Origin of the sequence: Corynebacterium evansiae (genome assembly GCF_027570065.1) — a bacterium.
Taxonomy (GTDB): Bacteria; Actinomycetota; Actinomycetes; order Mycobacteriales; family Mycobacteriaceae; genus Corynebacterium; species Corynebacterium evansiae.
Window position 1 is genome coordinate 1 of record NZ_JAKMUT010000004.1, and the last position, 57,671, is coordinate 57,671.

Consider the following 57,671-nt stretch of genomic DNA (forward strand, 5'->3'; position numbering starts at 1 on the left):
AAGAATGAGGCTCGGAGCCTTTCCTTGATTGGAAAGCGCTCCGAGCCTTTTTGCGTTCGCTCGTTTAGTCTCCCAGGGTGAAACGCCGGCGCATATAATTGGGTTGTCTAAATAGATGCCTAACGGCGGACAACTTTGGTTATTACCCCCACAAACAGTGGATACCTACCGGAAAACTTGGGAGCAACGCTGATGAAGCACTCTGAGAACAAACAACTAGACAGCGCCGCTCGCGCCGTAGACGTACGGAAAATATACGGTCATGGAGAGACCGAAGTAAAAGCACTGGACGGTATCTCCATCGATTTCCACGACGGACAGTTCACCGCCATCATGGGGCCTAGTGGATCCGGTAAATCCACACTCATGCACTGTATGGCCGGCCTAGATTCCATCACCAGCGGTAAGGCCTACATCGGAGACACCGACATCTCCACGCTTAACGACAAGCAGACCACGACCCTGCGGCGTGACCGCCTGGGCTTTATCTTCCAATCCTTCAACCTGGTTCCCACCCTCACCGCAAAAGAAAACATCACCCTGCCACTGGACATCGCCGGACGCAAGGTTAACCAAGACTGGTTTGACGAGGTCATCGTACGCCTCGGACTCAAAGACCGCCTAGACCACCGACCGTCCGAACTCTCGGGTGGCCAACAACAGCGCGTCGCCTGTGCACGCGCCCTGGTCTCTCAGCCCGAGATCATCTTCGGCGACGAGCCGACCGGCAACTTGGATTCCAACAGCTCCGCAGAAGTCCTTAGCATCCTGCGCAACGCCGTGGACAAGGACAATCAGACTGTCGTCATCGTCACCCACGACCCGAAAGCTGCCTCGTATGCAGACAGGGTGGTTTTCCTCGCCGACGGACGAATCGCAGACGAGCTTGAAAAGCCTGACGTAGATGCCATCCTCGGCGTCATGGGCAAGCTAGAGGAGCACTAGTCATGCCCAACGCTACTCGTAGCCAGAAACATGGTGGCTCAACCGATGCCGGGAAGTCCAACAGCAACCACGCACGTGCCGTCGCGAAGGTCTCCTACCGCAGCGTGCTGGCCAACAAGGTTCGCTTCCTCCTCACCATCATCGCAGTGGTGCTAGGAACCGCGTTTATCTCCGGTTCCTCCATGTTCACCGACATGATGCAGAAGTCCTTCAACGGTGTATTCGAAAACGTTTATTCCGCTGTAGATGTCGAAGTAACGCAGAAGGATCCGACCAAGCCGATCACGCAGGAAACACGAAGCAAGTTAGAGGACAACGAGGATGTCAAAAGCGTTGCCATGGCATCCGAAACCATTGCCGTCGTCGCCAAGGGCGGTAAGCAGCTGAGCCCCGGTGGTGCTCCCTCGGTGCTGTTTCCCAACGACACCGGCGAAAACGCACCCGGCCCCACCATCACCGTGGCCGATGGTCGCGAGCCGAAAGGCGAGAAGGAGGCAATGATCAACACCGATGCTGCCGAGAAGCACGGCGTGCATATCGGTGACACTCTGAAAGCCATCGACGTCCGCGACAGCCATGACTACAAGATCGTCGGAATCTACGACACTGACTTTTCCGTGGGCGGCTACCTCGGCCTGGCGCTTGACACTGATGTCTATATCGACCGCTATACCAACGGAACCTTCCCCGACGGTTTTTGGCTGTCCGCTATCGACGGCGTGACCGCGGAGCAGCTTAAGGACTCTGTCCAGGAAAAATTCCCGGAACTCAAGGTCGTCACCGGCGACTCGATCGTCGAACAAGCCACCAAAGAGATTCAGGACGGCCTCAGCTTCGTCAACTACTTCCTGCTGGCCTTCGCCCTCGTCAGCCTACTGGTGGGCGCGTTCATCATCGCTAATACATTCTCCATGGTGGTTGCCCAGCGCATGCGGGAGTTCGCCCTGCTGCGCTCGCTGGGTGCTTCCCGCAGCCAGCTGACGACCTCGGTTGTCTTCGAGGCCGTTCTGGTTGGCCTCGTCGGTTCGGCACTGGGCATCGTGGCCGGAATGGGCCTGGCCAAGGGTATCTTTGCAATCATGGACATGGCCGGGTTCGGCCTGCCGAGCACCGGCCTTAGCCTCACCCCGCAGGCGGTGATCCTGCCCCTCGTCATCGGTGTGCTGATTACCGTGGTTTCCGCATGGTCGCCGGCGCGCCGTGCCGGTCGCGTGCACCCGGTCGAGGCTATGCGCTCGGGCGATGTCTCAAGCTCGTCGCCCTTGAAGCTGCGCACCATCGCCGGCGCTATCGTATTCCTTCTCGGCGCGGCCGCTGCGGTTGCCGCTCTTGTTCTTAAGGACGCCGACACGAGCGTTCGGGCAAGCATTCTGGGATTCGGTGCCCTATTGGTGATTGTCGGTACTTTCCTGGTCTCTCCGGCACTATCGATTCCAATTGTCCCCGCACTTGGGCGCGTCTTGGGCGCTCCGTTTGGGGCGGTTGGAAAGTTGGCGTCCACAAACTCGCGCAGGAACCCGCGACGCACCGCGACAACAGCGTTTGCCCTGACCTTGGGTGTGACGCTGGTGGCGGCGTTCGGAATGGTCGGCGCGACGATGAAGAGCGCCATGGAGGACATGATCGGCGACACGGTGAAGTCCGACCTGGTGGTCAGTGGTCCGCAGAACCAGGGCTTCCCACTGCCGCAGGGCGTGGAGAAGGCCGTGGACGAAGCCGACGGTGTGAGTTCGCACTCCACCCTGGGGGTGGCGCCCGTCAGCGTGGGCAAGCCCATGGCCGAAAGCAACGTGACCTACGCGGGAATGTATGCGTTCTACTTCAAGGGGCCGCTCGGTAAGTCCATGGGGCTGAAGTCCCTGGGCGAGGAGCTGAAGTCCGACGAGCCGGGCTTCTACGCCTCCGAGGGTAAGGCCAAGGCCATGAAGTGGAAGGTCGGCGACGAGGTGCCGATGTACCGTGTTGGTCAGGGCGAAATGGGCAAGATCAAGCTGCTGGGGATCTACACCGAGCCGCTGCAGTCGCAGACGCTACTCAACGAGGCCGCGCTGAAGCCTTATGTGGGGCAAGGCAAGCCCCTCGACGAGGCTAAAGATCTGAGCATCTTGCAGATTAACGTCCACGGCGATGGGAACATCAGCGAGAAGGATCTGAAGGACAACGTGAGCAAGGCCGTGGAGCCGTTCATCGTCGCCGACGTGCTGACCCCCACCGAGTACGCAGGTACCGTATCCAGCGGCATCGACCAGATGCTGATGATCCTCAACGCCATGCTGGCGCTGTCGATCCTGGTAGCGATCCTGGGCATCATCAATACCTTGGCGCTGAACGTGATCGAACGCCGTCAGGAGATCGGCATGCTGCGCGCGGTGGGTATGTTCCGCAAGCAAGTGCGCCGCATGATCACCCTCGAGGCCGTGCAGATCGCCATTTATGGCGCGCTGGTGGGCGTGCTCATCGGCGTGTGCCTGGGCTGGGTCTTTGTGAAGGTGCTGGCCTCCGAAGGTTTGGATGGTGCGGTTCTGCCGTGGCAGATGCTGATCGGCATGGTTGTGGGCTCCGGCATCGTGGGCGTGCTTGCCGCACTGTGGCCGGCGCATAAGGCAGCGAAAACCTCCCCGCTGGAGGCGATTGCCGACTAAAGCGGGAACCTTGTCCGGGGTCGAAACTACAATGGCTAACCATGAGCGAGCAGACCCCGAACTCCGACATTGTTAACCTGCCCGGTACTGGTGGCGACGTGCAGGCTGGCGTGGAACCGCTGAGTGCCCAGCAGCAGCTGGACCAGCTAAACAACTTCTTTGAGGATAATTATCCGGAGATTTTCAATTCCCTCGTAAACGACGAGGGGGTTCCCTACAAGGATCAGTCTTGCCCCGTTCCCGCGGAGCTGGTGGACGAGACGGAGCGCATGTGGGCACGAGTGCCCGACCTTTTGGCGCACAGTAGCTTGCTGGTGCTGGGCGCTGGGCTGGATCACCGCATGCCGCACGTTGCTTACACATCCCAGGTGCGGGCGGAACCCTGGACGTCGCAGCACCCCGCACTGCCGGATGGGGTTGTCGGAACGGTATTGACGCCCCCTGATCCCACCGGAGCCGTAGCCGTCAGCTTGCACGGTGGACCAGGCTGGTTCGGTGACGGTGCAAGCCACGACCAGTTCTGGCTTCCCCTCTTTGCCGCTCTCGCGGAGCGTTCCGGGGCGACCATCGTGGATCTGACTTATCCGCTGCCGGGGTACGGGTCCTGGGATCTTACACAGCAGGACGTGGCGGAAGCCGTCGCACAGATCCAGGCGGAGCTGGAGCCGAAGGCTTTCGGCTTGGTGGTATTCGGCAGTGGGCTAGTGGCCGCGGGCCAGGTGGTGGGGTCGACTCTGAGTTCGGCTCTGGGGGCGGATTGTGAGCTGGACTTCTTGGCGGCGCTCAGCCCGCGAATCCCGGAGGGGTTCGCGGTGGATATTGCAGGGGTGCCCACGGCAGTCTCCCTTGCGAGGTTCGACAGTAGGGGAACCGCAGGGGGCGTCATAAAGAAGTACTTCGAGGAAAGTGGCGCCGAGGTGCAGTTTTACGAGTACGACAGCGAGCACATTATCGCGGCTCCCGCGGTGTGGCGGCAGCGAGTGGACGAACTGGCGGAATGGCTGCGGAAGGCAGTTGCAGATTGTTGAACAACATTCTAAAGTGATACAAATCACTGATAGAAAGGTGCCGACATGTCGAACACAGACGAGCACGAGGGCAACGCGCCCGCGGACAGCAAGCCAGTAGGCGGAAAACCCGAAGCAGCCCGCGCGGCTACATTCACAGCGTCGCTGGGCGCAATGTTCCTCATGGCCACCAGTGCCATTGGCCCGGGATTCATCACCCAAACCACCGTGTTCACGGTGGAGATGGGCGCGGCGTTCGCGTTTGCGATCCTCGTTTCGATCCTGGTGGACATCGCCATTCAGCTGAACGTTTGGCGCGTGCTCGGCGTATCCGGCAAGCGTGCCAACGAGTTGGGCAATGAGGTTCTGCCGGGGCTCGGCTGGGTCATGGCAGCGTTCGTGTTCATCGGCGGGCTGATCTTCAACATTGGCAATATCGGCGGAACGGGCCTGGGTATCAATGCGATGCTCGGCTGGGATCCACTGCTAGGCGGCGGGTTGTCCGCAGCGATCGCCATTTTTATCTTTCTGTCGAAGCGTGCGGGCATGGCTCTGGATCGCATCGTCGTCGGCCTGGGCGCCATCATGATCCTGCTGATGATCTACGTCGCAGTCGTCTCCGCACCGCCGCTGGGCGAAGCTCTGAGGAACACAGTGGCGCCGACTGAGGTGGACTTCCTGGTGATCACCACCCTCATTGGTGGTACCGTCGGCGGCTACATCACCTTCGCGGGTGCGCACCGCATGATTGATTCCGGGCAGACTGGCGTGCACAACGTTGAAACGATCACCAAGGTCTCGATCTCCGGCATCATCGTCACCGGAATTATGCGTGCGCTGCTGTTCCTGGCGATCCTGGGCGTGGTCGCTTCGGGCGTGACGCTGGCCGGAGACAACATGGCTGCAGACGCATTCCGTCACGCCGCTGGAGACATCGGCGTGCGCTTCTTCGGTGTGGTGCTGTGGGCCGCAGGCCTGACCTCTGTTGTGGGTGCTTCCTACACCTCCCTGACCTTCGTTACCCCGCAGTCGATGAAGAAATCTACCTTTAATTGGCTGGTCGTGGCGTTCATCGCCGTGTGTGCTGTGATCTACCTGATCCTGAACCAGGCTCCGCAGAAGCTGCTGATCTTCGCCGGTGCTTTCAACGGCCTGATCCTGCCGATCGGCTTCGCCGTCGTTCTGTGGGTGGCCTGGCGCCGCCGCGACCTGCTGCAGAACTACAAGTACCCAACCTGGCTGTTGGTGGTGGGCGTGATTACCTGGGTGTTGACGGTCTATCTGGGCTGGAACTCCATGAGCAAGCTGCCGGAAATCTGGGCATAAGAAGAATCGGAGCATAAGAGGTAGAAAAGGGAGCCACGGAAATGGCAGATGAGGTCGTAGGGCAGGAGTATCAGGGGAATCCAGGTGCGCTCTCGCCACAGCAGGCGCGTCAGATCTTCCGCGCCGGCACTGTGGCTCACACCTCGGGCTACTCGCGGGGCTATGCACAGGCGAACCTGATCACCCTGCCACAAGAGCAAGCATTCGATTTCTTGCTGTTTGCCCAGCGCAACCCGAAGCCGTGCCCGCTGCTCGGCGTGCTGGAAGCCGGACAGGTTTCCTCCGAGCTGCTGGCGGACGGGGACATCCGCAGCGACATTCCGCTGTACCGCGTGTACCGCAACGGCCAGTTGGACAGCGAGGTTCCGGACGTGCGCGACGTATGGCGCGAGGATCTGGTCAGCTTCATCATCGGCTGCTCCTTCACCTTCGAGACCGCGCTGCTTGAAAACGGCGTTCCGGTGGAACACATTGCACAGGGCAAGAACGTGCCGATGTTTCGCACGAGCATTCCTACCTACCCTGCGGGGGTGTTCTCCGGCCCGATGGTTGTCTCCATGCGCCCCATCCCAGCCGCCCAAGTGGCCGACGCAGTACGGATCACCTCCCGCTACCCGGCAGTACACGGCGCCCCGGTGCACGTCGGCGACCCCGCGGCTATTGGTATCCAGGACGTGAACCATCCGGACTTTGGCGAGGCCGTGGATATCCCCGCCGGCACAATCCCTGTTTTCTGGGCGTGTGGCGTGACCCCTCAATCGGTGGTGATGGAATCCAAGCCCGAATTCGCGATCTGCCACGCGCCTGGGCACATGTTGATCACCGATGCGCGCGACCTGCAGTACCAGGTGCCCTGAGTACACACCCCAGAGAGAAATCTCGTGCGCGTTTCTTAGCCGAAGTAACGCTCGATGTTATCGCCCGTGCGCTGTAGGAACCCGGCCAGCTGACTTGCTGCCTCCTGCCAACGCTCTTCTGCGATTAGATCTGTCACTGTGCGGTTCTGCGCGATGAACTCCACGTGGAACTCGTGGTTTAGCCGGTTGGCGCGGGCAAACCCAAGGCGCATCTGCGCCAAAATGCGATCCATCGAGTGATTTAACCCCGCCGATCCAGCGCTGGCGACAATAGCGCGGTGAAAATCCTGGTTCGCATCCGCGATCGCATGGATGTCCTCCTCGCTGGCGTTCGAACCGGCGGAATCTCGCAGCTCTTCCGCGGTGGAGACTATCCCTTCCAACTCGTCCAGCCCCTCCCGCTGGCCCCACAGAAGTGCCCCCGGCTCCAGCACCATGCGGGCGGCGTACATGTCGGCCAAGTCCTCGCGAGTGGGCTCCGTAATGAAAACACCCCGGTTGGGGATCCGCTCCAGCAGACCCTCCGAAACCAGGGTGGCGAAAGCCTCCCGGAGAGTGTTCCGGGAGATCCCCAGCGACTGGGCCACATTCACCTCATTGAGCTTCTCGCCCGGTAGATAGGTACCGGAGGCGATGCCGTCAAGAAGAGCTGAATGCGCGATAGCCGACTGGGAGTGCATAGCAGTACAGCTTATTACGCAATGTGCCCCAGTGCGTCACCCTTCGACACATTGTCGCCCGGATTCAGCTGCGCCAGCGTGATAGTACCGGCGGACTTGGCCTCCACCGTGGATTCCATCTTCATGGCCTCGATAGTGGCGATCGGCTGGCCGACCTCCACGGAATCGCCATCGGCGACCTGCCACTTCACCAGCACACCGGTGTACGGGCACACCACGGCGTTAGCGTCGGTGCTGCCACCGGCGGAGCTACCCGCCGAGGCGCCCGCGCCGGAGTTACCATCGGCCGCGCTGGAACCGGTGGTGGAGGAGGCCGAGGTGGCGTCCGCACCTGAAGAAGCAGCGGTAGCAACGCCGAAGGAAGAAGGAAGGCTCACGCGGTGCAGGCGGCCGTCGATCTCCACGGTAAGAGTGGTGCGCTCGGTGTAGGCATCCTCGACATCCTCGGGGGAGGAACCGGCATAGCCCGCGCCGATGCCCGGCTCGTACTCCTTATCCACCCAGTCGGTGTAGACGTGCAGATCGTCGCCGCAGAAGGCGGGGTGGGTAACGATGTCCTTGTGGAACGGCAGCACGGTGCGAACACCCTGGATACGCATCTCGGCCAGGGCAGCCTGGGCGCGGCGCAGGGCGACCTCGCGATTTGGACCCTTGACGATCAGCTTGGCCATCAAGGAATCGTAGAAGCCGGGGATGGTGGAGCCGGAACGCACGCCCGCGTCCACGCGGATGCCCGGACCCGTCGGAACCTCGAACTGGGTGACAGTGCCGGGGGAGGGGACGAATCCATTGGCGGCGTCCTCCGCGTTGATGCGGAACTCGAAGGCGTGGCCGTCGCTGACCGGGTCCTCGTCGAAGCTCAGCGGCAGGCCGGCGGCGATGCGGAACTGCTCGCCGACGATGTCCACACCCGTCACAGCCTCGGTGACCGGGTGCTCGACCTGCACGCGGGTGTTGACCTCCAGGAAGCTGACGGTGCCGTCCTCGGCGACGATGAACTCCACCGTGCCCGCGCCCGTGTAGTTCGCGGCCTGGCAGATGGAGCGGGAGCCCTCGATGATGTCGGTGCGCTGCTTATCCGTCAGGAACGGCGCCGGGGCCTCCTCGACGAGCTTCTGGAAGCGGCGCTGCACGGAGCAGTCGCGCGTGCCCACAACGCGCACGTTGCCGTGCGTATCGGCCAGCACCTGTGCCTCCACGTGGCGGGGCTTGGTCAGGAACTTCTCCACGTAGCACTCGCCACGGCCGAAGGCTGCCTTGGCCTCACGACCTGCGGACTCGAAGGCGGCCTCGATGTCGTTGTAATCGTGCACGACCTTCAGACCACGGCCACCGCCGCCGAATGCGGCCTTGATGGCGATGGGCATGCCGTGCTCGTCGGCGAAATCGCGGGCCTGCTCCCAGTTCGGGATCGGATCCGGGGTGCCGGGCGCCAGCGGGGCGCCAACCTCGGTGGCCAGGGCGCGAGCAGCGACTTTGTTGCCCAGGGTCTCGATGGCCTCCGGTGCAGGGCCGACCCAGGTCAGGCCAGCCTCCGCGACAGCGCGCGCGAAATCCGCATTCTCGGACAGGAAGCCGTAGCCGGGGTGCACGCAGTCCGCGCCGGCGCGTAGGGCGATGTCCAGCAGAGCCGGGATGTTCATGTACGTCTCGGCGGCGGTGTTGCCGGGCAGCGTGTAGGCCTCGTCGGCGATCTTGGCGTGCAGGTTGTCCACGTCCGCCTCAGAGACAACGGCGATCGAGCGGATGCCGAGGTCCCGGGCGGCGCGGGCAATGCGAATGGCGATCTCGCCGCGGTTGGCGATGAGGACGGTCTGTAGCGGGAAGGTCTCTTGGCTCATGGGTTCGTTCCTTGTCGTTGTGTTGTTTAGGGTCTGTGGTCGCGCCTGCAGGCTATTCGAAGTCGATCAGCTCGAAGCAGACTTTATCCCCCGGCCCCAGCTGGCCGGCCTTGTCTAGGTCCTTGTCGATGACGGTGGCGATCACGGGGTAGCCGCCGGTTACCGGGTGGTCTGCCAGGAACACCACGGGCAACCCATTCGGCGGAACCTGGATGCTGCCGCTGACCATGCCCTCGCTGGCCAGCTCGCCGTCGTGGCTGCGCTGCAAGGGTTCGGGCGATTCGTCACCTTCCGCCAGCGCCAGCCGCAGCCCCACGCGGTTCGACTGCCCAGTCACGGTCCATTCGATCTCGGTGAATCGCTGCAGCTCTGCCTCGCCGAACCAATCGTCGCGCGGTCCGGCCACGCAGCGCAGCACGTTTTCGCCGTCAAAGGGGTTAGTGGTTGCGGTGCCGACGGATGCCCGGGCGGTGCGGCGCCCGGCCTTCAGCACATCGCCGGTGGCCACGGGCTGGGGCCCCAGGCCGGAAAGAATGTCGGTGGAGTTGGATCCCAGGACCTCGTCCGTCATCAGACCGCCGCGCACGGCTACGTAGCTGCGCAGGCCATTGCCCGCTCCGCCGACGGGTTCGATCTTGAGAGTCTGCCCGGCCTTGACTTCCACCGGCGCACCCAGCTCGAAGTTGCGCCGGCCGATCGATACGTTCGCGCGCGCACCGGTCACGCACACTGCGGTATCCACCAGTGCTTCCAGTTCAATGCCGCCGATGTTCTCCAGCACGGTTGCACTCGAGGCGTTGCCGACCACGTCGTTCGCCGCCCAGGCGCTCGCCCGATCGACCGCGCCGGAGCCGTTCACGCCGATGTCGCCGTGGCCCGCGCGTCCCGTGTCCTGAAACAGGGTCTGCAGCCCCGCGTCCAGGACCTTTAGGCTCGGTCGTGCCGGAACGATTGGCTTCTTGCTTTGTGACGCCCCCACGCCCGCGCCGGCCGTGGCCTCCTTAGCGGAGCCAGCCTCAGCGCTGATCGATTCGCGCACCTGGCGATAGCGCACGGTATCGCCTGGCTGCAGCAGCGCTGGCTGCTCTGCATTCGTATCCCACATTGGCTGCGTGGTGTGGCCCAGTAGTTGCCAGCCGCCGGGGGAGGTGCGGGGATAGACGGCGGAGAACTGTCCGGCCAAGCCCACCGCGCCCGCCGGTACGGCAGTGCGCGGGGAACTGCGACGAGGTACGTCCCATGTGTAGGACTGGTCGCCTGCAGCCGGAACGCAGTAGGTAAAGCCCGGGGCGAAGCCGCCGAAGGCCGCCAGCCACTGCTGTTGGGTGTGGCGGGTGATGAGTTCCTCGGTGGAGATGCCCATCAGCTCCGCGACGTCCGCCAGGTCCTCGCCGTCGTAGACGACGTCAATGGTGACCTCCCGCGGGTTGGCCTCCGCAGAGCTTTGCGGTTGGAAGTCCCGCAGGGTGTTCAAGCCGGCGATGGCGGAGGAGTGGGCGTCAAAACAAACAAGCACAGTGCGCGCCGCGGCGATGGCCTCGACCTGACCGGGCAAGGGGCTGGCTACGAGCGAGGCGTGCCAGGACATCACTGTGTCCAGGTCGGGCAGGTCTACGATGACGGCGCGGGTGCCGACGGGGGAAACGGTGTGGCTCACAGGAAGCTCCCGATGGTGATGTTGTTGGACTGCAGTTCGGCGGCGATGCGCTCTGCCATGGCGACCGCGCCGGGGGAATCGCCGTGGACGCACACGGAATCGGCGGCGGTGCGGATGGTGGAGCCGTCGATGGCCTCGATCGTGCCCTCCTCGGCCATGCGCACCACGCGGCGGGCGACGACCTCCGGGTCGTGCAGAACGGCGCCGTTCTCGCGGCGGGAAACCAGGGTGCCGTCCGGGTTGTAGGCGCGGTCGGCGAAGACCTCGTTGATCACGCGCAGGCCGGCCTTTTCCGCGTAGTTGGCGGCAACTGCGCCGGGTAGCAGCATCACGGGCAGGTCCGCGCCGAATGCCTTGATTCCCTCGATGACGGCCTTGGCCTGGGCCTCGTGGTGGACGATCGTGTTGTACATGGCGCCATGGGGCTTGACGTAGCGCACCTGCGTGCCGCGCGCCTTAGCCAGCGCGTCGAGGGCGCCGATCTGGTAGAGAACTTCGTCGGCCAGCTCGGCGGGGGAGTAGTCGATGAAACGGCGGCCGAAACCGGCCTGGTCGTTGTAGCCGACGTGCGCGCCGACGGCGACGTTGTTCTCCGCAGCGGCGGCCAGGGTGTTGGAGATCGCGTGAGCATCGCCGGCGTGGAAGCCGCAGGCAACGTTGGCGCTGGAGACGATGGCTACCATTGCGGCGTCGTCGCTGACGGGGTTGCCGCCGGTCGTTTCTCCGAGGTCGGCGTTCAGATCGATGGAAAGCGGACTGCGGGTGGTGGACATGCGATCGACTCCTTGCGTGGCCGGGGAGTGCGGGGCGCCGCACCTCCGGCCGGATTGTTCAACAATGTGCGTGCCAGTTTAGTGACCTACACAACCATTGTGAAATCAATCACCCGCTTGTCGCAACGGTGACCTGCGTTATTTTTTGTTCTGCTTACCCGCAGACTTGGCGCCGTCTTCCAGGACGTACACGCTGCGGTTGGCCTGCTTGGCCTTGTCCACTTGGTCCAGCAGACTCTCCAGGCGGTTCCACAGGTTCGTGCTGATCGCCCGCTCCGCACGCTTCCACACCTTCGCATCCCCAGTGCCCCACGCCACCGGCATGGGAGAGATCTCCTCGTACACCTTCGGCCCGCGCGTCGGCCGGTAGCCGGTTACGGCCATGGACGGCACCCGCGCACCGACCTCACGGGGAACACCCGGCACAGAGGTCACCGTGCGGTACGCCAGGGCGGGAACGGTCTTCGCTGGCTCGGTAGAGGCGTCCACAAGCATCAGCAGCACCATGTCGCGCGCGTTGACCTCCGCGATCATCGCCGGGGCCAGCTGGTACATGTCGAAGTACTGCTGCGGCGAGCCCATCTTGCGCGGCAGCACCGGGATCAGAATCAGGCACAGCAGCGCGAACACGCCCAGCGCGAAGCTAATCGCCAGGGCCCACCACTGTGAACCCGCGGTGATCAGCAGCACGGCCACGATCACTGCCAGGACGGCGGCCAGCACGCCCGCCGAAACCTGCATACGCTTCGCATCGCGCAGGAACTCGTTGTGCTTGCGGGCGTACTCCTCGTCGACGTCGAAGTTGAAGTCAACCTGCATCGGTTGCTGGGCGGCGGACATGGGGCTCCTTAAAACAGAGGGGTCTTAAAAATTCTAAAGGTCGAAAGAGTCGACGATGCGGTAGCCGTAGCCCTGCTCAGCCAGGAAGCGCTGGCGGTGCGCGGCATAATCTGCGTCTAGTGTGTCACGCGCGACGATGGAGTAGAAAAACGCCCCGCCTCCGTCCGGCTTCGGGCGCAGAATGCGGCCCAGGCGTTGCGCCTCCTCCTGCCGCGAGCCGAACGTGCCGGAGATCTGGATGGCCACGGACGCGCCGGGCAGGTCGATGCTAAAGTTCGCCACCTTGGAAACCACCAGCGTCTTCAGTTCGCCATCGCGGAACTGCTGGTACAGCTTCTCGCGCTTGGCGTTCCCGGTCTTGCCGTCGATGACGGGTACGTCCAGCTCCGCTGCGATCTCTTCCAGCTGGTCGATATACGCGCCGATGATGAGCGTGGGCTCGTCCGGGTGCATCTCCATGATCTTGCGCACCACCTTCGTTTTCGTCGGGGTGGTGGCGGCCAGTCGGTATTTGTCGGATTGCTCGGCGGTGGCGTAAACCATCCGCTCGGCCTCGGTCAGCTGCACGCGCACCTCGGTGCAGTCCGCCGGGGCGATCCAGCCCTGCGATTCGATGTCCTTCCATGGGGCGTCATAGCGCTTCGGGCCGATCAGACTGAATACGTCGCCTTCGCGGCCGTCCTCGCGCACCAGGGTGGCGGTGAGCCCCAGGCGGCGGCGGGACTGCAGGTCGGAGGTCATGCGGAACACCGGGGCGGGCAGCAGGTGCACCTCGTCGTAGATGATCAAGCCCCAGTCGCGGGAGTCGAACAGCTCCAGCGCCCGGTATTCGCCCTTCGACTTGCGCGTGACCACTTGGTAGGTGGCGATGGTCACGGGGCGGATCTCCTTCTTCTCTCCGGAGTATTCGCCGATTTCATCCTCCGTCAGGGAGGTGCGGCGCACTAGCTCGTCCTTCCACTGCCTGCCCGCGACGGTGTTCGTCACCAGGATCAGGGTGGTGGCCTTTGCCTTGGCCATCGAGGCCGCGCCAACCATCGTCTTGCCCGCACCACATGGCAGCACTACCACGCCCGAGCCGCCTTCCCAGAAGCTATCGGCCGCCATCTCCTGGTAGTCGCGCAGCTGCCATTCTTCGTGTTCCTGCGACAGCTCGATGGGGTGTGCCTCGCCGTCGACGTATCCCGCCAGGTCCTCTGCGGGCCAGCCGACCTTCAGCAGTTCCTGCTTGAGCCTGCCGCGCTCGGAAGGGTGCACAACGATCGAGTCTTCGTCGATCTCTGCGCCCAACATGGGCTTGATCTTTTTGTGACGCCGGATCTCCGTCAGTACAGCCCTGTCCGTCGTCTCCAGTACGAGCCCGTGGGCCGGGTGTTTGATGAGCTTCAGCCGCCCGTAGCGATCCATCGTGTCGGCAATATCAATCAGCAGCGGCTGCGGGACGGGGAACCGCGAGTAAGTTTCCAGCACGTCCATGACCTGTTCCGCGTCGTGCCCGGCGGCACGGGCGTTCCACAGCGCCAGCGGGGTGATGCGGTAGGTGTGCACGTGCTCCGGCGCGCGCTCCAGCTCCGCGAACGGTGCCAGCGCGGTGCGCGCCTCCTGCGCCTGTTCGTGGTCGATTTCCAGCAGCACTGTCTTGTCCGACTGCACAATGAGCGGTCCGTTTCCAATGCCCACGCTGTGTGTCACTTCCTTTTTGTTTATCGACGCCACCGCGACGGTGTTGCTCAAGCCAAAGACATCATTTTACGCTGCAGTGGTGCGAACTCGTGCTCCACTATGCTGAGACCCATGATTGCTCAGACGGGAAATCTGCGCCAATGGCAGTATTTCGTGGCTTTAGCGGAGACCGGTAGTTTTACAGCGGCGGCAGCGCGACTGGGAGTGAGTCAGCCGCCTGTCTCCAATGCCATTAAGCGCTTAGAAGCTGGTGTAGGTACACCGCTATTTATCCGAGGGGCGGGGGAAGTGAAACTAACCGAGGCAGGGTTGACCTTGCTTCCATATGCCCGGGTGATTAATCGCGATCTTCAGACTATGCATTCGATGATTGACGGTATCCGAAGTGGTGCGCAAAGCGGGTTTCGTTTGGCCATCAGTAGTGCGCTTCCAAGCGAGATAGGATCGCGTATTGCAGCAAAGGCACAGCAGCATGATGGAGTAGTTTTGTCGTCACTGCCTTCTGTTGAGATTCTTGCCCGTGTTGAAGAAGGCGCTATTCATGCGGGGCTTGTTCAAGCTCCGGTTCCCTTGGGTATTCACCGCAGTGCGAGGCAGTTTTCTCTGTCACGTGATCTAGTGGTGCCGCCGGGGTATTCAAGGTTGGATAAGACCTTGTCTCAATTGAATCTGCTGGTGGAGAACCTGAATGACAATTCAAGTGCAGCCAGTGGTTTGGCGAGAGAGCTATTTCGGTCGGGTGTGTCTTGCGAAATTAATGATTCAGAGGATGCTCTAGGTAGGGGCTTATTGATTGGAAGAGGGGAGGGGATGTCTTTGGTATTTCGCGGTTTTCACCAGTTTGACAATGCTATTGAGCTTCCTTCCCGTTTCGATTTTTCCGTGGATGTAGTGGTTCGCCGAGGTGGGATGGACAATGGCGCCGAGGCCATGGCGGTCGCCGAAAGAATTTGTCGAAGGATTAACCAATGACTGCACGGATGGAGATGGCCCTGGAAAACGTGTTGACGCGGTCGGGGTGTGAGGGATGGTGGTGTGCATCGCGACTGCACGATGGGGTGACTATCGGACGCAAACAAGACGAGAGAATTACGGTGGCATCCTTATATAAAATCCGGCTCCTCCACCTCACTTTGGAAGCGATTCAACGAGGTGATCTGGATCCTCGTCTTCGTGTTGACGTTGCACCGTCCAAAGGAACTTACGAAGGGTATGGGTTCGCTGCCTTTGATGACGCAGTGAACGTGAGTCTCCGAGACTTAATGAAACAAGTCGCATCGGTGTCAGATAACGTGGCCGCCCACGAGATTTTGCGTCTACTGCCTGCGTGGGCTCGAGAAGCATTTCTTAAACGGTTTCCACCTCATTATGACTTGCAAGATCGGAATAGCTTAGTGACGGCGGAGAAACAATTGCGTCAATATGTTCAATCCCAAGGGGGGAGTAGTACAGATATAGCGTTTTCTGCAGTCTCTTCGTTGGCGGAAATAACTAATGACTTGGAACAGGTTTGGAAAGACGATAGTGCAGCGGTACGTCGATCTATGTGTGAACTCTTGGGGTTGCAGGTGTGGCGTCACCGTGTTCCTTCAGGCTTTCCTCCAAGCGGCGTTGATATCTATGGAAAAACGGGCACTGTAGGACTTCTCCATGGTGAAGCTTCGATTATCCAGGTTGAGGGCGAGGAGCCCATTGTGGTGTCCATCATGCTGAAACAGGTGGTGCCAGAACAAGCAATGAGTACTCACGATGGTGCTATTGGCGAAGTGGCTAGACTGCTCGTGGACGCTCTTCGTTAGAATTTCTGCCACTTGAATACACACTTCTACCATCGCCTATATGTGAATGAAATGAGACAATTGCATTATGTGATATTGGTGGCATCCAATGCGTCTCACTTAACGTCACTCCCATGATGACTAAGCACAATCGTTTCCGTCAGTCGGTGATTGCACTCTGTTCGCTCTCCGCAGTGATGTTGAGCAGCTGTTCAGCTCTACCGTGGGAATCAGACTCAGACGTATTTCTCAAAGCTTTCAACGCGGGAGATGACAGCAAGGCTGCACGGTATCTGGATCATCCAGACCCGGAGCGCGCCCTTCATGAATTTCGGCAGTCACTACATGGTGTGAAGGTCAACATCGAAAAATCTGATATTTCCAATGGAAAGCAGAATACTCATGTGACTTGGTCCAAAGATGGTGTGGAGTTGGAGAGCAATGGTCGGCTCGTCCTTAGTGGACAGGATGGTAAGCCTCAATGGTTGCCTTCGATCTTCGAAGCTCAGTTGAGCGATGATTCCGCACTCTTTTTTGCTGAAGATAAACAGTACGATCTTCCAATTAAAGATCGCTTGGGCAATGAATATATGACCTGGACGAAAGTTATTCAGGTACGAGGTCGCAAAGACATAGCCTCTAGAGCGCAGGAATTGGCCCAGATTTTTGCACCAGTGTCTCCCACAACGACTAAGGAGTGGATCGAGCAGACCTTGGGAGAGTCTCAGGATGAAGACACCGTGCTCCTCACTTTGAGGCAGGAAGAATTCCGGAAGATACAAGAGCAACTTAGGACCTTTGAGGGAATTTCCACTGTGGAGCAGGGGCGTCTCTTAAGCGTGTCCAAAACTCTTAACTCTCCGCTGGATGCTGAATTGAACAAATATTGGGAGTCAGTGCTCGATGCTAATTCAGGATGGTCGATACGCGCTGAGAGTTCACAAGGTATGACGACGGTAGCCTCTGAGCCGCCTCGCCGAGTTCAGCCAATCGCAACCACTCTGGATAACACACTGCAAAGCGCAGCAAAACAAGCAGTGGACAGTGAGCAACGTGCCGCAGTTCTAGTCGTGCTCAATCCTAGAACAGGAGGTGTCCTTGCCGTTGCACAAAATGACAAGGCAAATAACCAAGGGCCAATCGCACTCACCGGGCTATTCCCACCGGGATCGACGTTCAAAACTGTGACCACAGCGGCGGCACTAGAGGCAGGGGTAGTCAGCATGGATGAGGAACTACCTTGTCCTAGCAATATCACCGTCGCTGGACGCAAGATTCCCAACGATCATGACTTCGATCTAGGTAGCGTTCGACTGGAAGAAGCTTTCGCCCAATCATGTAACACAACCCAAGCGGTCATTTCGGATCGTTTGGGAGAAGATGATCTGCAACGGACTGCTTTAGAACTCGGAATTGGCTCCGACTTCGACGTACCAGGGATGACCACACTTACTGGTTCGGTGCCGCGGACACCGGCTGGACCTCCTCGTGTGGAGGCTTCTATTGGACAGGGCGAGGTTCTAGCTAGTCCATTTGGGATTGCGCTCATGCAATCGACTGTCGCTAACGGCGGCTTGCTTGTTCCTCCACAGCTCATTCAAGGCGAACAGACAGTAGTGAATAAACAGGCAGACCAGCATGTCAGCGATACAACTATTCAAAGCCTCCGGACGATGATGAAATCAACAATTGACCACGGTTCAGCTAGGTCGTTGAGTGATCTTAGTGCACTTGGCGGAAAGACTGGTACAGCAGAAATTGATGGCAAGCTTTCCAATGGCTGGTTCGCTGGAACGACAGGGGAATTGGCGATTGCGTCCCTTGTAATCGAAGGAGATTCTTCTCAGCCAGCTGTGGAAATGGCCGGGCGTTTCCTTCGCTCGCCGGATGTTCAGAAATTCTCTGGAATTCAATAAACTTGCGTCATAACCTCTAGCACGGCACGTCCACCGCAGCGATGCGGTGGGGTTGGATCGTGAGGCTCTCCCCGGTGGATTCGAGCACCGCGGAGATGGTGGAGGGGGTCATCATCACGATGGAGATCCAGTCATGGCTGGTGGCACCCGCATAGTCCACGTAGTGCAGGCGCACCTGTGTGCCCGCGGTATAGGCGCGGCGCAGCTCGGACATGATCTCCCGCGGCGAGCGGAAGGTCCGGGTGTCCGAGGCCTTCGTGCCGTCCGCCGGGTCCACGGCGATGGCCTGGTCGTGGGCGCGGCGAAAACCCTCCACGGCGCCGTCGATCTCCGAGGCGATCTCGGTGGAGTCCCCAGTGATGTCCATGATGTTGCGCTGGGGAGTATCCACGCGAGACGGGACACGAGCCGAGTGGGGTTCGGTGGCGGAGCCCTGCTGGAATGCCCTGGTGGCGTCGTCAATCAAATACCGCAGGGACTGGGGAACGGACGAGAGACCGCCGGGGGACATGCGATCCAGGAAGGCCTCGATGTCCTTCCATGGGGCGTCATAGCGCTTCGGCCCGATTAGGCTGAAGACGTCGCCTTCGCGGCCGTCCTCGCGCACCAGGGTGGCAGTCAGCCCCAGACGGCGGCGAGACTGCAGGTCGGAGGTCATGCGGAACACCGGGGCGGGCAGCAGGTGCACCTCGTCGTAGATGATCAAGCCCCAGTCGCGGGAGTCGAACAGTTCTAGCGCCCTGTATTCACCCTTCGACTTGCGCGTAACCACCTGGTAAGTAGCGATGGTTACGGGGCGGATCTCCTTCTTCTCCCCGGAGTACTCGCCGATCTCATCCTCCGTCAGGGAGGTGCGGCGCACCAGCTCGTCTTTCCACTGCCTGCCCGCGACGGTGTTCGTCACCAGGATCAGCGTGGTGGCCTTCGCCTTGGCCATCGAAGCCGCACCGACCATCGTCTTGCCCGCACCACATGGCAGCACTACCACGCCCGAGCCGCCTTCCCAGAAGCTCTCGGCCGCCATCTCCTGGTAGTCGCGGAGCTGCCATTCTTCGTGTTCCTGCGACAGCTCGATGGGGTGTGCCTCGCCGTCGACGTATCCCGCCAGGTCCTCTGCGGGCCAGCCGACCTTCAGCAGTTCCTGCTTGAGCCTGCCGCGCTCGGAAGGGTGCACAACGATCGAGTCTTCGTCGATCTCTGCGCCCAACATGGGCTTGATCTTTTTGTGACGCCGGATCTCCGTCAGCACAGCCCTGTCCGTCGTCTCCAGTACGAGCCCGTGGGCCGGGTGTTTGATGAGCTTCAGCCGCCCGTAGCGATCCATCGTGTCGGCAATATCAATCAGCAGCGGCTGCGGGACGGGGAACCGCGAGTAAGTTTCCAGCACGTCCATGACCTGTTCCGCGTCGTGCCCTGCCGCGCGGGCGTTCCACAGCGCCAGCGGGGTGATGCGGTAGGTGTGCACGTGCTCCGGCGCGCGCTCCAGCTCCGCGAACGGTGCCAGCGCGGTGCGCGCCTCTTGTGCCTGTTCGTGGTCGATTTCCAGCAGCACTGTCTTGTCCGATTGGACGATCAGGGGGCCGGTGCCGATGCTCACTAGCTGGATGCTCCTCACAAGGGGGTTGGGGTTGCTCTAGTTTGTTCTGGGTTGGTCTTGTTTTTAGGACAAACCTCTACTGTAGTCGCACAGTAGCCGCCCGCAGCAGCCTGCTGTGGCGCGCTAGTATTCGACGCTGCTGAGGCGGTGTGGCTGCACGGTGAAGCTTTCGCCACTGATCTCGGAGACCACAGCGATGGTGGACGGGCGAATCATGACGATTGAGACCTGGTCGCTGGTTTGCTTGCCTTCGTTGTTTACATAGCTAATCCGCACGATGGTGCCGGCGGAATACGCCCGCGAGATCGCGGCCATCATCTCCTCGGCGGTGTGCACCACGCGGGTATTGCCGTGCTGGCCTGCCCCTGTGCCCGTAGTGCTTGCGTCGGCCCGATCTGCGTTGTTGTGGCTACGACGAAAGCCCTCGATGGCGCTGGCAATCACTTGGGAGTCCGCACCTGCGCCCTCATCTGCTCCTGAGTGCGGGCTCGAGTGCAAGGTTGCGCGTAGTCCCTCGCGCGGGGGCGTGGCCACCCGCGAAAGCACTGGGGCATCCGCGTGTGCCTGCCCGCCCTCCAAGCGCAGCTGCACGCCCATCGCCTCTAGCCGATCTGTCACAAAAGATAGCTGTGCTGCGGATACCGCCACCGTGGGCGCGATCTTCCGCAGCCGCAGGCCGTCAATGTCCGGCAGTGCCAGGATCCGGTCCAGCGCCTCGGGGTCCGCCACGCTCAGGTACATCTGCGCCACCCCGGCCGTCGCCTGCGAGAGGCTGCGTTCCGCGTCGTGGAGCATGTAGCGCAGCGCCTGCGGGACGTATTCCGCACCGCCCAACGCGCGGGCCTCCAGAAATGCCTCGACCTCGGCGGCGCCCAGCCCCGCCCGAAGCGCCCGCTCCACCGATTCCTTGGACATTCGCCAGACACTGGCCATACCGCCGGATTCCTGATCACTGAATTTCGCCAGCATCGCCTGATCGGCTGGACGCAGCAGCCCCGGCGCCATGATCGTGTGGTCTGCCTGCACAATCAGCTGCTCCACCGGCGCGGGCAGGATCTCCGCCAGCGCGTCGGCCAGATCCGCCACGGGGTTTCCAGCGGGGTGTGTGCTGCCGCTCAGCACGTCGCGCAGTGCGCCCATCGCCCGGGTGGGCACGGTGTCTCTTCTTAATGACGCCAACACGCCGACCTCTTTAGCCTCCTCCCACACCGCACCCCAGGCGGTGTGCGTGGTGCGCCAGGCCTCGCCGGGCCGCACGCGCCAGAGTTCTCGCTGAATTTCGGCTGGCTGGGGCGTAGGGGCGTCACTAGCAAAAGAGCCAATATCACCGAACAGTGACGGGAAGGTTCGACGTAGACCGCGGGCGGCGTGGGATGCTGTGCCGGCCTCGAAGGGGCGGACGTCGGGCTCGTCGACGAGCCACGGTGCGTAGGCGCTGCCGGCCCAGCCGAGCAGCAGGATCGCCCAGGCGGTGGCGGGGGAGGCTTCCAGGAAGTCGAGAGCGAGCTCCGTAGGCGCCCAGTAGTCGCGCGCGGGCTGGCCGGCCGGGGTGGGAGTGGCGCGGCCGCGGCCGATGAGGTTCGAGTGGGCGAGCCACGTCAGCAGATGCAGGGTGGTCTCGGCGGGCTCGTCGCGACGGCGGGCGACCTTGTTGACCTCGCGGGTGCCGATGCCGCCGGAGGAAAGTGGGACGATCGGGTTGCGGCCGAGATCCTCGATGAGGTGGCCGAGGTCCTGGATGAGCTGGACGGCCTGGGCCGCGCCAGCGTCATCGGCACGGGAGTTGGTGGTGCGGTCGGTGGGGACAGTGGAGTCGGTGGCGGTGGAGGGGGTGAAGGCGGTGAAGTGCCCACCTGGATCGGCGATCAGCGTGCCACGTAGCAGCTGTTGCACGCGACCCGTCAAGCGAGCCGTCGTATCGTCCAACTGGTCCAAAATTCCCCGGCGCACCAGGGTGGGCAGGGGCTTAGAGGGGTCCGCGCCCTCGTGTAGGGAGGTTGAATGTCCCACGCCGCCTCCGTTGGCCAAGGTGGAAAGCAGGCGGCGCTGGCGGGGTGGGAGTTCGTCCACGATCTGCGGAAGTTCACTGGTGGGGATGGAACAGCGGGTGGAATCGACCAGCCGCCAGAGCTGCTCCGTGGAGGGCTCGAACATGCGGGGCAGATGGGGCGGAATCTTCAGCGGGGTTTGCGTGCCAGGCAGCTCCGGGTGGGGGAGAGCGAAGTCCGGCCCGAACACCAAGCCCCAGTGGCAGAGGGATTTCACGGCAGCGCGGACCTCGTCCTCGCTCGGGCGTTGCGTAGCTGGCGTGCCGGCGATGTCGAACAGCTCGCCAAGCATGTCGATCAGCTCCGCCACCGTGCGTGGGTGATGAACCGCATCGAGTTCACAAGCTGCATGGCAGACGGCAAGCTCGAGGGTGTTCAGGTGGAGCAGAGCCGGGTCGGGGGAATCAGCGAATAACTCCGAGTGGCGGCTACGTCCGGGGGTGGCAACGGCAGCGGAGAGGTTATCGAGCGCGGCATTGCTGCCGGTGAGGTTCTCCACGAACGTTGCGGGGTTCGATGCCAGCAGGCGAGTGAGCAGGTCCGCGAGCGCTTCATCCGTCTGTGCGAACAGCCAGTCCCCGTAGGAGGGAAACTCGCTGCGGAGAGAGGCAGGGGAGCCGCCATCAGCGGTGGAGTTCGCGGAGTTGTGATGCATAATCGCCCTATTTTAGCTGGAAACTTAGCGTTTTTGGGATGCGGTACATGGCGTGGCCTAGGCGGAGAGTGGCCGAGTGGCGGTTTGGGACGTGGGGAAATGCGGCGGAACGGGTGGGGATGTGGGTGGAAATCAGCACTTCGTGTGTCCTTTTCCCTTGCGATGTGCAAAGATACAACTATGGCTAACGTTGAGAAGAAGGGCTATGTCGACGCAGGCTGGCCGACCGATATTCCAGAGGGCCGTCACGCTGTTACCGAGCTGGTGGCTGATACCGCGGGTGCTCTGAGCCCCTACGGTGACATCGAGTTCCCCGTCGATGCTTCCGAGCTTCCGTACGTGCACTCGTTCACCGTTATTAACAAGTAACTGAACTAGCAAACTAGTAAGGTGGTGCGCCTCCCCATATGGGGAAGCGCGCCACCTTTTCTTTAATTAACCCTGGTTTGCCTTGTTTGCCCCTCATGGCTTCTCATCGGAGCGCCTAGCCAGCGGCCACGAAAAAACCGGGCTGGCACGCTGTTGCGCGCCGACCCGGTTCTTAGCCAGACCTGCTCTTAGTGAGGCAGAACAGCCTGCAGCTGAGCGGAGTACTGCTTGTAGGTGTGGTTCAGGGAGTGCTTGTTGGCGTTGTAGTAGTCGGTGACTTCCTTCGGTACGGAGAAGCCGCGCGCCTCGATGCGCTTCACCAGTTCATCGTAGAACTTGTCCACAGCCAGAGCATTGGAGTTGCGGGACAGGTCGCGGGCGGCCTGCTGTACAACCGGAGCCGGTGCGGCCGGCTTAGCCTTCGGCTTAGCTGCAACGTTGCGCGGGGTTGGCTTGGAGTTCAGGCCCAGCTTGGCGGAGCAAGCCGGCCATGCGCCCCAACCCTGGCCAGCCAGAACGCGCTCTGCGACGGCGATCTGCTGCTCACGAGTGGCCTGGTATGCGTAAGGTGCGTACTGCTTGCCGCCGTAGCCAGCCCAGGTGGACGGGCTGAACTGCAGGCCGCCGTGGTAGCCGTTGCCGGTGTTGATGGACCAGTTGCCGCCGGACTCGCACTGAGCCAGGCGATCCCAGTCGGAATCCGGTGCCGCGGAAGCGGTCGGTGCCAGCAGTGCAGAGGTAGCTGCAACTGCTACGCCTGCGACAGACAGGCGGGCTGCGGTGGTGAAAGAGCTGGTCTTTGCGTGACGTGCCATGTTTGCTGAGTTTCCCTTCGGGCGCCTTGTCTTAGCTATGGCGCCTTTTGTTTCGTTATCTCTCGAAGATCTCTTGGTCTTTTCGGATCTCTTCGATCCTCTAAGTTCAGTGATCTTCTTGCTTTTGTGACGTCGAGCCGTTTGCTCGTTCGCCTTAAGGTCATGGGCTACCGTACTGGTTTGTCACGTTTGTGTCACGTTTCTTGCAAGATTCGAAACTTATACAACGTTAAGGCGGGTTTTCGAAACGCTTATTGACCTGGAATTTATAGGAATGAATCCATTTCGTTACAGTTTTGTAATGTGAGGAAGATCACATTTGGGCTGTAACGCCTGTGGCTTATGTGATTAGCGAGTGGGATTTGCTCTACCCTTGCATTCTCGCTAACCTAGGTCATTCTATTGACATCAAGGAATAGGGTGATCCCATGCCAACCGGAAAAGTGAAGTGGTACGACGCAGACCGCGGCTACGGCTTCGTCAGCAACCCTGGGGATGAGGACGTCTACGTCGGTTCCCAGGTGCTGCCCGACGGCGTCACCGAACTGGTCAAGGGTCAGCGCATCGAGTACGAGTTCATCGCTGGCCGCCGTGGACCGCAGGTTCACACCATGACGGTGCTGGACAATGGCCCCCGCCGTGCGCAGCACAAGTACAACCCCGAGCAGCTCCACCAGATGGTGCAGGATACGATCACACTGCTAGATAGCAGTGTGCTGCCGGTGCTGCAGTCCGGTCGCCGCCCAGAGCGCAAGGAGGCCCGCCAGGTGGCGGAGATCCTGCGCACCATCGCGCGCGAGCTCGACAACTAGCGGTCGCACCCCGCACTTCATTCAGACAAACCCCCTCGCACCCCCCTAAAGACAGGGAGCTCCCCCTAAGCAAAGGGAGCTACTGGGCGATCTCGATCGACCAGATGGTTGCGTAGGGGGTTTGCTCGTCGTTGTCGTCCAAGCCGACCAGCATAGAGTGCAGCTCCAAGACCTTTAGCTGAGGGGTGCTGCCATCATCGGCCTTCATGGAAGCCTCAAGGTCCAGCGTGACTTCTTCACGCTCGTAGCCCTTGTAGTAGTTGTCCTGGTTAGCGCCCGGCTCGTCGAAGATCTGCAGCAGAGACCAGTCGTGGTCGTACACATCCTCCGGCGGCTTGATCGTTACTTTCTTGGCGTCCCCTACCTGCAGCTTGTAGGGCTCAGAGGGCTCACAGTCCGGATCATCCAGCTCGCAGACAGAGTAAGGTGCGATCTCGTGCTCCTCACCATCGACCACAGCGGTGATGCGTTGATCCTGCGGCAGCGTTTCGACCTTCCCGTCCTGCCAGCGGTTGTAAAGCAGCACGCCGCCGATGACCACCACCACGAGGGCGACGATTGCCCCCATCGTCATCAGTTGCTTGCGCTGGGCGCGCTTGCGCTGCTGCTTCTTGGAAAGCTTCGGCGCGGGCTTGGCAGAAAGCTTTGGACTGGTTTTCTCTTGCTCGCTCACGCCTCCCGATCCTAATTCACTGGCCGGACAAGCCCTAACCCTCCGGCTCCTTGAAGCGCACCTCGTACATCTCGTCCCACAGCTTGCCGGTCAGGTAGAAACGCCGATCACTCGGGGAACTGCCCGGCACCACAGCAATGCCATTCAGCACGTCCGCGCCGTCTCGCTGTGCCGCGGGGAATAACCCGGCGGTGTCCACGACATGCGTGACCTTCCCGTCCTCCGGGTCAATCTCCAGGATCGTATCGGTCTGCCACACGTTGGCCCATACCTTTCCGTCGGCGGTGCACTCCAGCTCGTTGAGCTGGTCGGTGCCCTCCACCTCCACGGAACCGGTCTTGGCAAATGTCTCGGGATCGCGGAAGGTCAGTGTTCCCGTGCCGTCGCTCATCACCAGCCGATCCTGCTGCGAACACAGGCCCCAGCCCTCTGTCTCGTAGTCGGCCCGGTCCACTTCCTCGAGCGTGCGGGCATCGCGCTTGATCGCGGTGTGTTCCTTCCACGTCAGCTGCCACGCCGTATCGCCGTGAATCGCCACGCCCTCGCCGAACAGGTCCTCACTGAGGCTCTGTTCGTCCGACTTTTCGCCTTCCAAGTCCGTGTAGTAGATCTGCGATTCGCCGTACAACCCCGTGCCGACCAGCAGCCGCCCATCGTCGGCCGTCTCTAGCCCCTGGGTAAACGCACCCTCGTCCCACGGGTGTACCTCATCCACCGTGACCTCGAGCATCGGCGCATCGCCGTACTCTTTCGCTGTTGTTCCTGGTTTTATTGGTGACGCCCCGTCGTCCGCACCACACGCCGATAACGCACACGCCACAGCCGCAGCTCCTACAGCTGCGAGCACCTGGGAAGTAACCCGCCCCTTTCGAGGCTGGGGGAGGGATGCGTGAGGGTGGCGTCGATAAGAGAACATGCAACCATCATGCATCACAGCGAGTGGGCGGCAGGCATAATGGTTCAGGTGAGTAAGAAGAAAAAGGCAGATCCGATTCTTTTTTCGGCCCAGGCGAAGGAAACGGCCCGCGCCGCGGTGGAAGAGGTAGGCGGCGACGAGGTGGGGAAGGCCCTCGGCATCGCAACGGACGGCGAGGGTTTGGGGATTTACCGCTACGCCAGCCGAGTGCCCGGATACCGCGGCTGGGAGTGGGTCGTGGTGCTGGTGACGGTGCCGGGCAGTGGGGTCCTCACTATTAACGAGGTCAGCCTGCAGGCCGGAAAGCATGCCTCGTTGGCCCCGGAGTGGGTGCCCTATGAGGACCGCGTGCAGCCGGGCGACCTGGGGCCGGGCGATACCCTCCCGCCGCGCCGTGATGACGAGCGGCTGACCGTGTGGGCCAAGCTACAGGACGGTGATGGCTTCCTGCGCAACCCGCAGGCGGGCAACACCCTTTCGCACGAGGGGCTGCGCCAAGCTCGCAAGCGCTGGCGGGAAGGGGACTACGGGCCGCGCTCCGAATTTGCGAAGAAGGCAGACCTCCAGTGCGAAACCTGCGCGTTCTACCTGCCTATTGATGACGTGGAGAATGGCGTGGGCGTGTGCGCGAACGAGTACTCCGCCGACGGGCGCGTGGTACAGCGGGATTATGGCTGCGGGGCGCACTCGGCGACGGTGGAGGAATCCATTGGTGAGGAGCTCGGGGAGGGCACCAATAATTACGGCGTGTACGTCGACGAGGGGTTCTCTCGCTTCGAGTAAATAGGGCGCCAGTGCTGGCCCCCTTGGGATGCCCCGAACGGGTACCTAATAGTTGCATAAATGCCCTGCGGGGTGGTTACTTATACCTTGACGTTTCAAATTGTGGTGGCTGCCTACGGTTCTGCTGAGAGGTAGCTTCCGCGCTCGGACCGAACCGGTAGGGGAGAATTCCGCATGGCAGATGCACAGGCCGCCAAGGCCGCAGAGACAAAAACTGGGGAACCGCAGGATCGTGGCTTCCTAGACCGCTTTTTCCACATCTCGGAGCGCCACTCGACGGTGGGCACCGAGGTCCGCGGTGGTGTGGTCACGTTCTTCGCGATGGCTTACATCATCATCCTGAACCCGCTGATCCTGGGCACCAGCGCGGACATCAACGGCGACGAGCTGGGCACCGCCCGCGTGGCCGCGGTTACCGCCCTGGCGGCGGGCGTAATGACCATCGCCTTCGGCATCATCGCCCGCTATCCCTTCGGCATCGCCGCTGGTCTGGGCATTAATACCCTGGTGGCGGTCACCTTCGTCGGCACAGAAGGGCTTACCTGGCCGGAGGCCATGGGCCTGGTGGTTATTGACGGTGTTCTCATTGTGCTGTTGGCCATCACGGGCTTCCGCGAGGCCGTGTTTAACTCGATCCCCAGCTCGCTGAAGGCGGCAATCGGCGTGGGCATCGGCCTGTTCATTGCGATGATCGGCTTGGTGGACTCCGGCTTCGTTCGCCGCATTCCGGATGCCGCGGGCACGACCGTCCCGGTTGGCCTGGGCATTAACGGCTCAATTGCCTCTTGGCCCACGTTCGTCTTCATCATCGGTCTGCTGATCTGCGGCACCCTGGTTGTCCGCAAGGTCCGCGGTGGCCTGTTCATCGGTATCGTCGCCAACACCATCATCGCCATGATCGTGGAGGCAATCACCCACACCGGCCCATCCTTCGTTGACGGCGAGCCGAACCCGGCAGGCTGGAACCTGGCGGTGCCGCAGAGCCCGGATTCCCTGGGCGGTATGCCGGATCTTTCCCTGGTTGGCGCCGTGGATCTGTTCGGCGCTTTCACCCGCGTGGGCGTACTTGCTGCCTGCATGCTGATCTTCACCCTGGTGTTGGCGAACTTCTTCGACGCTATGGGAACCATGACCGCGCTGGGCAAGCAGGCTCAGCTGATGGATGAGGAAGATCGCCTGCCGAACCTGCGCACGGCCCTGATCGTCGAGGGCGGCGGCGCGATCGTCGGTGGCTCGGTCTCCGGTTCCTCGAACACCGTGTTCGTGGATTCCGCGGCGGGTATCGCCGACGGCGCCCGCACGGGCCTGGCCAACGTGGTCACCGGCCTGCTGTTCATCCTGGCGATGTTCTTCACCCCGCTGTACGAGGTCGTGCCGATCGAGGCCGCCGCACCGGTCCTGGTGATCGTGGGTGCGATGATGATGGCGCAGATTAAGGACATTGACTTCACGCGCTTCGACATTGCCCTGCCGGCCTTCCTGACCATCGTGGTCATGCCGTTTACTTACTCCATCGCCAACGGCATCGGCGTGGGCTTCATCACCTACGTCGCCATGGCGCTGGTTGGCGGCCGTGCAAAGAAGGTCCACCCGCTGCTGTACCTGGTGGCTGTGATGTTCGTGGTCTACTTCGCCGCCGATCCGGTGATGGATCTGCTGCGAGGCTAACCATGGCCGACTTTTCGCCCATTCGGATCGATGACCCGCGCGACCCGCTCCTGGATGACTTTCGGAACCTCAACGCTTCCGACAAGAAGTCCGGCGAGCAGCTGATCATCGCCGAGGGCACCTTGGTCGTCCCGCGCCTGCTGGCCAGCCCCTATCCGACCCGCGCGGTCGTGGGGTTCCCGGGGAAGCTGCGGGCGATCGAGGAGGAGCTGTCTTGTTCTCTTTCTGGTGATGACGCCACCTTTTCCGTGTTTGAGGTTTCCCGCGAGGTCTTGAAGGAAGTCGCGGGCTTCGATATGCACAGGGGACTGGTCGCGTCGGCGGATCGACTGCCGACGAGCGCTGCCACAGGGGACGCAGGAACCAGCGCCGTGGAGGCGGTGCTGGACCGCTTGGAGGAAAACCCCGAAGCCAGCGGAGTGATCGCCGTGCTGGAGGGCGTGGGGGATCACGAGAATATCGGCTCCATTTTCCGCAACGCAGCGGGGCTCAACGTGGATGCCGTGCTGTTCGGCGCGGCCACCGCCGATCCGCTGTACCGGCGCAGTGTGCGTGTCTCCATGGGCCACGTCTTGCGCCTGCCGTGGGCGAGGTTCCCCGGTACGACGACCACCTGGCAGCGGGATCTGGAGCTGCTGCAGAGGCGCGGATACGAGGTGGTGGCGCTCACGCCAGCGGGGGACGTCACGCTGCGTGAGGCCACGGAGGCCGCCCGGGGACGGGGGAAGAAGGTGGCGGTGATGGTTGGCGCGGAGGGACCCGGCCTGACGGAGCACGCCATGCGCGCCGCGGATGTGCGCGCCAGCATCCCGATGACCCGCGGAACCGATTCGCTGAACGTGGCCACGGCGGCTGCCATCGCCTTCTACGAGGCGGTGCGCTAAGCGGGGAGCTACTCCCCGCCGGTGCGGCGGCGCACCTCGTCGCCGATCTTTTTGGAGGCTCCGCGTAGCCCCTTCAACCCAGCGGAAAGCCCCTTGCGAGCCCCCTGGCCCAGGGAGCTCAGCAGGTTCTTGGCCACCTCGGCTCCGCTGGGTTCGCTTTCGCGGGACGGGGCGGCGTAATCGTCGTAGCCTTGCTCGTCGTCGTAGACGGAGACCATGTCGTCCGGCTTGGGGCGTCCATGCGTTAGACCGTCGTACTCGGAGGACTTCGCCTCTGGTCGACCGTCGACGGCGAAGGCGGCAATGGGCAGCGCCGGGCCGGAGGCGGAGACGGAAAAGCCCAGCCAGGCCTCGATGGCCGCGGCAGCCAGCTCCGCGGGGATGAAAGGCAGTTGGATGCCGCTGGCCTCGGTGTTGCCGGCCCAGTAGTCGGCCTCGAACTCACCGGGCAGGCCGATGTCCTCGAACACGGTCTCGCGGGTGGCGCAGAAAGAGCGCTTGAGCTGGCCGCCCGACCAGTGGGCGAAGCCCCCAAAGGTTTCGTCGACCTCCTTGGAGGCGGGATCCCCACCATCCCCGGGCTTCGTCGAGGCCGCGGTTTCCGGGTCCGCCACCACGCAGGAGGCGTACACGTCGGCCGCACTGACTAGCGTGCGGTAGCGCTCCGGCAGTTCGGAGAGCTTTCGCAGGTCGGGGATTACCGTCTGCACTACCGATAGCCCCGGGTAGCCACCGATGTAGAACTCATCGGTGCCAGGGGTTGCACTGCGGGTCATGTCGAAATCACCGATGTGCGTCAGCGGCCAGGCCGGGTTCAGCTGTGCCAGGTACTTGCGGGCGAAGCCACGGTCGACCTTATGCTCCTGGTTCACCACGGTGCTGGGGTTGGCAGCATTCACAAACCAAAGGGTCACCAGGGTCACAGCTGTGGCTCCTTCTATCGCCTAGTTCTTCTTCTTGGGGTTGGTGCGCACACCCAACAGGACGTCCTCCCAGTGCGGGGTGACGGCCTTGCGCTTCCGCTTCGGCTTCGCAGCCTTTGCGTCGGGGTGCATTAGGAATTCATTATCGCCGCGGTCGCCCCGCTCCGCAGGGGAATCGTCGCCGGCGGGGGGAGTGCCCTGCGTGGCGGGATCCCCAGGAGCCCCAGCCCCAGCGGATCGGTCGCTCTGCCGGTTCTGATCGGCCTGGTCGTCCTCCCAGTACTGATCCTCGGGGTCCTGCGTTGGGTGCAGCAGGGGAGTCACCGGCGAAACGCTGCGCACCGGTTGCCCGTAGCGTGGGTTCACCAGGTCGCCAGCGATGCTGTTGTGCGGGTGCGCCAGCGCCTTCTCCGAGCCGCGCAGCTCGATGATGAACTCTGCGACGTGCGTATTGGTGCGCCCGGCGGCGTCCTTTTCCCAGGATACGGTGACGATCCACTGCTTGGTGGAGTTCTGGTAGGCATCCCACTCGGCGTCCGAAAGAGACTCCCCGTGCGCCGCCAGAGCCGTCGCCAGAACCTCCCACAGGGGTTGGTTCGATACACCGTCTCCGTTCACCGGCAGCGCCGCGTGCGCGAGCTCCGCGATGCGTGCGCGCTCCTGCAGGATCGGCCAGGCGTAGGGCTCGATGCGGGACTCGTCCGTGTCCGCCTCGTCTGCCAGTTCGGCGACGGTAGCGCCGTGGCGGATGCGATCCTGGATCACGCGCGGGGACATGGAGATCCGGGTGCGGTGCGGACGCGCGTTAGGGCGGTCCTGTCCGCGCCCCTGGAACAGCGACGCCACCTCGGCCTCCACCGCTTCCTCTTCAGCGCGGGTTGCCGCTTGCTCCTCCTCGCGGTGTGCCTCTGCGGGATCCGTGGCGGCGTCGGTAGAGCCGCCAGGGCTGGACGTGCTGGTGGTGCTGGCCGCGCTGGTGGTGCCAGAGTCGGAACCTTCGGATGCCCCGGAGCGAGCATCGCCCTCGGCTTCTACGGAAGCGCTGTCCGCGCTGGCCGTGGGGGCGTCATTAAGAAAGGAGCGCAACTCGTCGGTGACGGGCAGAAAGTACTCGGCGATGGGGCCGCCGACGGCGGGGTCAACGGCGCGCAGCACGAGCGACGAGGCATCGCTATCGGCGACGACAAATTTCAGCTCTTGCAACGTGGCCTCCTGACGGATGATGCGGCAAATGACGGCGGTGTTATTAACATCACCCTCCAACCTTAGCTAAAAGCTCGGTTGGAGGGTGAGCGGATTCAGTCGCTAGATGGTGGCGAAACAGTAACTGGATAGTGCCTTACTTGGCAGCGTGGCCGCCGTCGAGGATGAAGTCGATAGCGCCGGTCAGCTTCTTGACATCCTCCGGGTCGATGGCCGGGAACATGCCGATACGCAGCTGGTTACGGCCCAGCTTGCGGTAAGGCTCGGTATCCAGAATGCCGTTGGCGCGCAGGATCTTGGCGATCTTGGCGGCGTCGATGTTCTCGTCGAAGTCGATGGTGCCGACAACGAGGGAGCGGGCATTCGCATCCTGCACGAACGGGGTGGCCTCTGCGCGTGCATCCGCCCAGCTGTACAGGGTCTGGGATGACTCGGTGGTGCGAGCCACCATGCCGTCCAAGCCACCGTTGGCGTTCATCCACTTCACCTGGTCGTCCAGCATCAGCAGGGTAGCGACGGCCGGGGTGTTGTAGGTCTGGTTCTTGCGGGAGTTATCCACGGCGGTCTTCAGATCCAGGAAGGCCGGGATGTAGCGGTCGGAAGCGGCGATCTCCTCCACACGCTCCAGGGCGGCAGGGGAGAAGGCTGCCAGCCACAGGCCACCGTCAGAGGCGAAGCACTTCTGCGGGCTGAAGTAGTAAACGTCGGCCTCGTTGAGGTCGACGGGCAGGCCGCCGGCGCCGGAGGTTGCGTCGATGGCGACCAGAGTGTCGTCCGAAGCTGCCTTCGGGCGGGTGACCGGAACCATTGCGCCGGTGGAGGTCTCGTTGTGCGCCCAGCCGATCAGGTCGGCATCGGTTCCATCCAGCTCGCTCGGGGACGGAGCGGTGCCCGGCTCGCCCGCGACGATCTGCGGCTCGTCCAGCCATGGGGCCTTCTTGGAGACGCTGGCGAACTTGGAGGAGAACTCGCCGTAGGTCAGGTGCGCGGACTTGTTGCGGATCAGGCCGAAGGAAGCGGCATCCCAGAAAGCGGTGGCGCCACCCAGGGAGAGAACGATCTCGTAGCCCTCCGGCAGGTTGAACAGCTGGGACAGACCCTCGCGTACGGAGCCGACGACGTCCTTCACGCCAGCCTGGCGGTGGGAGGTGCCCAGGATGGCTGCGTTGTCTTGGATTGCCTGCAGCTGGGCTGGGCGAACCTTGGACGGGCCACAGCCGAAGCGGCCATCGGCGGGAATGAACTCCGCGGGGATGGTGGGCAGGGTGTTTTGGTCGTTGGCAGGTGCGTTCATCTTTCCCTCTGATCGCTCGTATTTTTTGCGCTTGACTTTATAGGGTAGACCCTCGCGCGGACCGCTTGGCCTAAAGGTGTCAAAAATATAAGAATCGCGGGTGGTGAGACTGTGTTTTACCCCCGCTTAAGCTAGGCAGTCTGTCATGCGCGTCACATAGGCACTACAGTGTGCCGTATCCCCCCGTGGGCCTAACTATGCAAGTAACGCCATACGGGGAAGCCCTAAAGCGGCTACAATTTACAAATGAAACCGTGAATCTGTGTTCCGCTCCATCGGTGCCGGCGCAAGCTTCTACCAAAAGTAATCGCTACAACATTCGCTGCGGGCAGGCACGTGAACATTTCAGAAAGGGATGTCAATGGCTACTGATAATCAGGACAAGGCCGTTCTCCACTACCCAGGTGGAGAGTACGAGATGGACATTGTCCACGCCACCGAAGGTAACGACGGTGTTGCACTGGGTAAGATGCTGGCAGAAACCGGCTTGACCACCCTGGATCCCGGCTACGTGAACACCGGTTCCACCAAGTCCGCTATCACCTACATCGACGGTGCAAACGGCATCCTGCGTTACCGCGGCTACGACATCGCCGACCTGGCTAACAACGCAACCTTCAACGAGGTTTCCTACCTGCTGATCAACGGTGAACTGCCGAACAAGGAGCAGGCAGAGGAGTTCAACACCAACATCCGCAACCACACCCTGCTGGATGAGGACTTCAAGGCACAGTTCCGCGTGTTCCCGCGCGACGCTCACCCGATGAGCGTTCTGGCTTCCTCCCTGAACATTCTGTCCACCTACTACCAGGACTCCCTGGATCCGCTGAATCCGGATCACCAGAAGCTGAACACCTACCGCCTGATGGCGAAGGTGCCGATGCTGGCTGCTTACGCTTACCGCGCTTCCAAGGGCAAGCCGTACATGTACCCGGATAACTCCATGAACGCGCGCCAGAACTTCCTGCGCCAGATGTTCGGCTACCCGACCGAGCCTTTCGAGGACGACCCGGTGGTCACCAAGGCTCTGGACAAGCTGCTGATCCTGCACGCTGACCACGAGCAGAACTGCTCCACCTCCACCGTCCGCATGGTTGGTTCTTCCCAGGCCAACATGTTCGTTTCCATCGCCGCAGGCATCAACGCACTGTCCGGCCCGCTGCACGGTGGTGCTAACCAGGCCGTTCTGGAGATGCTGGAGGAGATCCACGCTAACGGTGGCGACGCTACCGACTTCATGAACCGCGTGAAGAACAAGGAGCCGGGCGTTAAGCTGATGGGCTTCGGCCACCGCGTGTACAAGAACTACGATCCGCGCGCGGCCATCGTCAAGGAGTCCGCTCACGAGATCCTGGATCACCTGGGTGGCGACCACCTGCTGGATCTGGCTATGAAGCTGGAAGAGATCGCGCTGGCTGATGATTACTTCATCTCCCGCAAGCTCTACCCGAACGTTGACTTCTACACTGGCCTGATCTACCGCGCCATGGGCTTCCCGACGGACTTCTTCACCGTCCTGTTCGCCATGGGCCGCCTGCCGGGCTGGATCGCTCACTACCTGGAGCAGGTCAACGATCCGACCGCGAAGATCAACCGTCCGCGCCAGATCTACACCGGCGAGGGTGCGCGCAAGCTCTAAACCCTTTTTGGTGACGCCCCCTTGGGCTGGCTACGCAATGCGTATGCCCCCAAGGGGGTGTTTCGCGTTTTGCTAGGGTGGGGGTTCGAGAAGCTATCAGTTTTCAAAGGAGACTTCCCATGAGCAAACCGCAGATCGACCTCTCGAATGGCCCCGCCCCGCAGGACCTGGTGATTGAAGATTTGGTGGTCGGCGAGGGTGCAGAGGCCGTGCCGGGCGGCATGGTTGAGGTGCACTACGTGGGCGTGGACTTCGAGACCGGCGAGGAGTTCGACTCTTCCTGGGATCGCGGTGAGTCCATCGAGTTCCCCCTCTCCGGCCTGATCGAGGGCTGGCAGGAGGGCATCCCGGGCATGCGCGCCGGTGGTCGCCGCAAGCTGACTATTCCCCCGGAGAAGGCGTACGGCCCGGCCGGCATGGGACATCAACTATCTGGCCGTACGCTGGTCTTTATTATTGACCTGATCGCCGTGAACTAAGGCGCCCGATCGCCTTAAACTAGGGCGCCTGATCGCCGTGAACTTGGGCGATTAGGCACCCTTCAGCGCCTTGGCCCAGCTCATCTTCTTGCCGTTGTTCAGGATGGAATTGCGGTAGACGCGGGCTACCAGCAGAATCACCAGAACCGTCGTGATGGCGGCAACCAGGAAGCTCAGCAGAACCTGCGGCAGGCTCATTGTGCCCGCCGCCATGTTCATCGGGGCGACCGTCAGGCTAAACGGCGGCACCCAGCCCAGCACCTGCATAAACGTCGATTCCATGTTGCTGAGGCCGAACAGTGGGGCGTAGGTCATACCCATAATGAACAGCAGGATCGGAGCCTGGGTGGACTGCAGATCCTCCGTACGGGAAACTAGAGAGCCCGCTGCCGCGTACAGGCTGCCGAAGAACAGCATGCCGATGCAGAAGGCCAGCAGCATCAGAGCCACCACTGTGTAGTCGAAGTCCACGTCCCCCAACAGCCCGGAGACGGAAACTGCAACCGCGCCGATGACCAGGATGATTGCGGTGCCGATGAAACCGAAGATAGTGTTGCCGATGATCTTGCCAGCCAGGAAATCCATCGGGCGGGCGGAAGCCAGGATGATCTCCACCACGCGCGAGGACTTCTCCTCCGTGATGCGCCCGCCGACGTTCGCGGCGAAGAGGATGATGAAGTAGGCCATCAGCATCACGCCGACCATGGCGGTGACAATCTGCGGCCCGTTGGCCTCCATCGCGTCATCTGCCTTCAAGTCCACGGTCTCCAGCTGCACGGAGGGCGTGGCGTCGGCGAACTCCTCGGGGGAAACTCCCACCTTGTTTAGCGCTTCGGATTGCGCGTGCGCATTGATCGCAGCGCTAACAGTGCTGAGGATCGCGGGGTCGGGCTTTCCTTCCGCGAGCAATTCGTAGCCCGAATCAGTTTTCACCAGGGCTGCATCGAGGTCCTCGTCAGTCACCTTAGAGGAAGCCTCATCGCGGGAGGCCACGGTTTCCGCCTCCACGCCACCGGAACCTTCAGTCCCCTCTGAGGCACCTTCGGTGGAGGCTGGGGCGGCGTCAATAAACTCCTTCTCAATCCCCACAAGGCCGAGCTTCGGGGTTTCGTTGTCGTCGTCCTTGTTGGCGAACCATGCGCCGGCAAACACGCCGATGAGCATGACGGCGATGACGACAATCAAGGAGAACATGATCGCCTTGCTGCGGGAGGCCACCTGGATCTCGCGCTTGGCGACGGTGGCGATGGTGTTCGGGGAAGAATAACTCATGATTCGACGACCTCCTGGAAGAGCTCTGCAAGGTGCGGGATACGGCGGGAGAACGAGTGGACCGGGCCGACAGCCAGCGCAGCCTGCAGGATCTGCTGATCCAGGTCCGTGGTTTCGGCCTCGAGCAGCACGCCCTCGCCGAAGTCCTCGACCAGGCGCGTGCCCTGGGGGTACCAGTCGCGCGCTGGAGTGCGCACCTCGTAGACGATGGGGCCGCGGGTACGCAGCTCGTCGACGGTGCCCTCGGCCTTCATGCGCCCCTTGGCGATGATGCCCACGCGGTCGCACAGGCGCTGCACCAGATCCAGCTGGTGGGAGCTGAACAGCACCGGCACGCCTGCGTTGCAGCGCTCGACAAGCAGGTCGCTCATGACGTTCACGGCCACGGGATCCAGGCCGGAGAAAGGCTCGTCCAGGATCAGTAGTTCCGGGTCGTGGATCAGCGAGGCCGCCAGCTGGACGCGCTGCTGGTTACCCAGCGACAGCTCCTCCAGCTTGTCGTCCGAGCGCTCGGCCAGGCCGAGCTGCTCTAGTAGGCCGTCCGCATTCTTCCCGGCGGCTTTGTCGCTCAGGCCGTGGAGGCGGGCGAAAAAGCGCAGCTGGTCACCGATCTTTTCCTTCGCGTACAGGCCGCGCTCTTCCGGCATGTAGCCAATGCGACGACGCAGGTCATCGTCGATCGGCTTATCACCTAGGCGTACCTCGCCGCTGTCCGCCGCGAGTACTCCCAGCGCGATGCGCATCGTGGTGGACTTGCCCGCACCGTTGGAGCCGACGAAACCGTACATCTCACCAGGTTGTACCTGAAGCGTCATGTCGTGGAGGACTTGGTGGTCCCCGTAACTCTTATTGAGGTTATTGATATAGAGAGCTTCCATATATCCCTTGTGGATTTTGCGTGGATTTTCTTGGTTTGAACCCTTAATCGAAAAAGAAGGATCCCGCACATTGTCTCACATGCGAAAGCATTAGGTTGGCGATAAAGCCTGTACCAGTGCCGTCGCGGGAATGGCGCAAGTGGCGTACAAAAGAGTCCATGAGCGAAAAGAACGATGCAGTAGCGACCCTTGAAATGAACGACGGCAAGACCATTCCGCAGCTGGGGCTGGGCGTGTGGCAGTTGAGCGATGAGGACACATACACTTCGGTACGCGCCGCGATCGAGACCGGCTACCGCCACATTGATACCGCCGCGATCTACGGCAACGAGGAGGCCGTGGGGCGCGCCGTAGCCGACGCGGTGAAGGCCGGAGACGTGCAGCGCGAGGAGCTGTTCGTCACCACCAAGCTCTGGAACGCCGACCAGGCGCGCGGTAGGGAAGCATTCGCGGAATCCCAGAAGAAGCTGGGGATGGATTATGTGGATCTGTACCTGCTGCACTGGCCATGCCCGCAGGCCGATACGTTCGTGCAGGCCTACGACTCTATGGCGGAGATCCAGCAGTCCGGCGGCGCGACCAGCATCGGCGTGTGCAACTTCTACCCCGAGGCGCTGGATGCCCTGAAGCAGGCGGGCCACACCCCGGCCGTGAACCAAATCGAGATCCACCCGGGCTTTAGCCAGGCCGAACAGCGCGCGGACAACCGCGACCGCGGGATCGTCACCGAGGCGTGGTCGCCGCTGGGGCAGGGGCAGAACCTGACCGACCCGACCATCGCCAAGATCGCCGCCGAGCACGGCGTGAGCGTGGCACAGGCCATCATCCGCTGGCACATCCAGCGTGGCGACGTGGTTATCCCGCGTTCCTCCAAGGTGGAGCGCGTGCGCCAGAACTTCGACGTCTTCGGCTTTGAGCTTTCCGCCGACGAGGTCTCCGCCATCGAGGCTCTGGACGTGGAGGATGGCCGCATCGGCGGCGACCCGCTGACTTTCCACGCTGGCCTGGAGGGCTAGGGAGACTCCGCGCGGGTTACCGCGAAACACCCGCGTATGGCACCGCCCCTGCGGTACATTGCTAGCCATGAGCGCAGGGCACGTCATCACTCATCTAGAGACCGTTGGGGCAGACATTGCAAGCAATGCCGGCGGTTCCGCAACCCCGGGTTCTCCCGCGCTCGAGGACGTTACCCTGCAAGTCGGCGTGATCAGCCTAAACCGACCGGAGAAGCGCAACGCCCTCAACGCCGCCATCGCCACCGCCGTCGCCGAGGCCGTCCGCGCCCACACTGCCGCCGGGGTGCGTGCCATCTTGATCCGCGGCGAGGGTCCCGTTTTCTGCGCCGGGGCGGACCTTTCGGGTGGCGTGTACGCCGATGATTTCTGGTCGGCCATGGAGGACATGCTCTCGGCCATCCAGATCACCCCGGTGCCGGTGATCGCCGATATTCACGGCCCGGCGGTCGGCGCGGGCTGCCAGATTGCTTTGGCCTGTGACCTGCGCGTATTTGCCGACGAGGGGGCCTGCTGGGTGCCTGTCGCCGAGCACGGTTTCGCCCTGGACCTGTGGACCCACGCTCGAGCCCGCGAGCTGATGGGCGGCGCGTTGGCCCGCAACGTGTTCTTGGCGGGCGTCCGGGTAGGTGCCGAACAAGCCCGGGCAACGGGTTTTTCTGTGGTTCTTGATGACGCCACCCCGAATGCCACTGTCCTCGCGCATCGGGTGGCGCGCCAGGCTCCGCTTTCTATGGAGCATTCGAAGCGCGTGTTCAACAGCCCGGACATGCGCGCGGATGCGGAGCTGCAGCAGATGATGGTGGACATCTGGGCCAGCGACGACGTGCAGGAGGCGCGCCGGGCCCGTGCCGAGAAACGCGCGCCTCAGTTCAGGGGCCGCTAAATCCCAGCTGTTCTAGCCGCGGCCTTCCACCGACCAGGTGTGCACAGGCTGGCCGCTGGCCTGGTTAGCGAGGTAGCGCTGCATCATGGTGGCCAGCGCCTCGGCGCGCTCTGGGGAATCCGGCTCGCTATTCGGAGCCAGCCGGTTCAAAGTATCCAGCTGCCACGTTGCACCATTTTGTCCGCTGCGGGCGCGGCCTTCGATGATCCCCAGGTATGTGTCGATTAGTTCGGAATCCACGTCCAGCAAGCCCAATCCCTCGCGGGCTTGGTCGAGTAGGTGCTCGGTAATCAGCCGTCGGACGGGCACTGTCCCTACACGCGGCCAGCGCATGCTGGCGCGTAGCCCTTCGCGGGCGCCGGCGAGGAAGTTACTGTGGGCGTCCTCAAAGGAAAGCCGCGACCACACGGGGCGATTTTGCGTGCCCAAGAACTTGACGAGCCCGTAGTAGAAAGCGGCGTCCGCGACGATGTCGGCGGTGGTGGGGCCGGCGGGTAGCAGGCGGTTTTCGACGCGGATGTGGGAGAGCTCCAGGTTCGGGTCGTAGATCGGGCGGTTCCAGCGCCAGATCGTGCCGTTGTGCAGGTTCATGTAATGCAGCCCGGGGCTCTCGCCGGACATGATGGGGGTGCCGGCCTCCAGGCGATCCTCCGGTAGGAGAGGGGAGAAGTAGCGGGCGTTTTCCTCGAAGAGGTCGAACACGCTGGTGATCCACCGCTCGCCGAACCATACACGCGGGCGCACACCCTGGTTGACGAGCTCCGCCGTGCGCGTGTCGATGGCCTGCTCGAAGACGGGGATGCGTGATTCGTGCCAGAGTTTGTGGCCGACGAATAGCGGCGAGTTGGCGCTGAGTGCTGCCTGCACACCCGCGATGGCTTGGGAGGCGTTCCAGGCGTTGGCGAAGAGGTTCGGCGCGATCTGCAGGTGCAGCTGCATGGAGGTGCAAGCGGATTCCGGCGCGATGTCCTCGAAGTCGTGCCTATAGGAATCGACGGTGCCGAGCACCCGACCGGGCAGGGCGCCTTCGAGTTCGATGCGGACCAGCTCGCCGCGGGATTCGAGGATGGCGTTGTTGAGAGCCTTGTAGCGGTTTTCGTCGGTGATCCAGGCAGGATCGCTGAGGAAGTCGGTGGTCAGGGTAGGCAGCGTGCCGATCATCACGGCGTGGGAGCCGAGTTCTTTGGCGGCCTTCTGCACCGCGCGCAGACGCTCGTCGAGGCCTTCCTGCAGCTGTTCCAGCCCGCGACCGGTGATGGCCAGCGGGGGATGGTTCATCTCCACGTTGAAGGAACCGATCTCGGACTGGTATTCGCCCGGGTGGGTTTCCTCCAGCTTTTCCAGCACGCCGACGTTGCAGCGCTTGGGCTGCATGTCGTCGCCAACGAGGTTCATTTCGAGTTCCAGGCCGATGGTGCCCTGGCTGATGAAATCTGCGTTCTGCAGGTGCTTGTCGAAGACCTCCAGCTCGGCGTTGAGGCGCTCGCGGAAGCGGGTGCGTTGTTTCGGTGTGTAGGTATCTTTAGACACTGCTTCGCCCATACTTGTTAATCGTAGCCTTGCCGCGGGTGCGGTGTGGGGGTTCTTTGGTATGGACGCCCACACGTTCCGGTGCGCTGAGGCACTGGGGTGCGGTGACCAAAAGGGCTGGTTAACGGGGAGCGTTCGTGGGCTTGTATTATGTACCTCGCACGGATTCCGTGCGATTGCCCTAGTAGCTCAGTGGATAGAGCACGGCTCTCCTAAAGCCGGTGTCGGAGGTTCGATTCCTCTCTGGGGCGCTTTTCGGGGTTTCGAAGAATTAGATTTGATTGTTCAAACAACCCCCGAAAGCATGAAACAATGCCTCTTCCTACAAAAGTAGGCGAGGCATTTCCTGTTATGCGCGGACTGTCGTCCGAGACCTGTGCCCGAAAACGCAACTAGAGTTCTCTAGCCGCTAATAGCGTCCAGCTGCTGCTCATTTCAAATCAGACACCATTTATTGGCTAATGGTCTCGGAGGCGAGTCGCGCGTAGATAAGGGTGTCGGTCCATTCGCCCTTGCTGAACCAGTCCTGGACGTGATGCGCTTCGAGCCGGAGTCCAACGCGGTTAGCAAGTGCCGCGGAGGCGCTATTGCGGGCATCCATCTGCGCGGTGATGCGGTGGAGATGGTAATGGTCAAACCCGAGGGCAAGTACCGCGCGAACGGCTTCGCTTGCGAATCCTTGCCCACCGTGTGCCGGGTTCAAAACCCACCCGATCTCGCCCTGACGGTGCTCCTTGTCTGTAAGCCACAGTGCGACGTCTCCTATGGGGGTGCCGTCATGCTCGATGACTAGCGCAAGTGCAGCAGCCTCACCATCAAGGTCAGTTTTTGATAGCCGCTCCACGAGCTTGTCACGGGTAACTTCCACAGTCCATGGCTCGTCCAACAGGTAACGAGCAACGCCAGGTTGCGAGTACAGCTCGTGAAGCCATGCGACATCGTCTGTCTCATGCAGACGGAGTCGAAGTCGTTCTGTCACCAACGGCCATTGGGCGACGGTCACGAGATCGCGCTGGTAGTGGAACAACTCCTCGCGCTGCCCTGCGGGCGTGGTCCCTACGCCTCGGCCGGTCTCGTGGAACCCCGCCGTCGTCAAGCAGTGCTGGGAGGCCTTGTTTTCCGGAAGTGTGCGTGCCGTCAAGGTTTTAAGTCCACTGGTGCGCGCGAAGCGTGATGCCAGCTCCAAGCCCCGACGGGCATGTCCTTCCCCTCGCGCACCGGGATGAATCCAGAACCCGACCTCGGCAGCATCGGAGCTAACGTCAAAGATAACCATGGAGCCGACGAACCGGTTGGTTTCGGCGTCAGCAAGTGCGAGGACTGCCAACGTGCCGGACGAGAGGCCCGTCGCGACCTCGTCACAGATCATCCGTCGCACGGACTCGGGGGTGTAATCAGGTTCAGGCAGGTGAGCGAAGCGCCGCACACCTTCGTCTTTTGTGCCTGCTGCATACGCGTCTGCGTCCAGTTCGGCGAGAGGGCGTAGGCGAGTGTTCTCAAAGGTGATCGGAAGGTTGGCGGCATCCAGCATGCGCTCAAAACTAACATAGTTTGGATAGGTGGTTCAAGTATGTTTGGTTAGGCTGGTGGGGTGAGCTACTGGGAACATCGGAAACCGGTGCAACGCCATCGCGCCGTGGATATTGCGGAAGTTGCAAGAGCATCGGGCAGACTGTTGGACGAAGGTGGTTTGAAGGCGCTCACTATGAGGGCTGTGGCGCAACAGGTGGGCGTCGCCCCAGCCAGCCTGTACTCCCGCGTGGAGTCGGTTGACGACTTGTTCGACCTTGCTCTCGATGTAGTGCTTGCAGACGATCCCGTGATGTCCGAGTCGATCAACAACGCCGACCTGCCCACCCTGATGCAGGCTTTCTTTACACACCTCACGACCCACCGGTGGGCCGGTCAAGTCATCGGCATGCGCGCCCCCAGAGGCCCTGCTTACCTGGCGCTTTCTGAGCGCATGTGTGTCCTGCTTGAACGAGAGGGCGTCCCGGATCCGTTGGGAACTGCCTACCGGCTATCAAACCTAGTGATCGGCGCCGCCCTGACGGCCCCCATGGCGCCCGACGAAAAGCGTGTTGCCATCGACCCCGAACAAGCCCCAACTTATGCGCGCCTCCACGCGGCGCACTACATTAGCCCACAAGAAATCCTCTCCGAGGGCATCAAGAAACTTTTGTCTTGACGGAACCATCCCATTTCGGGCAGAGGCAGTGTGAGGAATGCTCAGAAATGGCGAGAGGAAGCTCAGCTGGGCCAGTTGTGGAGTGGCTGGGCTAGGGATTACTAGACTGCCCCGTTTTTGTTTTTCACCCCTAAGGGGTGCGGAATTTATTTAAGCTCGGTGGGTATGAATCTGAAAGGGTTTCAGTTAGACACCTTCCTAGCTCTAGTGATGGCCCTCGGGTCGGCGGCGTTCCTCGGGTTGGGGCGCATGCTCTTCGATGCTCTTGGGTGGTACATGCTCGTGACCATCCCCCTCTCGTTTGTATTCGCCGGCGGGCTCTACGTTCTTTGGAAGATTCCAGTGCGTATTGACGTGGAGGATTCTTCGGGGGTGTCGCACAAGGTTTTCGGCTGGCGAGAGTCGTGGGCTTTCATTATCGTCAGCGAGTTCTTGGTTCTAACAGGCTTCTTACTGGTGGATTTCGACGATACTGATCATGGGGCGGAAAACGTCTGAGGGCTAACTGCGACGACTTTGTGGCATGCCATTGATTGATTCTCGTAGCTCATGCCCTCCGACCGCTCGTGCTGTGGAACCAAGTCTTCGCACGGAACACTTGACCACCTGCAGCGTGGACCCCACCGATCCTGCGCAGCTGCGCCGCGTGGGCGCGGGGCTCGATAGGCCGCGTCCGCTGGTGTTCCATCTATCGGAGGTGACTACCGCGGCTGCGTAGTCGACTGATTTTTCTGCCCAAACACCCATGTGGGGGTAGGAAGCCAGGCGAATGATTTGCTTAATTATTTATATGAAGCCCAGGGGGTTTGCCGGACTCATAGGTTTGCGCGACCGTATTGAAAACGTTGTTTCATTAAAATATTCGCGCAGGTTTGTATCGTTGAAGATGTATCGGTTTCCGAAAATCGGAGCGTACAGCGCTTGCGGCTAGCACCCAGCGCATTTTTTGATCGAGAAAATTTCAGATCCAACTAATCGATATTCTTCGAGGAGAGATTTCGCCGATGACCCAGTCCACCGGCTCCACCGACACCAGCATCGACTTCCTGTGGCTTTCCGAGCCCGACATGATTGAAGCGGGGGTGACGGACTCTGCTCGCTGCGTCGACGTCATGGAGGAAACCCTGATCCTTCTGGATAAGGGCGACTACCGCATGGCCGGCGCTTCCGGCAACTCCCACGGCGCCCAGGTCAACTTCCCCGACAACCCCGAGCACGAGGGCATGCCCGCCAACGGCCCCGACCGTCGCTTCATGGCTATGCCCGCCTACCTTGGCGGCCGGTTCAAGGGCGCCGGCGTGAAGTGGTACGGCTCCAACGCGGAGAACCGCGCCAACGGCCTGCCGCGCTCCATCCACGTGTTCGTCCTCAACGATGCCGTCACTGGCGCCCCGAAGGCCATCATGTCGGCCAATCTGCTGTCCGCGTACCGCACTGGTGCGGTTCCGGCTGTGGGCGTCAAGCACCTCGCCGTAGAGAACGCAGAGACCGTAGGCATCATCGGACCGGGCGTCATGTCCCGCACCATCCTGGCCTCTTCCATCACCCAGCGCCCCAGCATCAAGACCGTAAAGATCAAGGGCCGCAGCGCCGGTTCCACCGAAAAGGCAGCACAGTGGATCCGCGACCGCTTCGAGGACCTGGACGTGCAGGTCGTCGACAGCGAGCAGGAGGCCATCGAGGGCAGCGACATCCTGATCGCCGGCACCTCCACCTCCCCGGACGGCCCGCAGGCCTTCCCGTACTTCAAGCGCGAGTGGCTCAAGCCCGGCGCGCTGGTGCTGTGCCCCGCAGCGGCCCGCTTCGACGACGACTTCATCAAGTCCGACGAATCCAACCTGGTGCTGGACTACGACGGCCTGTACAAGGAATGGTTCCAGGAAAACGGCCCGGACGTCACCTACGAGCGCCTGCTGGGCATCCCCGGCAACCGTTGGTGGGACATGGTCGAGGAGGGCACCCTGCCGAAGGAGAAGCTGCACAACATCGGTGCCATCGCCGCGGGTAAGGCTCCAGGCCGCGAGAACGACGAGCAGATCTTCTTCTACTCCATCGGCGGCATGCCCGTTGAGGACGTTTCCTGGGCCACCGAGGTGTACGAAAACGCCCTGGAGAAGGGCATCGGCACCAAACTGAATCTCTGGGACACCCCGGAGCTAACCTAGGAGCCTGAACGAACCATGGAGTTCAAAAACATCGACCAGGTCATCGACTTCATTAAGTCGGAAAACATTCGCTACCTGGACATTCGCTTTACCAACATGTTCGGCCTGGAACATGGGCTGACTGTCCCGGCGCGCGAGCTAACTCCCAAGGCGGCGGAGGACGGCTTCGCCTTCGACGGCTCCTCCATCCCCGGCTTCTCCACCGTGGATAAGTCGGACATGGCGCTGATCCCGGATCCGACGACCGCCTACGTGGATCCGTTTCGCGAGCACCCCACGCTGAACATGCAGTTCTTCGTGCAAGATCCGCTGACTCGCCAGCCGTACCGCCGCGACCCGCGCACCATCGCGCGCAAGGCGGAGAACTACCTGAAGGAAACCGGCGTGGCGGACACCTGCTCGATCGGTGCGGAGGCGGAGTTCTACGTCTTCGATTCCGTCCAATACGCCTCCGACACCAACATGTCCTTCCACCGCGTGGATTCGGACGAGGGGTGGTGGCGCTCCGGCGAGGAGACGATGATGGACGGCTCGCCGAACCGCGGTAACCAGATCCGCATCAACGACGGCTACTTCCCAGTCGCCCCGTACGACAAGACCATCCCGGTGCGCGACGATATTGCGTACAACCTGGAGAAGGTCGGCTTCGAGATCGAGCGCTTCCACCACGAGGTCGCCACCGGCGGCATCCAGGAGGTCAACTATCGCTTCGATACCCTGCTGGCCGCCGCGGACGACCTGCAGACTTTCAAGTACGTGGTGAAGAACACCGCCGAGCAGCACCGCAAAACCGCCACCTTCATGCCGAAGCCGCTGGCCGGCGATGGCGGTTGTGGCATGCATGCCCACCAGTCGCTGTGGAAGGACGGCAAGCCGCTGTTCTACGACGAGACGGGCTATGCGGGGCTCTCCGACATGGCGCGCTATTACATCGGTGGTCTGTTGCACCACGCCCCGGCGGTGCTCGCCTTTACGAACCCCACCGTTAACTCTTATCGACGCCTATATTCCGGCTTCGAGGCACCCGTCAACTTGGCCTATTCGCAGTCCAACCGCTCGGCCGCCATCCGCATTCCGCTGACCGGCGATAGCCCTGCGGCCAAGCGTATTGAGTTCCGTGCGCCGGACCCGTCCTCGAACCCCTACCTGGGCTTCGCAGCCCAGCTGATGGCGGGGCTGGACGGCATTCTGAACCGCATTGAGCCGGGCGAGCCGACAGATAAGGACCTCTACGAGCTGCCGCCTGAGGAGGCGAAGAAGGTTCCGAAGGTGCCACACTCGCTGGAGGCCGCCCTGACGGCCATGGAGGAAGACCACGACTTCCTGACCGCCGGGGGAGTCTTCGACGAGGACTTCCTGCAGGCCTATGTGCGCCTGAAGTACGAGCTGGAGATCCAGCCGCTGCGCCAGGGACCAAGCCCGAAGGAGTTCGAGCTGTACTACAGCGTGTAGTTAGCTGCGCGCTACGGCGCGGACCTGGCCACGCGCTAGAGCGCGGAGCTAGTTGACTAGCGCCGCGTCCAGGTGCAGAAGCGGTAACGCAGGGGCTGCTCGGGATTGACCTCTTGGTCGACCGGGTGGCCCTTTAGCGATTCCTGCCACTCCTCGGCGTGCTCTTCGAACTCTTCGGTGGGAACCAGAGGTGCGTACACCTGGAAGCGCTCGGGGGCCTCCATGTCGATCTCCGTGATGACGATGCGATCAGCCACGGGCATGCACTGGGCGTACACCTGGCCGCCACCTAGTACCCATACGGTGGGGGTGCGCTCGTCTGCAGTGCCCTCAGCGCTAGCGCTGTCTTTCAACTCGTTGAGAATCTGCTCTGCGGCGTTGGCCAGCGCGCTGGGGATAGAAGGCTCGATGATGCCACCGGGGGCGTCATAATCATCCTGCCTAGTGATCACATAGTTCGTGCGCCCCGGCAGCGGGCGGAAGCCATCGTCGAGTGCTTCCCAGGAGGTGCGCCCCATGACGACGGGATAGCCGGTGGTGGCGTTCTTAAAGTGCTGTAAGTCCTCCGGCAGGTACCAGGGCATGTCCGCGCCATCGCCGATCACACCGGCGGTGGTTTGCGCCCAGATCATGCCGATCTCCACCTGATCTCGGGAGATCCCCTTGGCCTCTAGGGCGTAGCTGACCGCAGCGGCGGTGAGCTCCGGGTAGTCGCCCGGCTCGTAGCCGGTGGGGCGATGGGGTTGGTTGTTGGAAGTCATTTATACGGCCACCTTTGCCTTGATCACCGGGTGCGGGTCGTAGCCGGTGAACTCGATATCGGAAAAGTCGTAAGAAAACATGTCCGCAGCCTTGTTCAACTGCAGCTGCGGGTAAGGGCGGGGATCGCGGGAAAGCTGCAGCTTAACCTGCTCCACGTGGTTGTCGTAGATATGGCAATCACCGCCGGTCCAGATGAACTCACCGACCTCCAGGCCCGCCTGCTGGGCGAACATGTGGGTCAGCAGCGAGTAGCTGGCGATGTTGAAGGGCACGCCCAGGAACATGTCCGCGCTGCGCTGGTACAGCTGGCAACTCAGCTTGCCGTTGGCCACGTACAGCTGGAACAGCAGGTGACACGGTGGCAGGGCCATGTTGTCCAGTTCCGAGACATTCCAGGCACTCACGATATTGCGGCGCGAGTCCGGGTTAGTCTGCAGAGTTTCCAACGCTCCCGCGATCTGGTCGATGTGCTGGCCGTTTGGAGTCGGCCAGCTGCGCCACTGCACGCCGTATACCGGGCCTAGATCACCGTTCTCGTCAGCCCACTCGTTCCAGATGCGAATACCGTTCTCCTGTAGCCAGCGCACGTTGGAATCTCCGCGGAGGAACCACAGCAGTTCACCCACCACGGACTTCACATGTACCGACTTGGTAGTGATCAGCGGGAAACCTGCGGAGAGGTCGTAGCGGATCTGGCGGCCAAACAGGCTGGTGGTGCCTGTGCCGGTGCGGTCGCCCTTAGGAGTGCCCGTTTCGAGGATCTCCCGCAGAAGATCCTCGTATGGGGTGGGGATGGAACTCGGCTGCTGCTGGGGTGCCACTGCTCGCCGCCTTCCTTTCAAGCTGGTGGGTCCTTAGGTTCAAAAGTCTCACTTAGTCTACGTCGGCAACCAAGCGGCGGCACCCGCGGGGCTGGCAAGCCTGGTTGGGGACATGCCGAATCTAGGAACCGGCAGTGGTCCTAGAAGCGGATCCGCCAGCGGATCCGCGCGCCGGGTTAGAGCAGTGCTCGGCGGTTGGCGTGTGGTCGGCCGCCTTGCGGGTCAGGCCCCACAGGATCAGCCCAATGGTTGGGTCGTGCTTGGGCATCGCCGCGTGCCCCGGCGGAATGGTGAGCTTGCAGGCAGCGCCTACCTCCACGTTCGCCACGTCCGCGCCGTCGATCGATTCCAACATGGAGGTCGTGTTCGGCGTGGCGGTGGTATCGGCGGAGGAGTAGAGGTTGGTGTACTGCACGCGCTTGTCTGTATCCGGCAGCTGGTTCAGGCGGTCGATCAGTTCCGAACCCACCAACTGTTGCACGCCCGCCTTGCCCGCGGCGGACTCGGCTAGCTTCGGGTTCCGCTCGACTATCGGGCGCAGCATCCTATCCATGCCGGCCAGCGTGGTGCCGTGGTACGTCGCGGCCAGGCCGACGGCACGGCCGACCTTATCGCCGCCGCCGTTCTCCGCGATGTACTTCTTCAAGTGCAGCCCACCCTGGGAATGCCCCACCAGATCGACCTTCTCCGCGCCCGTCACGGACAGGATGTAGTCGACGGTAGAAGCGATTTCCTTGGCGGAATCGTCGATGTCCGTCATCGCGTAGTGTCCCAGCAAATTCGGCTTACCGTCGTTCGGCTTGCCGTAGTTGAAGGCCCACGTGCAAAAGCCCTCCTTGGATAGAGCGTTGGCGGCCTTCTGCCAGCGCGTCGAGTTATCGGACGTGCCGTGGATGAAGACGACGGGGTTCGGGTGCTCCGGGGAGGGGACACAGGTGGGATTGTTCACAGGCGCCTTGGCCACATGCTTGCCTTCTAGACCGGCGGGGACTGCGGCGTCCGGAATAGCGCTAGAAGCATCGGCATCAGCAGCTAGGGCAGAAGGGGTGAGGGAAGAGAGGGCAGAGAGGGAAACGCTCAACGCTGCAGCGCCGGCGAGGATGGATCGGCGGACCCGACCCCGTGCGAGAGAATTAGCTTTCATGGAAGAAACGATAGCCTAACTTCCAGCGCTGTCCACCGTTACAACCAGAATGCACGGGCGTGTGATCCCCCTGCTCGCGCGTCAAACCCCACTCGATCAGTCCAATGATGTGCTCGTTTTCCGGCAGCGACGCATGCCCCGGCGGGAGCAGCAGCCCGCAGACCTCGCCGACCTCCGCGTCGGCCACATCCGCCCCGCCGATGGACTCCAGCTGAGACGTGGAATTTGGCGTGGCCGTCAGATCCTTCGAAGTGAAGATGTTCGTGTACATCACGTTCGGGTGGGTATCCGGCAGCTCGTTGAGCCGACTGATGAAATCCGAACTACTCAGCTGCTGAATCGCAGCCTTGCCCGCCACCAGATCCGCGAACTCCGGGTTGCGGTCCACCAGGTTCTGCAGGATCGAAGACATCCCGGTCATCGTCGTGCCGTGATACGTCGCGGCCACCCCCACCGCGCGGCGCACCGTATCCTGCCCGCCGTGCTCTGCAATGTACTTCTTAATGTGCAGCCCGCCCTGGGAGTGGCCCACCAGATCCACCTTGCTGGAGCCGGTGACCTCCAGGATGTAATCAATCGTCGCTGCGATCTCCAGGGCGGATTCGTTGATGTCGTTCACGGCAAACACACCCGGGATCGCCGGGCGGCCCTCCTCCGGCTGGCCGTAGTTGAAAGCCCACACCGAATAACCCTGGGCGGCGAAATACGTTGCGGCTTTCTGCCAGCGGAGAGTGTTATCCGTCGTGCCGTGGATAAACACCAGGGGGCAGGGGTGCTCCTCCGTAAGCTCCTTCCGCGGATTATTGGCGGGTGCGCCGATAACGTAGCGCCCCTGCAGCGTGGCGGGAATGTCCGCGTCCGGCTCCAGCTGCGCGCGGGAGGCCGGGCGGGGCGTCAAGAAGGAAAAAGGGAGCATGCAGTGCTAGAAGCAGGGCTAGAGAGGGCTACAGAGAATAAGCGCCGTGCTTGTCGTGGAACTTCGCGGCGGAGGCCAGGATCTCGTCGGCCATGTCGGGGCGGGAGATCACCAGGTCCGGCAGGTACGGCGACTCGCAGTTGTAGCACAGTTCCGTGCCATCCAGGCGGGAAGTGTGCAGGCCAGCGGCCTGGGCAATGCCGACGGGGGCTGCGTTGTCCCACTCGTACTGGCCACCGGCGTGGACGTAGGCATCGTTATCGCCCAGGATTACGGAGACGGCTTTAGCCCCGCAGGAACCCATGGTTACCAGCTCCAGGCCCAGATCCTCGGCGATGAACTCAGCGATCGCCGGGGTGGTGTTCTGGCTGATCACCAGGCGGTTCGTGCGGGAGCCCTCGACGGCGCGGACCTCCGAACTGCTGAACACGCGCCCCAGGTCCGGCATCCCCACGGCGGACTCGACGATCTTGCCGTTCTCCACCAGCGCAATGTGCACGGCCCAGTCCTGGCGGCCGCCGGCGTACTCCCGGGTTCCGTCGAGCGGGTCGATGATCCACACGCGCGAGTTATCCAGGCGTGTAAGGTCGTCCTCTGCCTCTTCCGAGAGCATTGCATCGTTCGGGCGGTGTTGTACGAGGGAGCGGGCGATCCAGTCCTGCGCCAGCGCGTCGCCGGCCTTGCCCAGCTCGGTGCCGCGGAGCAGACCTACGTTCCTTACGCCTTTGAGGATCTCTCCGGTGCCCTGCGCGAGTCTCTGGGCCAGCGTCGCATCATTGAGTTCAGCCGTCATAGTTCATACTTTAGCGGTCTGTTTAAATGGTCACATGGCTGTTGACCCGCTGGATTCCTTTTATGCCCCCGTTGCAGCGTGGTTCCGAGACGTTTTCGCCGAGCCGACGATTGTGCAAACGCAGGCGTGGCGGGCTATCTCCGCAGGTCAGAATGCTTTAGTGGTGGCGCCGACGGGTTCGGGTAAAACCCTGGCGGCGTTTTTATGGTCGCTGTCGCGACTTTCTGGGGGATCTTTTTTTAATGACGCCCCCACGCCGGAAAAGTCCAGTCCCACCAAGGTGCTGTACATCTCCCCGCTGAAAGCACTGGGCGTGGACGTCAGCCGAAACCTGGCGGCTCCGCTGGCTGGCATTGCCCGGGTGGCTGACGCGATGGGGGAGACTGCCGCCCCGGTGCGGGTGGGCGTGCGCAGTGGAGACACCCCACAGTCGGAGCGTTCCAAGCTGCTGCGCAACCCGCCGGAGATTCTGGTGACCACGCCCGAGTCGCTGTACCTGATGCTGACCAGCAAGGCGGCAGCCACGCTGGCGAACGTGGACACCGTGATTGTGGACGAGGTGCACGCGGTGGCCGGCACGAAGCGCGGCACGCACCTGGCGCTGTCGCTGGAGAGGTTGGAGATGCTGACGGGTCAGGCGGTGCAGCGCATCGGCCTGTCTGCGACGGTGAACCCCGTGAATAAGGTCGCCAGCTTCTTGGGAGGCGACCGCCCGGTGACGGTGGTGAACCCCGAGCAGCCGAAGTCTTGGGATGTGCAGGTGACCAGCGTGGTGGAGGACTTCCAGGATCCTCCAGCGGTGGAAGACGTCGCGTTGGCTGAGTATGAGGTGACGGAGTCTGAGGGGGCGTCAGAAAAAGAAACAGAAGAACCGATAGACGAAGCACTGCTCGGCCCCAGCCTCATCGGCGAAGGGGTGGGAGGCAGCACCCAGGCCGGGTCGGGCGCGCGCGTGGCGAGCGGGGTGGATAAGGAATCTGCCTTACCACAGCAGAAGAGCGTGTGGCCGCACGTGCAGCGCGCGATCTACCGGCAGGTGATGGAGAACCGCTCCACGCTGGTGTTCGTAAATTCCCGACGCGCGGCGGAGAGGCTGACCGGGGCGCTGAACGAGGAATGGGCCAAGGAGCACGATCCCGACGCACTGGCCGCCCCGACCAGGCGCGACCCGGCGCAGCTGATGGCTCAGTCCGACGCAGTGCAGGGGATGGACGGGGCGGGTGTCGCGCGGGCGCACCACGGATCGGTTTCTAAGGACGAGCGTGCCGATATTGAGGCGGCGCTGAAGTCCGGCGAGCTGCGCTGCGTGGTGGCGACGAGCTCCCTAGAGCTGGGTATCGACATGGGCCTGGTGGATCACGTGGTGCAGGTCGGGGCGCCGCCATCCGTGGCTTCGGCGGTGCAGCGGTGTGGCCGCGCCGGGCACACCGTGGGTGCGACCAGCCGCGCGACGATCTACCCGCTGCATAAGCAGGACGCCGAGGCCGCGGTGGTTGTGGTGGATCGGCTGTTGAAGGGAGAGCTGGAGCCACTGCAGGTGGTGCATAATGCGCTGGACGTGCTGGCACAGCACACCGTGGCGGCGAGTGTGCAGGCTGGCGCGGGCGGAGTGAGTCGCGCAGGCGGCACAGAAAGCTCGGGCGCGCTGGACGTCGAGGAGTGGTGGCGCGTCATTCGCCGCGCGCATCCCTATGCCACGCTGCCGCGCGAGGCCTTCGACGGCGTGATCGAAATGATCAGCGGCCGCTACCCATCTACCGACTTCGCGGATCTGAAGGCTCGAGCGATCTATGACCCCATGGCCGGCACCCTGGAGGCCCGGCCCGGAGCGCAACGCCTGGCCGTGACCAGCGGTGGAACCATCCCGGACCGCGGCATGTTCGGAGTGTTCCTGGCTGCCGGGGAAAACGACGGCGCCCGCCGGGTCGGTGAGCTGGACGAGGAGATGGTCTACGAGTCCCGCGTCGGCGACGTATTCACCCTGGGCGCGAGCAGCTGGCGCATCCTGGAAATAAACCGCGACCAGGTGATCGTCGCGCCCGCCGCCGGCCACACCGGCCGTCTGCCGTTCTGGGTGGGCGACGCTGCAGGCCGCCCTGTGGAACTCGGCCAGGCCATCGGCGAGCATCGCCGTACTTGGGGCTCTGGCACGTTGGCGGACATTCGCTCGGCCGATTTTTTGGACGCCCACACCCGCGCCAACCTGGATGCCTACTACCAGGAGCAGAAGGAAACCGCCGGGATCATCCCGGACGAGCGAACCGTTTTGATCGAGCGCTTCCGCGATGACATCGGTGATTGGCGCGTGGTGGTGCATACACCTTTCGGCCGTGGGGTGAATGCGCCGTGGGCTCTGGCGCTGGGAGCGGAGCTGAACCGCCGGACGGGGATTGATGCGATGGCCGTGGCCGGCGATGACGGCATGGTGCTCCGTCTGCCTTATTCGGACGAGCCGCCGGGGATGGAGCTGCTGCTGGGTGAGGGCTACAGTGGCGCCGAGCGGGCGGAAGCGACACTGGGGGATGTGATGGAGGAGGTTGGGTCCTCCGCGTTGTTTGCGGCTCGCTTCCGCGAGTGCGCCGCCCGGGCTCTGCTGCTACCGCGCCGCAATCCCGGCAAGCGCCAGCCGCTGTGGCAGCAACGCCAGCGAGCCGCCCAGCTGCTGGATGTTGCCCGGGAGCACCCGGAGTTTCCGGTGATGGTGGAAACCATGCGCGAGTGCGTGCACGACGTCTACAACCTGGACTTCTTGAAAACTCTGGTGGCGAACCTGGGGCAGCGGGGTGTGCGCCTGGCGGAGGTCACCACGGAGGCTCCGAGCGCGTTTGCCGAATCGCTGCTGTTCATCTACACCAGCGCCTTCATGTACGAGGGCGATTCCGCCGAGCGCGCCGCTGCCCTGGCCGTGGACCCCGCGTTGCTGGCAAAGGTGCTGGGCACCCGGGAGGAGGGCATGGCCCTGGATCCAGCTGCGGTCCGCCGGGTGGTGGATGCCGCCCAGTGGCTGGCCGAGGGGCGCCAGGCCACCAGCGTGGAGCAAGCCGTGGATATGCTGCGTGCTCTGGGGCCGCTCAGCCTGGATGGCGTGTGCGAACGCATCGAACCCTGGGCTGGGACGGTGGAGGATAGCCTCGCGCAGCTGCGGGAGTTGGTTCCCACGCGCCTGATGGAGGTGCACTTCGGCGGGCAGCTGAAGCTCGGCGCGGTCGAGGACATGCCCCTGCTGCGCGACGGCCTGGGCGTGCCGGTCCCGCCCGGTGTGGCCATTGCCGCCGAACAGGTGGACCAGGTGGACAATGCCATCGACCAATTGTTGCTGAGGTGGATGAAGAATCGCGGGCCCACGACCGCCACCGAGACCGCCGCCGAGTTTGGCTTGGGGCGCGCGACCGCTGACGCGCTGTTGGCCCGCTGGGCTGAGGGCAAGCAGCGCCGCTTGAGCGCAGGGCACTTTGTCTACCTTGGTGATTCTTTCAGTGGGCCTAGTAGCTCCGGCGACTCTCGTGGCTCTAGCGGGGGCACGGCATCCACTACTTCGCACGACACGAGCGCGGGTCCCCAGGGGGAGACTCAGGCAGACCCCCGAGGGGAGACGCAGTACGTGGATACGGGGATGCTCCGCCGCCTCCGGTCGGCAACCCTGGCCGCCGCGCGCGGATCGCTGGAACCGGTGACCCAGCAAACCTACGCACAGTTCCTAGCCGACTGGCACGGCCTGGGCCAGATGCAGCGTGAAGAACTTGCCAGCGCCCTGGAACAACTCGCCGGGGTGCCGATCCCCGCCAGCGCGTGGGAAACCCTGGTGCTGCCCGCGCGCATCCCGGACTATCAGCCGGGAGACCTGGACGAGCTGCTCAGCACCGGCGAGATCCTCGCCGTCGGTGCCGGGCAGGCCGGCGCCAAGGATGCCTGGGTGAGCTTCGTACCCGCGGACATGGCCGAGTACCTGCTGGATGGCGGGGAGGGGCTGGAACGTGGCGTCCATAAAGAAACAGCGACCACCTTGGGCATGGTGGCCACACAGACCCTCGAGCACCTGCAGCGTGGCGGCGCGTTTCTGGCGGCCGAGTTGCAGGCGGCGACGGGGGCGGATCACGCGGAGGTAGATGCGGCGCTGTGGGAGCTATTCGATGCCGGGTTGGTTGCGCCCGATAGTTTCGCGGCTTTGCGGGCGCGGCTGGTGGAGGCCGGCTCCACGGGCAAGCAGGCTCACCGAGCGCCCCGCCGGAACCAGGGGCGCGGGTCGGCGCGCCGGGTGCGGATGGGACGCAGCGGATTTGCGCGGGCGGCGCGACGGTCGATGAACGCGCACTCTTCGGTGCCGGGGCGGTGGTCGGCGGTGTACGGCGCTGGTGCTGGTGTTGCAGGGGAGCTAGAAGCTCCTGCCGACGCCGCGGAGCTGGCCCTGCTGCGCTCCGAAGCATGGATTGACCGCTACGCCGTGGTCACCCGTGGGGCGGTCGTAGCGGAAAAGGCCGCCGGGGGTTTCGCCGAGGCGTATCGGACGCTGAGTGCCTGGGAGGATTCCGGTGAAGTGTTGCGCGGTTACATCGTCGAAGGCTTGGGCGGGGCACAGTTCGCCCCGCGGGATGTAATTTCCCAGCTCCGGAGGGCACAGGACGGGCGCGGAAACGGCCTCGGCGGTGCCAGGTCGGCTGCTGGCGGTGGCGGTGTTGGCGGTGGCGCAGGCGAATTGGCCACATCCCACAATGTGCCTCAGCTGCTTTCCGTCCTGGACCCCGCGAACCCCTTCGGATCTACGCTGCCCTGGCCGGAGGTTTCGCACTCGGCCACAGAGGGCATGGCACCTACGCGAGCAGCGGGTGCCATGATCATCATCGCCGCCGGTCGCGCAGAGGCTTATGTCGCCCGCGGCGGTAGAAACGTGGTTCTTTTTGCTCGGCCCGATTTTGGTGACGCCACGTCTGCCGAACTCGGCGCCCCAGCCCCGCAGATCGATCTAGTGGTCAGGACTCTCAAGAAAGCTATCCGTGCCGGACGGTTGAGCCCCGTGACCATCGAGAAGGTCAACGGTTCCTCGGTGATGGACATTGCGACGACAGATTGGGTGGCTGCAGGTGCACGCCTGACTCCGAAGGGACTGAGTATCCGTGCCTGAGGGAGACTCCGTACTCCAGCTTTCCAACCGTCTGCAATGGATGACGGGGCGGACGGTGCGGCATACCGACATCCGAGTGCCCCGCTTTGCCACAGAGAGCTTCGACGGTGAAGAAGTCCGACGAGTGTGGCCCTACGGTAAGCACCTATTCATGCACGTTGGCGACCGTGTGATCCACACGCACCTGAAGATGGAAGGCGTGTGGGCGATTCACCGGGCCGGGCAGCGTTGGCGCAGACCCGGCTATAGTGCACGCATCGTGCTGCGTTTTAGCCCCCAGCATGCCGGTGGTGAGGAGATCGAGATCGTGGGGCACGACCTCGGTTTCGTGCGGGTGTTCAAGTTCGCGGACTACCCGCAGGTTATCGCGCACCTGGGGCCGGACATCCTGGCGCAACACTGGGAGTCTGGTGGCAGGGAAGAAGCCATTGCGCGGATCCTGTGCCGGCCGGAAAGAACATTGGGTGCCGCGCTACTGGACCAGAAGAACGTGGCTGGGATCGGCAACGAGTACCGCGCCGAGGTGATGTTCCTAGTGGGAATGCACCCGGAGGTGAAGGTAGGGCAGGTGGGAGAAGTGGGCGTCACGGGACAATAGACCTGGCCCGAAGGGTGATGTGGGACAACCGCCTTGAGCCGCACCGCGTCTTCACCGGCGACCGACGGGCCGGGCAGGGAAACTGGGTGTTCGGGCGTGCGGGCAAGGCGTGCCGGCGGTGCGGGGCGGCGATCCAGCAGGCGACTCTGGGAGGACGCTGGGCTGGCGGAGATCCGGACCTGGATTCGGCGGAGTTAGAGCGGATCATCTGGTGGTGCCCGAACTGTCAGGAGCGGTGAGTTTCTTCGAGATCGGGGCGCTAGAGAGTCTGCTTCGGGGCTTACTTGACAATCTGGTCAATAGCCCCAAAATGGGGTGGTTCCTTTCGATGGGAGGGGGAAAAGTGCAGGTCGAGCGAGTTTACCTAAAGTTCATATACTGCATGGTTATGTATTTAGAAAAGGTGCGTTTGTGTGAAAAAGTTTGGAAACAAAAGGGTTTGCTGTTCTTATTTTTTAAGGATTGGTGCGTTTTTATAGGGTGGGCGCCATGTTGATCAAGGCTTTTTGATGGTCAAAGCAAGGGTTACCTAAGTGGGTGCCATGGTTTAAATTGCAGGGGAGTGAATCTCGTTTCGAGGGGGTAGGTGGGGTCCTTTAAGGGTTGGTTAAGGATCTTTTGGTGAACTGCGCCTGAATGGTTTGTGAACGCCGGGTTAAATGCGGTGCATGGGAGCGCGAAATTGTCGAACAATTTCTGGCTTCGAGGGGCTAGAGTTGGATCCCGTCACTCAGAACCTGGGTGTGCAGCGGCCCTCGTGATTCGGCGCGCAGCACCCGGGGGAGGGCACCCCTAAGACCGGATTCAAACCCAAAGCCACCTGGCCGAAATCTCGCAAAACCCTTTGGCTGGCGGCGCGCATTCTCGCAGCATCACCAAATGCGCCCCAGTCCGTGCGAGCCGGAGAATATCCAGCTCGTGCACCTTTTCGTCCAGTGGCGTGCAAGAGGAGCACAAAACATGAAGAACCTGTGGAAGAACGGCGCAAGCGCAGCCGCTGCCGCCGTCGTCGTTGCGGCAGCCGTCGCATCTCCCGCATCCGCTATCACCAAGGAAGAGCACTACCCGGAGACTCCGAAGCTCAACCCGACCCTGCCGATCGTCAACACCACCCACGGTAGTGACCACATCAAGGCCAACATCCTGAACCCGCACCCGGTATGCAACTCCGGTGAGGATTACCGCACCGTCGTCTACAAGGTTGACGACAAGTTCACCCCGGCCGGCACCATCTCTGCCACCAACCAGTCGAAGAACACCATCCCGCTGACGCAGGAGCTGTCCAAGACCCAGACCATCTCCATCAGCATCAAGGGTGACCGCACGGAGACCACCAGCGTCAACCTGGGTGGCGAAGGCTCCGCCAAGGACGCCAAGGGCAGCGTCGGCATCGCCTACGAGCTGGCGAAGACCATCGGCGCGGAGGCTTCC

General features: G+C 62.4%; 46 protein-coding genes, 1 tRNA gene and 1 pseudogene (1 of these 48 running past the window's edge). 25 read left to right on the forward strand and 23 right to left on the reverse strand.

The genetic code is table 11. From position 1 onward, the window contains the following. The first annotated feature begins 192 nt into the window (after positions 1-192). Genes L8V00_RS05210 through L8V00_RS05230 form a run of 5 tightly spaced genes read left to right on the forward strand, consistent with a single transcriptional unit; the run spans position 193 to position 6,777 of the window. On the forward strand, positions 193-945 hold the full coding sequence (locus L8V00_RS05210; protein WP_269944408.1) for an ABC transporter ATP-binding protein: 753 nt from the start codon (positions 193-195) through the stop codon (positions 943-945). A 2-nt stretch (positions 946-947) separates the two neighbouring features. Further along, positions 948-3,587, forward strand: a complete 2,640-nt coding sequence (locus L8V00_RS05215; protein WP_269944409.1) for an ABC transporter permease — start codon at positions 948-950, stop codon at positions 3,585-3,587. 41 nt (positions 3,588-3,628) lie between these two features. Then, complete coding sequence (locus L8V00_RS05220; RefSeq protein WP_269944410.1) at positions 3,629-4,615, forward strand: alpha/beta hydrolase family protein; 987 nt, start codon at positions 3,629-3,631, stop codon at positions 4,613-4,615. Between the two features lie 45 nt (positions 4,616-4,660). After that, a complete protein-coding gene (locus L8V00_RS05225) occupies positions 4,661-5,920 on the forward strand; it encodes an NRAMP family divalent metal transporter (RefSeq protein ID WP_420840036.1) in 1,260 nt (419 codons plus the stop codon). A gap of 41 nt (positions 5,921-5,961) precedes the next feature. Further along, positions 5,962-6,777 carry a putative hydro-lyase gene (locus tag L8V00_RS05230; protein WP_269944411.1) on the forward strand — a complete coding sequence of 272 codons (816 nt, stop codon included), beginning with the start codon at positions 5,962-5,964 and terminating at the stop codon, positions 6,775-6,777. A gap of 35 nt (positions 6,778-6,812) precedes the next feature. Here the strand turns inward: L8V00_RS05230 and L8V00_RS05235 are convergent, their stop codons facing one another. From L8V00_RS05235 to L8V00_RS05260, 6 genes are all read right to left on the reverse strand, one after another. Further along, positions 6,813-7,457 (reverse strand): GntR family transcriptional regulator, encoded by a 645-nt coding sequence (locus L8V00_RS05235; protein ID WP_269944412.1) that lies wholly within the window; start codon positions 7,455-7,457, stop codon positions 6,813-6,815. A gap of 14 nt (positions 7,458-7,471) precedes the next feature. Further along, positions 7,472-9,298, reverse strand: a complete 1,827-nt coding sequence (locus tag L8V00_RS05240; RefSeq protein WP_269944413.1) for an acetyl/propionyl/methylcrotonyl-CoA carboxylase subunit alpha — start codon at positions 9,296-9,298, stop codon at positions 7,472-7,474. 52 nt (positions 9,299-9,350) lie between these two features. Continuing rightward, positions 9,351-10,955, reverse strand: a complete 1,605-nt coding sequence (locus L8V00_RS05245) for a 5-oxoprolinase subunit B/C family protein (RefSeq protein WP_269944414.1) — start codon at positions 10,953-10,955, stop codon at positions 9,351-9,353. Then, positions 10,952-11,728 carry a LamB/YcsF family protein gene (locus L8V00_RS05250; RefSeq protein ID WP_035005216.1) on the reverse strand — a complete coding sequence of 259 codons (777 nt, stop codon included), beginning with the start codon at positions 11,726-11,728 and terminating at the stop codon, positions 10,952-10,954. Before L8V00_RS05250 ends, L8V00_RS05245 begins: the two co-directional genes overlap by 4 nt. Positions 11,729-11,866: 138 nt before the next feature. Next, positions 11,867-12,568, reverse strand: a complete 702-nt coding sequence (locus L8V00_RS05255) for a DUF3239 domain-containing protein (protein WP_269944415.1) — start codon at positions 12,566-12,568, stop codon at positions 11,867-11,869. Between the two features lie 33 nt (positions 12,569-12,601). Then, on the reverse strand, positions 12,602-14,248 hold the full coding sequence (locus L8V00_RS05260) for a DNA repair helicase XPB (protein ID WP_269944416.1): 1,647 nt from the start codon (positions 14,246-14,248) through the stop codon (positions 12,602-12,604). 114 nt (positions 14,249-14,362) lie between these two features. Here L8V00_RS05260 and L8V00_RS05265 point away from each other — a divergent pair, with 114 nt between their 5' ends. From L8V00_RS05265 to pbp2m, 3 genes are all read left to right on the forward strand, one after another. Then, positions 14,363-15,223 (forward strand): LysR family transcriptional regulator, encoded by an 861-nt coding sequence (locus L8V00_RS05265; protein WP_011273097.1) that lies wholly within the window; start codon positions 14,363-14,365, stop codon positions 15,221-15,223. Further along, positions 15,220-16,050 carry a serine hydrolase gene (locus tag L8V00_RS05270; RefSeq protein ID WP_269944417.1) on the forward strand — a complete coding sequence of 277 codons (831 nt, stop codon included), beginning with the start codon at positions 15,220-15,222 and terminating at the stop codon, positions 16,048-16,050. The genes L8V00_RS05265 and L8V00_RS05270 overlap by 4 nt, the downstream gene beginning before the upstream one ends. Positions 16,051-16,163: 113 nt before the next feature. Further along, entirely contained in the window at positions 16,164-17,945 is a 1,782-nt protein-coding gene (gene pbp2m, locus L8V00_RS05275) for a penicillin-binding protein PBP2M (RefSeq protein ID WP_011273099.1), read from the forward strand. A 16-nt stretch (positions 17,946-17,961) separates the two neighbouring features. On the opposite strand, the gene L8V00_RS05280 is transcribed toward pbp2m, so the two are convergent. Both L8V00_RS05280 and L8V00_RS05285 read right to left on the reverse strand, forming a co-directional pair. Further along, complete coding sequence (locus L8V00_RS05280) at positions 17,962-19,542, reverse strand: helicase-associated domain-containing protein (protein ID WP_269944418.1); 1,581 nt, start codon at positions 19,540-19,542, stop codon at positions 17,962-17,964. Positions 19,543-19,665: 123 nt separating this feature from the next. Next, positions 19,666-22,245: a helicase-associated domain-containing protein gene (locus L8V00_RS05285; RefSeq protein ID WP_269944419.1), complete on the reverse strand. Its 2,580-nt coding sequence runs from the start codon at positions 22,243-22,245 to the stop codon at positions 19,666-19,668. A 180-nt stretch (positions 22,246-22,425) separates the two neighbouring features. On the opposite strand from L8V00_RS05285, the gene L8V00_RS05290 reads away from it, so the two are divergent. Then, positions 22,426-22,614 (forward strand): hypothetical protein, encoded by a 189-nt coding sequence (locus L8V00_RS05290; RefSeq protein ID WP_005294448.1) that lies wholly within the window; start codon positions 22,426-22,428, stop codon positions 22,612-22,614. A gap of 188 nt (positions 22,615-22,802) precedes the next feature. Here the strand turns inward: L8V00_RS05290 and L8V00_RS05295 are convergent, their stop codons facing one another. Further along, positions 22,803-23,429 (reverse strand): resuscitation-promoting factor Rpf1 domain-containing protein, encoded by a 627-nt coding sequence (locus L8V00_RS05295; protein WP_035005122.1) that lies wholly within the window; start codon positions 23,427-23,429, stop codon positions 22,803-22,805. Positions 23,430-23,857: 428 nt separating this feature from the next. Between L8V00_RS05295 and L8V00_RS05300 the strand changes: the two genes are divergently transcribed. Then, positions 23,858-24,241, forward strand: coding sequence for a cold-shock protein (locus L8V00_RS05300; protein WP_034986981.1), 384 nt, complete (start codon positions 23,858-23,860; stop codon positions 24,239-24,241). Between the two features lie 79 nt (positions 24,242-24,320). On the opposite strand, the gene L8V00_RS05305 is transcribed toward L8V00_RS05300, so the two are convergent. Together L8V00_RS05305 and L8V00_RS05310 are read right to left on the reverse strand one after the other, a co-directional pair. Then, the gene (locus L8V00_RS05305; RefSeq protein WP_049049620.1) at positions 24,321-24,914 is read right to left on the reverse strand and encodes a DUF2771 domain-containing protein; all 594 of its coding nucleotides are present in this window, start codon (positions 24,912-24,914) and stop codon (positions 24,321-24,323) included. A 34-nt stretch (positions 24,915-24,948) separates the two neighbouring features. Next, positions 24,949-25,734, reverse strand: a complete 786-nt coding sequence (locus L8V00_RS05310; protein WP_269944420.1) for a glutaminyl-peptide cyclotransferase — start codon at positions 25,732-25,734, stop codon at positions 24,949-24,951. A 135-nt stretch (positions 25,735-25,869) separates the two neighbouring features. Between L8V00_RS05310 and L8V00_RS05315 the strand changes: the two genes are divergently transcribed. The 3 genes from L8V00_RS05315 to L8V00_RS05325 all read left to right on the forward strand — a co-directional run bounded on the left by L8V00_RS05315 (position 25,870) and on the right by L8V00_RS05325 (position 29,165). Further along, a complete protein-coding gene (locus L8V00_RS05315) occupies positions 25,870-26,613 on the forward strand; it encodes a DUF3027 domain-containing protein (RefSeq protein ID WP_269944421.1) in 744 nt (247 codons plus the stop codon). Between the two features lie 174 nt (positions 26,614-26,787). Next, complete coding sequence (locus L8V00_RS05320) at positions 26,788-28,281, forward strand: NCS2 family permease (RefSeq protein WP_269944422.1); 1,494 nt, start codon at positions 26,788-26,790, stop codon at positions 28,279-28,281. Between the two features lie 2 nt (positions 28,282-28,283). Further along, a complete protein-coding gene (locus L8V00_RS05325) occupies positions 28,284-29,165 on the forward strand; it encodes a TrmH family RNA methyltransferase (protein ID WP_269944423.1) in 882 nt (293 codons plus the stop codon). A gap of 8 nt (positions 29,166-29,173) precedes the next feature. Here the strand turns inward: L8V00_RS05325 and L8V00_RS05330 are convergent, their stop codons facing one another. The 3 genes from L8V00_RS05330 to serC all read right to left on the reverse strand — a co-directional run bounded on the left by L8V00_RS05330 (position 29,174) and on the right by serC (position 32,585). Then, positions 29,174-30,088 (reverse strand): DUF6928 family protein, encoded by a 915-nt coding sequence (locus L8V00_RS05330; RefSeq protein ID WP_269944424.1) that lies wholly within the window; start codon positions 30,086-30,088, stop codon positions 29,174-29,176. 21 nt (positions 30,089-30,109) lie between these two features. Then, a complete protein-coding gene (sepH, locus tag L8V00_RS05335; RefSeq protein WP_269944425.1) occupies positions 30,110-31,291 on the reverse strand; it encodes a septation protein SepH in 1,182 nt (393 codons plus the stop codon). Between the two features lie 136 nt (positions 31,292-31,427). Then, positions 31,428-32,585: a phosphoserine transaminase gene (serC, locus tag L8V00_RS05340; protein WP_269944426.1), complete on the reverse strand. Its 1,158-nt coding sequence runs from the start codon at positions 32,583-32,585 to the stop codon at positions 31,428-31,430. Between the two features lie 361 nt (positions 32,586-32,946). Here serC and L8V00_RS05345 point away from each other — a divergent pair, with 361 nt between their 5' ends. After that, positions 32,947-34,224 (forward strand): citrate synthase, encoded by a 1,278-nt coding sequence (locus tag L8V00_RS05345; RefSeq protein WP_034987007.1) that lies wholly within the window; start codon positions 32,947-32,949, stop codon positions 34,222-34,224. 119 nt (positions 34,225-34,343) lie between these two features. Further along, positions 34,344-34,703: an FKBP-type peptidyl-prolyl cis-trans isomerase gene (locus tag L8V00_RS05350; RefSeq protein ID WP_035005105.1), complete on the forward strand. Its 360-nt coding sequence runs from the start codon at positions 34,344-34,346 to the stop codon at positions 34,701-34,703. 51 nt (positions 34,704-34,754) lie between these two features. Here the strand turns inward: L8V00_RS05350 and L8V00_RS05355 are convergent, their stop codons facing one another. Continuing rightward, complete coding sequence (locus tag L8V00_RS05355; protein WP_239202097.1) at positions 34,755-35,975, reverse strand: ABC transporter permease; 1,221 nt, start codon at positions 35,973-35,975, stop codon at positions 34,755-34,757. Next, positions 35,972-36,853, reverse strand: a complete 882-nt coding sequence (locus tag L8V00_RS05360) for an ABC transporter ATP-binding protein (RefSeq protein WP_269944427.1) — start codon at positions 36,851-36,853, stop codon at positions 35,972-35,974. The genes L8V00_RS05355 and L8V00_RS05360 overlap by 4 nt, the downstream gene beginning before the upstream one ends. Before the next feature lie 158 nt (positions 36,854-37,011). Here L8V00_RS05360 and L8V00_RS05365 point away from each other — a divergent pair, with 158 nt between their 5' ends. After that, positions 37,012-37,869, forward strand: coding sequence for an aldo/keto reductase (locus tag L8V00_RS05365; RefSeq protein WP_269944428.1), 858 nt, complete (start codon positions 37,012-37,014; stop codon positions 37,867-37,869). A gap of 67 nt (positions 37,870-37,936) precedes the next feature. Further along, complete coding sequence (locus L8V00_RS05370; RefSeq protein WP_269944429.1) at positions 37,937-38,752, forward strand: enoyl-CoA hydratase; 816 nt, start codon at positions 37,937-37,939, stop codon at positions 38,750-38,752. Between the two features lie 12 nt (positions 38,753-38,764). On the opposite strand, the gene L8V00_RS05375 is transcribed toward L8V00_RS05370, so the two are convergent. Next, positions 38,765-40,294, reverse strand: coding sequence for a glutamate-cysteine ligase family protein (locus tag L8V00_RS05375; protein WP_269944430.1), 1,530 nt, complete (start codon positions 40,292-40,294; stop codon positions 38,765-38,767). A 166-nt stretch (positions 40,295-40,460) separates the two neighbouring features. Between L8V00_RS05375 and L8V00_RS05380 the strand changes: the two genes are divergently transcribed. After that, positions 40,461-40,533: transfer RNA gene (locus L8V00_RS05380), tRNA-Arg, on the forward strand. Positions 40,534-40,733: 200 nt separating this feature from the next. Here L8V00_RS05380 and L8V00_RS05385 read toward each other — a convergent pair. Further along, positions 40,734-41,813, reverse strand: coding sequence for a GNAT family N-acetyltransferase (locus L8V00_RS05385; RefSeq protein ID WP_269944431.1), 1,080 nt, complete (start codon positions 41,811-41,813; stop codon positions 40,734-40,736). Between the two features lie 105 nt (positions 41,814-41,918). Here L8V00_RS05385 and L8V00_RS05390 point away from each other — a divergent pair, with 105 nt between their 5' ends. The 4 genes from L8V00_RS05390 (at position 41,919) to glnA (ending at position 46,087) form a co-directional block, all read left to right on the forward strand. Continuing rightward, positions 41,919-42,470 (forward strand): TetR/AcrR family transcriptional regulator, encoded by a 552-nt coding sequence (locus L8V00_RS05390; protein ID WP_269944524.1) that lies wholly within the window; start codon positions 41,919-41,921, stop codon positions 42,468-42,470. Between the two features lie 165 nt (positions 42,471-42,635). Further along, positions 42,636-42,968 (forward strand): hypothetical protein, encoded by a 333-nt coding sequence (locus tag L8V00_RS05395; RefSeq protein ID WP_269944432.1) that lies wholly within the window; start codon positions 42,636-42,638, stop codon positions 42,966-42,968. Between the two features lie 506 nt (positions 42,969-43,474). Next, entirely contained in the window at positions 43,475-44,635 is a 1,161-nt protein-coding gene (locus L8V00_RS05400; protein ID WP_269944433.1) for an ornithine cyclodeaminase family protein, read from the forward strand. Between the two features lie 15 nt (positions 44,636-44,650). Continuing rightward, a complete protein-coding gene (gene glnA, locus L8V00_RS05405; protein WP_035005088.1) occupies positions 44,651-46,087 on the forward strand; it encodes a type I glutamate--ammonia ligase in 1,437 nt (478 codons plus the stop codon). 56 nt (positions 46,088-46,143) lie between these two features. On the opposite strand, the gene L8V00_RS05410 is transcribed toward glnA, so the two are convergent. The 5 genes from L8V00_RS05410 to L8V00_RS05430 form a co-directional block, all read right to left on the reverse strand. Further along, positions 46,144-46,848 carry a dihydrofolate reductase gene (locus L8V00_RS05410; protein ID WP_269944434.1) on the reverse strand — a complete coding sequence of 235 codons (705 nt, stop codon included), beginning with the start codon at positions 46,846-46,848 and terminating at the stop codon, positions 46,144-46,146. Then, positions 46,849-47,670 carry a thymidylate synthase gene (locus tag L8V00_RS05415; RefSeq protein ID WP_269944435.1) on the reverse strand — a complete coding sequence of 274 codons (822 nt, stop codon included), beginning with the start codon at positions 47,668-47,670 and terminating at the stop codon, positions 46,849-46,851. Between the two features lie 121 nt (positions 47,671-47,791). Then, the gene (locus tag L8V00_RS05420) at positions 47,792-48,814 is read right to left on the reverse strand and encodes an esterase/lipase family protein (protein WP_269944436.1); all 1,023 of its coding nucleotides are present in this window, start codon (positions 48,812-48,814) and stop codon (positions 47,792-47,794) included. After that, positions 48,804-49,730 carry an alpha/beta fold hydrolase gene (locus L8V00_RS05425; protein WP_269944437.1) on the reverse strand — a complete coding sequence of 309 codons (927 nt, stop codon included), beginning with the start codon at positions 49,728-49,730 and terminating at the stop codon, positions 48,804-48,806. The genes L8V00_RS05420 and L8V00_RS05425 overlap by 11 nt, the downstream gene beginning before the upstream one ends. 28 nt (positions 49,731-49,758) lie before the next feature. Further along, positions 49,759-50,523: a 3'(2'),5'-bisphosphate nucleotidase CysQ gene (locus L8V00_RS05430; protein WP_035005077.1), complete on the reverse strand. Its 765-nt coding sequence runs from the start codon at positions 50,521-50,523 to the stop codon at positions 49,759-49,761. A 34-nt stretch (positions 50,524-50,557) separates the two neighbouring features. Here L8V00_RS05430 and L8V00_RS05435 point away from each other — a divergent pair, with 34 nt between their 5' ends. From L8V00_RS05435 to L8V00_RS05445, 3 genes and pseudogenes are all read left to right on the forward strand, one after another. Next, complete coding sequence (locus L8V00_RS05435) at positions 50,558-55,642, forward strand: DEAD/DEAH box helicase (RefSeq protein ID WP_269944438.1); 5,085 nt, start codon at positions 50,558-50,560, stop codon at positions 55,640-55,642. Beyond that, positions 55,635-56,479, forward strand: a pseudogene (locus L8V00_RS05440) (DNA-formamidopyrimidine glycosylase family protein). Before L8V00_RS05435 ends, L8V00_RS05440 begins: the two are co-directional and overlap by 8 nt. 721 nt (positions 56,480-57,200) lie before the next feature. Continuing rightward, on the forward strand, positions 57,201-57,671 hold the 5' portion of the coding sequence (locus L8V00_RS05445) for a hypothetical protein (protein ID WP_420840037.1). 327 nt of this gene lie beyond the right edge of the window; the window shows 471 of its 798 coding nt (coding positions 1-471); the start codon lies at positions 57,201-57,203; the stop codon falls past the right edge of the window.

What these genes read in the sequence shown, in the direction of transcription:
- L8V00_RS05285 (WP_269944419.1), bottom strand. Translation starts at nt 22,245, where the DNA reads ATGCATCACAACTCCGCGAACTCCACCGCTGATGGCGGCTCCCCTGCC.
- L8V00_RS05300 (WP_034986981.1), top strand. Translation starts at nt 23,858, where the DNA reads ATGCCAACCGGAAAAGTGAAGTGGTACGACGCAGACCGCGGCTACGGC.
- L8V00_RS05375 (WP_269944430.1), bottom strand. Translation starts at nt 40,294, where the DNA reads ATGGGCGAAGCAGTGTCTAAAGATACCTACACACCGAAACAACGCACC.
- L8V00_RS05385 (WP_269944431.1), bottom strand. Translation starts at nt 41,813, where the DNA reads ATGCTGGATGCCGCCAACCTTCCGATCACCTTTGAGAACACTCGCCTA.
- L8V00_RS05430 (WP_035005077.1), bottom strand. Translation starts at nt 50,523, where the DNA reads ATGACGGCTGAACTCAATGATGCGACGCTGGCCCAGAGACTCGCGCAG.
- L8V00_RS05255 (WP_269944415.1), bottom strand. Translation starts at nt 12,568, where the DNA reads ATGTCCGCCGCCCAGCAACCGATGCAGGTTGACTTCAACTTCGACGTC.
- L8V00_RS05225 (WP_420840036.1), top strand. Translation starts at nt 4,661, where the DNA reads ATGTCGAACACAGACGAGCACGAGGGCAACGCGCCCGCGGACAGCAAG.
- L8V00_RS05325 (WP_269944423.1), top strand. Translation starts at nt 28,284, where the DNA reads ATGGCCGACTTTTCGCCCATTCGGATCGATGACCCGCGCGACCCGCTC.
- L8V00_RS05220 (WP_269944410.1), top strand. Translation starts at nt 3,629, where the DNA reads ATGAGCGAGCAGACCCCGAACTCCGACATTGTTAACCTGCCCGGTACT.
- L8V00_RS05315 (WP_269944421.1), top strand. Translation starts at nt 25,870, where the DNA reads ATGGTTCAGGTGAGTAAGAAGAAAAAGGCAGATCCGATTCTTTTTTCG.
- L8V00_RS05350 (WP_035005105.1), top strand. Translation starts at nt 34,344, where the DNA reads ATGAGCAAACCGCAGATCGACCTCTCGAATGGCCCCGCCCCGCAGGAC.
- glnA (WP_035005088.1), top strand. Translation starts at nt 44,651, where the DNA reads ATGGAGTTCAAAAACATCGACCAGGTCATCGACTTCATTAAGTCGGAA.
- L8V00_RS05370 (WP_269944429.1), top strand. Translation starts at nt 37,937, where the DNA reads ATGAGCGCAGGGCACGTCATCACTCATCTAGAGACCGTTGGGGCAGAC.
- L8V00_RS05235 (WP_269944412.1), bottom strand. Translation starts at nt 7,457, where the DNA reads ATGCACTCCCAGTCGGCTATCGCGCATTCAGCTCTTCTTGACGGCATC.
- L8V00_RS05265 (WP_011273097.1), top strand. Translation starts at nt 14,363, where the DNA reads ATGATTGCTCAGACGGGAAATCTGCGCCAATGGCAGTATTTCGTGGCT.
- L8V00_RS05395 (WP_269944432.1), top strand. Translation starts at nt 42,636, where the DNA reads ATGAATCTGAAAGGGTTTCAGTTAGACACCTTCCTAGCTCTAGTGATG.
- L8V00_RS05365 (WP_269944428.1), top strand. Translation starts at nt 37,012, where the DNA reads ATGAGCGAAAAGAACGATGCAGTAGCGACCCTTGAAATGAACGACGGC.
- L8V00_RS05355 (WP_239202097.1), bottom strand. Translation starts at nt 35,975, where the DNA reads ATGAGTTATTCTTCCCCGAACACCATCGCCACCGTCGCCAAGCGCGAG.
- L8V00_RS05400 (WP_269944433.1), top strand. Translation starts at nt 43,475, where the DNA reads ATGACCCAGTCCACCGGCTCCACCGACACCAGCATCGACTTCCTGTGG.
- pbp2m (WP_011273099.1), top strand. Translation starts at nt 16,164, where the DNA reads ATGATGACTAAGCACAATCGTTTCCGTCAGTCGGTGATTGCACTCTGT.
- L8V00_RS05270 (WP_269944417.1), top strand. Translation starts at nt 15,220, where the DNA reads ATGACTGCACGGATGGAGATGGCCCTGGAAAACGTGTTGACGCGGTCG.
- L8V00_RS05210 (WP_269944408.1), top strand. Translation starts at nt 193, where the DNA reads ATGAAGCACTCTGAGAACAAACAACTAGACAGCGCCGCTCGCGCCGTA.
- L8V00_RS05320 (WP_269944422.1), top strand. Translation starts at nt 26,788, where the DNA reads ATGGCAGATGCACAGGCCGCCAAGGCCGCAGAGACAAAAACTGGGGAA.
- L8V00_RS05295 (WP_035005122.1), bottom strand. Translation starts at nt 23,429, where the DNA reads ATGGCACGTCACGCAAAGACCAGCTCTTTCACCACCGCAGCCCGCCTG.
- L8V00_RS05435 (WP_269944438.1), top strand. Translation starts at nt 50,558, where the DNA reads ATGGCTGTTGACCCGCTGGATTCCTTTTATGCCCCCGTTGCAGCGTGG.
- L8V00_RS05230 (WP_269944411.1), top strand. Translation starts at nt 5,962, where the DNA reads ATGGCAGATGAGGTCGTAGGGCAGGAGTATCAGGGGAATCCAGGTGCG.
- L8V00_RS05345 (WP_034987007.1), top strand. Translation starts at nt 32,947, where the DNA reads ATGGCTACTGATAATCAGGACAAGGCCGTTCTCCACTACCCAGGTGGA.
- L8V00_RS05420 (WP_269944436.1), bottom strand. Translation starts at nt 48,814, where the DNA reads ATGAAAGCTAATTCTCTCGCACGGGGTCGGGTCCGCCGATCCATCCTC.
- L8V00_RS05290 (WP_005294448.1), top strand. Translation starts at nt 22,426, where the DNA reads ATGGCTAACGTTGAGAAGAAGGGCTATGTCGACGCAGGCTGGCCGACC.
- L8V00_RS05410 (WP_269944434.1), bottom strand. Translation starts at nt 46,848, where the DNA reads ATGACTTCCAACAACCAACCCCATCGCCCCACCGGCTACGAGCCGGGC.
- serC (WP_269944426.1), bottom strand. Translation starts at nt 32,585, where the DNA reads ATGAACGCACCTGCCAACGACCAAAACACCCTGCCCACCATCCCCGCG.
- L8V00_RS05360 (WP_269944427.1), bottom strand. Translation starts at nt 36,853, where the DNA reads ATGGAAGCTCTCTATATCAATAACCTCAATAAGAGTTACGGGGACCAC.
- L8V00_RS05215 (WP_269944409.1), top strand. Translation starts at nt 948, where the DNA reads ATGCCCAACGCTACTCGTAGCCAGAAACATGGTGGCTCAACCGATGCC.
- L8V00_RS05240 (WP_269944413.1), bottom strand. Translation starts at nt 9,298, where the DNA reads ATGAGCCAAGAGACCTTCCCGCTACAGACCGTCCTCATCGCCAACCGC.
- L8V00_RS05425 (WP_269944437.1), bottom strand. Translation starts at nt 49,730, where the DNA reads ATGCTCCCTTTTTCCTTCTTGACGCCCCGCCCGGCCTCCCGCGCGCAG.
- L8V00_RS05250 (WP_035005216.1), bottom strand. Translation starts at nt 11,728, where the DNA reads ATGTCCACCACCCGCAGTCCGCTTTCCATCGATCTGAACGCCGACCTC.